Annotated in this window: 47 protein-coding genes, 1 pseudogene and 1 riboswitch (1 of these 49 running past the window's edge); of the genes and pseudogenes, 43 read left to right on the top strand and 5 right to left on the bottom strand. The window is 42.5% G+C overall.

Translation table 11 applies throughout. From position 1 onward, the window contains the following. From DW738_RS05340 to DW738_RS05300, 8 genes are all read left to right on the top strand, one after another. Window positions 1-753: the 3' portion of an AI-2E family transporter gene (locus DW738_RS05340; RefSeq protein WP_123160539.1), read on the top strand. 375 nt of this gene lie to the left of the window's left edge; only the last 753 of its 1,128 coding nucleotides appear in the window; its start codon lies off the left edge, out of view; the stop codon is at window positions 751-753. A 307-nt stretch (window positions 754-1,060) separates the two neighbouring features. Next, window positions 1,061-2,542, top strand: a complete 1,482-nt coding sequence (locus DW738_RS05330) for a M protein trans-acting positive regulator PRD domain-containing protein (protein WP_123160538.1) — start codon at window positions 1,061-1,063, stop codon at window positions 2,540-2,542. A gap of 104 nt (window positions 2,543-2,646) precedes the next feature. Next, window positions 2,647-3,996, top strand: a complete 1,350-nt coding sequence (locus DW738_RS05325; RefSeq protein ID WP_123160537.1) for a hemolysin family protein — start codon at window positions 2,647-2,649, stop codon at window positions 3,994-3,996. 111 nt (window positions 3,997-4,107) lie between these two features. Then, on the top strand, window positions 4,108-5,331 hold the full coding sequence (locus DW738_RS05320) for a hypothetical protein (protein ID WP_023027139.1): 1,224 nt from the start codon (window positions 4,108-4,110) through the stop codon (window positions 5,329-5,331). 271 nt (window positions 5,332-5,602) lie between these two features. Then, a complete protein-coding gene (locus DW738_RS05315; protein WP_123160536.1) occupies window positions 5,603-6,577 on the top strand; it encodes a hypothetical protein in 975 nt (324 codons plus the stop codon). 427 nt (window positions 6,578-7,004) lie between these two features. Further along, window positions 7,005-7,979, top strand: a complete 975-nt coding sequence (locus DW738_RS05310) for an ABC transporter substrate-binding protein (RefSeq protein ID WP_123160535.1) — start codon at window positions 7,005-7,007, stop codon at window positions 7,977-7,979. Between the two features lie 10 nt (window positions 7,980-7,989). Next, complete coding sequence (locus tag DW738_RS05305; RefSeq protein WP_123160534.1) at window positions 7,990-8,883, top strand: ABC transporter permease; 894 nt, start codon at window positions 7,990-7,992, stop codon at window positions 8,881-8,883. 13 nt (window positions 8,884-8,896) lie between these two features. Next, window positions 8,897-9,700 (top strand): ATP-binding cassette domain-containing protein, encoded by an 804-nt coding sequence (locus DW738_RS05300; RefSeq protein ID WP_123160533.1) that lies wholly within the window; start codon window positions 8,897-8,899, stop codon window positions 9,698-9,700. A 210-nt stretch (window positions 9,701-9,910) separates the two neighbouring features. Here the strand turns inward: DW738_RS05300 and DW738_RS05290 are convergent, their stop codons facing one another. Beyond that, window positions 9,911-14,797, bottom strand: coding sequence for a glycoside hydrolase N-terminal domain-containing protein (locus tag DW738_RS05290; RefSeq protein ID WP_123160532.1), 4,887 nt, complete (start codon window positions 14,795-14,797; stop codon window positions 9,911-9,913). A gap of 358 nt (window positions 14,798-15,155) precedes the next feature. On the opposite strand from DW738_RS05290, the gene pflA reads away from it, so the two are divergent. From pflA to DW738_RS05270, 4 genes are all read left to right on the top strand, one after another. Continuing rightward, on the top strand, window positions 15,156-15,950 hold the full coding sequence (gene pflA, locus DW738_RS05285; RefSeq protein ID WP_123160531.1) for a pyruvate formate-lyase-activating protein: 795 nt from the start codon (window positions 15,156-15,158) through the stop codon (window positions 15,948-15,950). A gap of 128 nt (window positions 15,951-16,078) precedes the next feature. Then, on the top strand, window positions 16,079-17,014 hold the full coding sequence (locus DW738_RS05280) for a manganese-dependent inorganic pyrophosphatase (RefSeq protein WP_048689738.1): 936 nt from the start codon (window positions 16,079-16,081) through the stop codon (window positions 17,012-17,014). A gap of 64 nt (window positions 17,015-17,078) precedes the next feature. After that, a complete protein-coding gene (locus tag DW738_RS05275; protein ID WP_023024056.1) occupies window positions 17,079-17,591 on the top strand; it encodes a YiiX/YebB-like N1pC/P60 family cysteine hydrolase in 513 nt (170 codons plus the stop codon). Next, on the top strand, window positions 17,575-18,225 hold the full coding sequence (locus DW738_RS05270; protein ID WP_123160530.1) for a DUF1803 domain-containing protein: 651 nt from the start codon (window positions 17,575-17,577) through the stop codon (window positions 18,223-18,225). Before DW738_RS05275 ends, DW738_RS05270 begins: the two co-directional genes overlap by 17 nt. A gap of 33 nt (window positions 18,226-18,258) precedes the next feature. Here the strand turns inward: DW738_RS05270 and DW738_RS05265 are convergent, their stop codons facing one another. Continuing rightward, on the bottom strand, window positions 18,259-19,704 hold the full coding sequence (locus DW738_RS05265; RefSeq protein ID WP_123160529.1) for a UDP-N-acetylmuramoyl-L-alanyl-D-glutamate--L-lysine ligase: 1,446 nt from the start codon (window positions 19,702-19,704) through the stop codon (window positions 18,259-18,261). Window positions 19,705-19,790: 86 nt separating this feature from the next. On the opposite strand from DW738_RS05265, the gene DW738_RS05260 reads away from it, so the two are divergent. The 13 genes from DW738_RS05260 (at window position 19,791) to DW738_RS05200 (ending at window position 34,411) form a co-directional block, all read left to right on the top strand. Continuing rightward, on the top strand, window positions 19,791-21,419 hold the full coding sequence (locus tag DW738_RS05260) for a polysaccharide biosynthesis protein (RefSeq protein ID WP_123160528.1): 1,629 nt from the start codon (window positions 19,791-19,793) through the stop codon (window positions 21,417-21,419). A 139-nt stretch (window positions 21,420-21,558) separates the two neighbouring features. After that, window positions 21,559-22,653, top strand: coding sequence for a cystathionine gamma-synthase (locus DW738_RS05255; RefSeq protein WP_123160527.1), 1,095 nt, complete (start codon window positions 21,559-21,561; stop codon window positions 22,651-22,653). Window positions 22,654-22,662: 9 nt separating this feature from the next. Continuing rightward, a complete protein-coding gene (locus DW738_RS05250; protein WP_023024051.1) occupies window positions 22,663-23,832 on the top strand; it encodes a MalY/PatB family protein in 1,170 nt (389 codons plus the stop codon). Window positions 23,833-23,873: 41 nt separating this feature from the next. Then, window positions 23,874-24,028, top strand: a riboswitch (M-box (ykoK) riboswitch). Between the two features lie 223 nt (window positions 24,029-24,251). Beyond that, a complete protein-coding gene (gene mgtA / locus DW738_RS05245; RefSeq protein WP_023024050.1) occupies window positions 24,252-26,912 on the top strand; it encodes a magnesium-translocating P-type ATPase in 2,661 nt (886 codons plus the stop codon). A 100-nt stretch (window positions 26,913-27,012) separates the two neighbouring features. Continuing rightward, a complete protein-coding gene (gene upp, locus DW738_RS05240; protein WP_023024048.1) occupies window positions 27,013-27,642 on the top strand; it encodes a uracil phosphoribosyltransferase in 630 nt (209 codons plus the stop codon). A gap of 162 nt (window positions 27,643-27,804) precedes the next feature. After that, window positions 27,805-28,395: an ATP-dependent Clp protease proteolytic subunit gene (locus DW738_RS05235; protein WP_023024046.1), complete on the top strand. Its 591-nt coding sequence runs from the start codon at window positions 27,805-27,807 to the stop codon at window positions 28,393-28,395. A gap of 152 nt (window positions 28,396-28,547) precedes the next feature. Further along, a complete protein-coding gene (locus DW738_RS05230) occupies window positions 28,548-28,832 on the top strand; it encodes a DUF2129 domain-containing protein (RefSeq protein ID WP_023024043.1) in 285 nt (94 codons plus the stop codon). Between the two features lie 93 nt (window positions 28,833-28,925). Continuing rightward, window positions 28,926-30,083 carry an ABC transporter substrate-binding protein gene (locus DW738_RS05225; protein ID WP_123160526.1) on the top strand — a complete coding sequence of 386 codons (1,158 nt, stop codon included), beginning with the start codon at window positions 28,926-28,928 and terminating at the stop codon, window positions 30,081-30,083. 81 nt (window positions 30,084-30,164) lie between these two features. After that, the gene (locus DW738_RS05220) at window positions 30,165-31,034 is read left to right on the top strand and encodes a branched-chain amino acid ABC transporter permease (protein ID WP_023024040.1); all 870 of its coding nucleotides are present in this window, start codon (window positions 30,165-30,167) and stop codon (window positions 31,032-31,034) included. Between the two features lie 3 nt (window positions 31,035-31,037). Next, complete coding sequence (locus DW738_RS05215) at window positions 31,038-31,985, top strand: branched-chain amino acid ABC transporter permease (RefSeq protein ID WP_023024038.1); 948 nt, start codon at window positions 31,038-31,040, stop codon at window positions 31,983-31,985. Continuing rightward, entirely contained in the window at window positions 31,985-32,749 is a 765-nt protein-coding gene (locus DW738_RS05210) for an ABC transporter ATP-binding protein (RefSeq protein WP_023024036.1), read from the top strand. Before DW738_RS05215 ends, DW738_RS05210 begins: the two co-directional genes overlap by 1 nt. Beyond that, complete coding sequence (locus tag DW738_RS05205) at window positions 32,749-33,459, top strand: ABC transporter ATP-binding protein (RefSeq protein WP_003008277.1); 711 nt, start codon at window positions 32,749-32,751, stop codon at window positions 33,457-33,459. Before DW738_RS05210 ends, DW738_RS05205 begins: the two co-directional genes overlap by 1 nt. A 295-nt stretch (window positions 33,460-33,754) precedes the next feature. Next, window positions 33,755-34,411, top strand: coding sequence for a CBS domain-containing protein (locus tag DW738_RS05200; RefSeq protein WP_123160525.1), 657 nt, complete (start codon window positions 33,755-33,757; stop codon window positions 34,409-34,411). Between the two features lie 39 nt (window positions 34,412-34,450). Here the strand turns inward: DW738_RS05200 and DW738_RS05195 are convergent, their stop codons facing one another. Next, window positions 34,451-35,338: a YitT family protein gene (locus DW738_RS05195; RefSeq protein ID WP_023024032.1), complete on the bottom strand. Its 888-nt coding sequence runs from the start codon at window positions 35,336-35,338 to the stop codon at window positions 34,451-34,453. A 172-nt stretch (window positions 35,339-35,510) separates the two neighbouring features. Here DW738_RS05195 and tmk point away from each other — a divergent pair, with 172 nt between their 5' ends. The 8 genes from tmk (at window position 35,511) to DW738_RS05155 (ending at window position 41,434) form a co-directional block, all read left to right on the top strand. Further along, window positions 35,511-36,149, top strand: a complete 639-nt coding sequence (tmk, locus tag DW738_RS05190; protein WP_123159473.1) for a dTMP kinase — start codon at window positions 35,511-35,513, stop codon at window positions 36,147-36,149. Continuing rightward, window positions 36,146-37,045 (top strand): DNA polymerase III subunit delta', encoded by a 900-nt coding sequence (locus DW738_RS05185; protein WP_123160524.1) that lies wholly within the window; start codon window positions 36,146-36,148, stop codon window positions 37,043-37,045. Before tmk ends, DW738_RS05185 begins: the two co-directional genes overlap by 4 nt. Before the next feature lie 4 nt (window positions 37,046-37,049). Then, window positions 37,050-37,370 (top strand): DNA replication initiation control protein YabA, encoded by a 321-nt coding sequence (gene yabA / locus DW738_RS05180; protein WP_023024026.1) that lies wholly within the window; start codon window positions 37,050-37,052, stop codon window positions 37,368-37,370. A gap of 2 nt (window positions 37,371-37,372) precedes the next feature. Next, a complete protein-coding gene (gene rsmI / locus DW738_RS05175) occupies window positions 37,373-38,257 on the top strand; it encodes a 16S rRNA (cytidine(1402)-2'-O)-methyltransferase (RefSeq protein WP_023027128.1) in 885 nt (294 codons plus the stop codon). Further along, complete coding sequence (locus DW738_RS05170; protein ID WP_023024022.1) at window positions 38,247-38,819, top strand: GNAT family N-acetyltransferase; 573 nt, start codon at window positions 38,247-38,249, stop codon at window positions 38,817-38,819. Before rsmI ends, DW738_RS05170 begins: the two co-directional genes overlap by 11 nt. After that, window positions 38,812-39,300 (top strand): methylated-DNA--[protein]-cysteine S-methyltransferase, encoded by a 489-nt coding sequence (locus DW738_RS05165; RefSeq protein ID WP_023027126.1) that lies wholly within the window; start codon window positions 38,812-38,814, stop codon window positions 39,298-39,300. Before DW738_RS05170 ends, DW738_RS05165 begins: the two co-directional genes overlap by 8 nt. A gap of 9 nt (window positions 39,301-39,309) precedes the next feature. Continuing rightward, entirely contained in the window at window positions 39,310-39,663 is a 354-nt protein-coding gene (locus tag DW738_RS05160) for an arsenate reductase family protein (RefSeq protein ID WP_023024018.1), read from the top strand. A gap of 229 nt (window positions 39,664-39,892) precedes the next feature. Next, a complete protein-coding gene (locus tag DW738_RS05155; RefSeq protein ID WP_123159470.1) occupies window positions 39,893-41,434 on the top strand; it encodes an ABC-F family ATP-binding cassette domain-containing protein in 1,542 nt (513 codons plus the stop codon). A 183-nt stretch (window positions 41,435-41,617) separates the two neighbouring features. Here the strand turns inward: DW738_RS05155 and DW738_RS05150 are convergent, their stop codons facing one another. Continuing rightward, the gene (locus tag DW738_RS05150) at window positions 41,618-42,442 is read right to left on the bottom strand and encodes a peptidylprolyl isomerase (RefSeq protein WP_023024015.1); all 825 of its coding nucleotides are present in this window, start codon (window positions 42,440-42,442) and stop codon (window positions 41,618-41,620) included. A 547-nt stretch (window positions 42,443-42,989) separates the two neighbouring features. On the opposite strand from DW738_RS05150, the gene DW738_RS05145 reads away from it, so the two are divergent. The 7 genes and pseudogenes from DW738_RS05145 (at window position 42,990) to DW738_RS05115 (ending at window position 51,368) form a co-directional block, all read left to right on the top strand. After that, window positions 42,990-43,982: an ATP-binding cassette domain-containing protein gene (locus tag DW738_RS05145; protein WP_123160523.1), complete on the top strand. Its 993-nt coding sequence runs from the start codon at window positions 42,990-42,992 to the stop codon at window positions 43,980-43,982. A 1-nt stretch (window position 43,983) separates the two neighbouring features. Further along, the gene (locus DW738_RS05140) at window positions 43,984-44,802 is read left to right on the top strand and encodes an ABC-2 family transporter protein (protein WP_123160522.1); all 819 of its coding nucleotides are present in this window, start codon (window positions 43,984-43,986) and stop codon (window positions 44,800-44,802) included. Between the two features lies 1 nt (window position 44,803). After that, a complete protein-coding gene (locus DW738_RS05135) occupies window positions 44,804-45,589 on the top strand; it encodes an ABC transporter permease (RefSeq protein WP_123160521.1) in 786 nt (261 codons plus the stop codon). A 214-nt stretch (window positions 45,590-45,803) separates the two neighbouring features. Further along, window positions 45,804-45,989: pseudogene (locus DW738_RS05130) on the top strand (hypothetical protein); the annotation flags it as partial. A gap of 110 nt (window positions 45,990-46,099) precedes the next feature. After that, window positions 46,100-48,451 carry a DNA translocase FtsK gene (locus DW738_RS05125; protein ID WP_120701723.1) on the top strand — a complete coding sequence of 784 codons (2,352 nt, stop codon included), beginning with the start codon at window positions 46,100-46,102 and terminating at the stop codon, window positions 48,449-48,451. Between the two features lie 100 nt (window positions 48,452-48,551). Then, window positions 48,552-48,938: a VOC family protein gene (locus DW738_RS05120; protein WP_023027117.1), complete on the top strand. Its 387-nt coding sequence runs from the start codon at window positions 48,552-48,554 to the stop codon at window positions 48,936-48,938. 84 nt (window positions 48,939-49,022) lie between these two features. Then, the gene (locus DW738_RS05115) at window positions 49,023-51,368 is read left to right on the top strand and encodes an HAD-IC family P-type ATPase (RefSeq protein WP_123160520.1); all 2,346 of its coding nucleotides are present in this window, start codon (window positions 49,023-49,025) and stop codon (window positions 51,366-51,368) included. Between the two features lie 53 nt (window positions 51,369-51,421). Here the strand turns inward: DW738_RS05115 and DW738_RS05110 are convergent, their stop codons facing one another. Continuing rightward, on the bottom strand, window positions 51,422-51,766 hold the full coding sequence (locus DW738_RS05110; RefSeq protein WP_006595849.1) for a DUF3397 family protein: 345 nt from the start codon (window positions 51,764-51,766) through the stop codon (window positions 51,422-51,424). Between the two features lie 160 nt (window positions 51,767-51,926). Here DW738_RS05110 and rplK point away from each other — a divergent pair, with 160 nt between their 5' ends. The 3 genes from rplK to DW738_RS05095 all read left to right on the top strand — a co-directional run. Then, window positions 51,927-52,352, top strand: coding sequence for a 50S ribosomal protein L11 (rplK, locus tag DW738_RS05105; protein ID WP_006595850.1), 426 nt, complete (start codon window positions 51,927-51,929; stop codon window positions 52,350-52,352). A 97-nt stretch (window positions 52,353-52,449) separates the two neighbouring features. Continuing rightward, window positions 52,450-53,139, top strand: a complete 690-nt coding sequence (rplA, locus tag DW738_RS05100) for a 50S ribosomal protein L1 (protein ID WP_006595851.1) — start codon at window positions 52,450-52,452, stop codon at window positions 53,137-53,139. Window positions 53,140-53,295: 156 nt separating this feature from the next. Then, the coding region (locus DW738_RS05095; RefSeq protein ID WP_123160519.1) for an accessory Sec-dependent serine-rich glycoprotein adhesin at window positions 53,296-57,671 on the top strand (4,376 nt) is incomplete at its 3' end.

Raw genomic sequence — 57,671 nt, 5'->3', positions numbered from 1 at the left:
GCCTTTCAGAGTATCAATATCCAATCAACCATTCAGCAACTAAACCTATCTTATGTGGATATTCTACAAAATATCTTAAACAGTGTGACCAATAGTTTGGGTAGTGTGGTATCGACGATTGTCAATACGCTCTTCATTCTGGTTATGACGCCGATCTTCCTGGTTTACTTCTTGATTGATGGGAAGAAGTTGCTGCCAATGATAGAGCGGACTATCCTGAAGAATGACCGGCGGAATATTAGCTCCCTCTTAGTGAGTCTCAACCAAACAGTTTCTCGTTATATTAGTGGGATTTCTATCGATGCCTTGATTATTGGTACTCTAGCCTTTATTGGCTACAGTATTATCGGTTTGAAATATGCCTTGGTCTTTGCTATTTTCTCAGCCTTGGCCATCTTTATTCCCTATATTGGGCCGACGATTGGCTTAATACCTATGGTAGTTACTTATGCTTTTACCGATTTCAATATGATGGTCAAAGCAGTCATCTTCATGTTGATTGTTCAACAAATCGATGGAAATATCCTTTATCCACGGATTGTGGGAGGGGTGATGAAGGTGCATCCCATTACCATTATGGTTCTTTTGCTTTTATCCAGTAACATCTATGGTGTAATTGGAATGATCGTGGCAATTCCGGTTTATTCGATTGGTAAAGAAATCGTGAAATTCCTCGCAGCCTTGTATGAAAATCATAAAAAGACACAAGAGCAGCGCAAGCAAGAAGAGTTTGGAATCATCAATAAATCCTAACAGAATAAATAAGAGGCTGGGACAAAAGTCCTAGCCTCTTAAGTGTCTTTGGATTGTCGAGCAAGACGCAGTGGTTGAGTGGGCTCTACTACGCTGATTTCATCAGCTTTTACAATCCTACTCAACTGTGCGGAGGTGGGACGACGAAATCGAATTCTAACGAATGACCGATTTCTGTCCCACTCTCTTTTGAATATAGACTAAGAAAGGGTAAGCTAAGTACTTGAATCGTTAACTTTTACCTTTCCTTTAAGAAAATATGTTATAATGAATTAGTAATGATAGAAAATCAAGGAGTTTCTATAAGATGATAGAATTGCTTGCCAAAAAGCAGCGACGCCAAATGCGTTTGCTAGAAACATTAATTCGAGAGAAGCGCTGGTTTCATTTGAAGGAACTCGCAGAAATGTTAGATTGTACAGAACGGTCATTGAAGGAGGATCTTTCAAATTTACGAACGGTCTTTAAAGAGTTCTTGATTGAGTCTTCGACAAATGGCATTAAGATCAGCTATGATGATTCGGTTGGGATTGAGGTGGTCTACCATCACTTCTTTAAAGAATCTACAGCTTTCTCCCTCTTGGAATACTTGTTCTTCCATAAGGACGTTTCCAGTGACTTAATTTGTAGACGATATGATCTCAGTCAACAATCATTTTATCGCTTGATTCGAAACATTAACCAGATTATTCAGGAAAAGTACAATATACGAATCACCTTGAATCCTCTAAATGTCGTGGGGGACGAAGTCGATATTCGCTTTTTCTATTCCCAGTATTTTGCAGAGCGGTATTATTATTTAGAGTGGCCATTTCCAGATATTAGAGAGCAAGTCATTATTGATTTCATTACCTTCTTCTATAAACTGACAGAAATCCCACTGACTTATTCGATCTTCCATTCTTATAAAATTATGCTAACGGTCTACCTTTACCGGATTAAGCAAGGGTATCGAATTGAAGGGGCCAATAATTTTGAACAATACGCCTATCTCTATCAAGAGCTCCCAAAAATCAATGAGATGCTTCGTTATTTTGGCCTGCAACTGGGTGTAGAATTTAACGAAGAAACCATTGAACAGCTCTTTATCATTTTTCTGCAGAAACGTTTTTACTTTACTCCGCAGGATCTGATTGATGCTACCGAGGTAGATGCTGTTACAAAAAAATCCTATATTCTAGCCTCTCAATTTCTTGATCACCTGAGTAAATCTTATGGTTTGGAACTTGAGAATTATGAAGAGATGATTATGCATATTCACAATACCGCCTATTTGGAGCGGCGTGAAATCTTTGGTGAATTTCTTCTCTATGATACCAAGAGCTATACCAATGAGGATTATCGCACCCTCTTCCCGAAATTTTATCAGGATGTTGAAACGGGTTTGTATCACTATCTCAAAGAGATGGGCTTTCATGAAAATCCTGAAAACCTCAAGCATCAGATTTATACCGTATTTTCACATTGGGAAAATCTATTGCCTCAACTATTAAGGAGACGGACGGCTGTCAAGGTCTTAATCATTAGCCGATACGATGACCACCATGCTAAGTCCATGATTGATTTCTTAAAATTCTATTGTACGGATAACTTTGAGTTTTCACAGGTCATCAAGCATGACTTTAATCTTCATGAACTAGAGCATACCGAATATGATGTTATTGTTGCCAACTTTATGATTCCGAATATCAAAGGGAAAAAATTTATTTGTACAAGTAGTTTAACCCTTTTGGAACTTGTAGAAAAACTGAATGTACTCTTTTATGATTTCACACGATCTGGAGTATAATGAAGCCTTCCCTCCTCTTTTAGGAGGGAAATTTTTACGACTATGCACCATTTTAAAAAATATGATATAATGGGCATTATTACTATACATTGAGGAGAATATCCATGGAAGACCCTGGCAGTCAGGATTTAATACTGCAATTTGTTTTACTATTTGTATTGACCTTATTTAATGCTTTTTTCTCTGCAACGGAGATGTCGATGGTATCGCTGAACCGTTCTCGGGTAGAACAAAAAGCGGAGGAAGGCGATAAGAAATATATTCGTCTCTTAAAGGTATTGGAAAATCCAAACCACTTTTTATCCACGATTCAGGTTGGTATTACCTTGATTACCATCTTGTCTGGGGCAAGTCTAGCTGATAATCTTGGGAAAGTAATAGCTTCTTGGATGGGAAATACGGAGACAGCGCGTGCGATAGCTAGTTTCCTCTCCTTGGCTTTTCTGACCTATATTTCGATTGTATTTGGTGAGTTATATCCCAAGCGGATTGCCATGAATCTGAAAGATAGCTTGGCTGTTCGGACGGCTCCAATTGTGATTTTACTAGGGGAAATCGTTAGCCCCTTTGTCTGGCTCTTATCGGCATCAACGAATCTAGTTAGTCGTCTGACCCCTATGCAATTCGATGATGCAGACGAAGAGATGTCACGAGATGAGATTGCCTATATGCTGGCTAAGAGTGAAACGAGTCTGGATGCTGACGAGATTGAAATGTTGCAAGGAGTCTTTTCACTAGATGAGCTGATGGCGCGTGAGCTAATGGTTCCTCGTACGGATGCCTTTATGGTGGATATCCAAGATGATACCAGAGAAATCATCGAGAGCATTTTAAAACAGAATTTTTCTCGGATTCCTGTCTATGATGATGACAAAGACAATGTTATTGGTCTCATCCATACCAAGCGCCTCCTCAATGAGGGCTTTGTAAATGGCTTTGATAACATCGCTCTTCGAAAGATCCTTCAGGAACCTCTCTTTGTACCGGAAACAATCTTTGTAGATGACCTCTTGAAGGAGCTCCGGAATACACAAAATCAGATGGCCATTTTGCTGGATGAGTATGGAGGAATGGCTGGTCTGGTAACCTTGGAAGACCTTCTTGAGGAAATTGTCGGGGAAATCGATGATGAAACCGATAAGGCTGAGAATGATGTTTTTGAAATTGAGCCTAACCTCTATATTGTGCAGGGGATTGTGACTCTAAATGATTTCAATGAGTATTTTGATGTGAAGTTGGAAAGTGATGATGTGGATACCATTGCAGGCTACTACCTGACTGGTGTCGGACGGATTCCAGGTCACAAGGAACGCTTGAGTTTTGAAGTAGACAGTATGAAGAAGCATCTGATCCTTACAAACGATAAGGTAAAAAATGGTCGTGTCACCAAGGTGAAGGTTGAGGTCAGTGACCTAGTCGATGAAGATGAGCAAGCGACAAAAGGTCAAGAATAAGAACATCAAATCAGGGAGTTTCCCTGATTTTTTTATGCTCATTTTAGACGGATTTGCATCTCTCATGAAATTCCTTTATAATAAAATAAATAAAGGTAGAAGGAGATCACAATGAAACAAGAAGAATGGTTAGCAGAGTTTGAGAGGGTTCATGGTCGACCGGCCAATCAGGAGGAAATCCAACAGGCTTTTGGTACGTTTGGAAGTCCAGAAACACAAACGACACCGAATACGCCCGTAAACCCAATCCAATCTCCATTTGAAGGTGCAGCACCTGTTTCCAATCAAGGACAATTTGGAGGCCCTTTACCGTTTCCAGAACAAGCTAAATTTGGAGGAGCAGCGCCAGCCCCAGAACAAACCCAGTTCGGAGATGCAGCGCCAACTCCAGAGCAAACGCCATTTGGAGGAGCAGCGCCAACTTCAGAGCAAACACAGTTTGGAGGTGTGACGCCACCACCAGAACAAGCACAGTTCGGAGGTCCAGCTCCGGCCCAAGCCCCATTTGGAGGTGCAAGCCCAGCTCCAAATCAATTCCAAGGTGGAGCAAGTCAGTATCAACATCAAGAACAAGCTTTTGGGCAAGGTGGAACTCAGCCACAAGCTCCTGTTCAGGAGGCGGCTCAAACAGGAGCGCCCTTCGCATCTTATAACAACACTCAGATGCAGGGAGGCTACCCAAACAATGGGCAACTGAATTACCAGGCTAATTCTCCATATATGGGCCAAGCTCCAATACCAGGTAAGAAGTCTAAAAAAGGGCTGATTATTGGTTTATGTAGTCTTGTTGCTGTTGCAGTTTTATCTGTGCTTGCATTTTTCTTTTTTACTAAAAATCCAAATAGTATTCAAGGAAAATGGTCGGCTACTCCTGAAATGAAAAAGACAATGAAGTCTGCTTTTGCAGGCACTTTCTCTACTACATCAGATATTTCTAGTGAATTTGTAAAAGATATGGATATGATCGTAGAGGTAAAGGGGAAAAAAGTAACCATCAGTGTGATTGGTAAGATTGATTTCAAGGGAGCTGCAAAGGAACTCTATGATGATGGGGACAATGATTTTTACTCTGTTGAGGATGCCTTAGACTATATCCAAGAAAACAGTGAGAATTCCTATTTAGAGGATATGGGACTTGAAATCGATGTGAAAAAAGGCACTCTTAAAATGGTAGCCTTTGAAGGTGAGGTGGATGAAAAAGATCACCGATTCATTCAGGATGAAGATGCGAGTCATTTCCTTAAATACGATCTCAAGTATAAAATTGAAAATGGAACGCTGAAAGTTTCCGTGGATGGAAATGATTATGGAATTGAATACTCCTTTAAAAAATAAGATATTCGCTTATTTAGGCTCTTTGTCAACTGTAGTGGGTTGATGAAAAGTTATACCCTGGAGAGGACCAAATTGGTTCTCTCCTTTTTGATGTTCTTGTTTTCTACAACAAAATAGGCTCCATAATTCCTATGGTGATATTATCCACTACAGAAATTATAGAGCCATAAAATCAAGGTTTTTCCTGATTTTTATACTCATTTTAGTAGGGTTTGCTTCTCCTATGAATTTCCTTTATAATAAAATAAGTAAAGGTTAGAAGGTGATAGTCATGAAACCAGAAGAATGGTTAGCAGAGTTCGAGAGAGTCCATGGTCGACCGGCCAATCAGGAGAAATTCCAACAGCTTTTTGGTCAGTTTGGAAGTCCAGAAACACAAGCGACACCGAATACGCCCGTAAATCCAATTCAATCTCCATTTGGAGGTGCAAGCCCAACTTCAAATCAATACCAAGGTGGAACAAGTCCGTTTCAACATCAAGGACAAGCTTTTGGGCAAGGTGGAACTCAGCCACAAGCTCCTGTTCAGGAGTCGGCTCAAGCAGGAGTGACCTTCACATCCTATAACAATGCTCAGGTGCAGGGAGGTTATCCAAACAATGGGCAACTGAATTACCAGACTAATTCCTCATATATGGGACAAGTCCCAATACCCGGTAAGAAGTCTAAGAAAGGGCTGATTATTGGATTATGTAGTCTTGTCGCCGTTGCAGTTTTATCTGTGCTTGCATTTTTCTTATTTGCTAAAAATCCTAATAGTATTCAAGGGAAATGGTCAGCTACTCCTGAACTGAAGAAAGAAATGACATCTGGTTTTAAAGAAAGTTTCACCTCGACTTTAGATATCTCTAGTGAATTTATTAAAGATGTCGAAATGATTGTGGAAGTAGAGGGTAACAAAGTAAAAATTTCTACATCAGGAAAAGTTGATTTTAAAGGAGCAGCAAAAAAACTCCTTGAAGGCGATAAAAGTTATTTAAATTCTGTGGAAAATGCATTGGAGTACATTGAGGAACGAAGCAAATGGGGTTACTTGAAGGAAATAGGAGTTGAAATTGATGTTAAAAAAGGAACCATAGATATGGTGTTATTTGAAGGCGAGTTATCTGAAAAAACTCATGAATTTCTTGTAGATAGTGGTGGAAACTTTGTAATGCAATACAATCTCAAATATAAATTGGTAAACGGAATCTTAACGGTTTATCAGAATGAAGAGGATGATTTTAAATTCACCTTTAAAAAATAAGATATTCGCTCATTTAGCGCCCTCATCGGGCACTTTTTTGTTTGGTAATGAAGAAAAAATAAGATAATTAAAAAAATTCTGAATTTAGGCTTGACAGCCTGAAAAAATTTCGGTAAGATAGTCAACATAAAAAAACGAAAGCAGAATTTTATGAAAAACACGAACTCCACATTGTTGAATCAAAACTTTTACTTTAGCTACTTTAGATAGTGTTTGTAGACATGAACTCATGGATGCAAACGAAACGAGCAATTTGTTTGTATCTATGTGGCTAAGATTTTTGATTGTGGTCCATATAGATGATATCTAAATGGACGGCAATGCTGGCATACTTTTAAGTTTGTGAGGAATGATACCAACCGTTTAGAATCATCTAAACGGTTTTTTTGTATGCTGTTTGAATGTTTTAGAGAAGGAGACATGTTTCATGAAAGTTGTAAAGAAGTTAATTGCCCCGGTTCTGGTAGTTGGTCTACTGATGACCTCCCTCTTGACCCTCCATCACTTGAAGACCTCTAAGCATCAAAAGATTAAGATTGGGATTTCGCAGTATATTACCCATAAGTCTCTTGATGCAACTCGAAAAGGCTTTGTAGAAGAGTTAGCAAAACAGGGTTATGTAGACGGAGAAGAGATTGAAATTGATTATCAAAATGCTCAAGGGGAGCAGAGAAATTTGAAAAACATTTCAAATCAATTATCACAGGAAAGTGACCTTGTGTTTGCCATTGCGACTCCATCAGCACAAAGTATTGCCAATACGAGCAAAAGAACCCCTGTAGTCTTTTCTGCAGTGACGGACCCTCTGGCTGCTAAGTTGGTCAAGAACTTGGATCGTCCTGGTGGCAATGTGACAGGAACGAGTGACCAATCTTCAGATGCGATTGCTACACAAGTCGATCTGATTCAAAAGGTTTTGCCAACAGCTAAGACAATCGGGATCCTTTATACGCAAAGTGAGCCCAACTCCGTCGTTCAAAAAGATGAGGCTAAAAAAGTCCTTGAGGCCAAAGGCTACCGTGTCGTAGAGAAAACCATCTTAGACAGTAATAATGTGAAAGCAGCAGCGGACAGTTTGATGTCTGAGGTCGATCTAGTCTTTATTCCAACGGACAACATTATTTCCTCTACGATGGAAACGATCAAACAAGTTTCTTTAAAACACAAGGTTCCAGTCATTGGAGGTTCAATTGAAATGGCTCAAGTAGGAGGGCTCTATACCTATGGGACAGACTACACCGAGTTGGGTCGTCAGTCTGCCCGGATGGCGATTCGTATTCTGAAAGGGGAAAAGGCAGCCGATCTGGCTGTAGAAGCCCCTAAGAATTTAGAATTGTATGTCAACAAAGAGATGGCTAAGAAATTAGGAATTGATCTCTCTGGTATAAACGAAAAGAAATAGGAGATGGATGATGGATTTAGTATTATCAAGTTTATCTGAAGGTTTATTGTGGTCGATTATGGCCATTGGTATATTCTTAACATTCCGCATTTTAGATATAGCGGATATGACAGCAGAAGGGGCTTTCCCGCTTGGGGCAGCAGTCGTTGCATCCCAAATTCAAGCAGGTCAAAACCCATGGCTAGCGACCCTCTTTTCTATTTTTGCAGGGATGTTAGCAGGTCTAGTTTCTGGCCTCCTTCATACTAAGATGAAGATCCCCGCTCTCTTAACAGGGATTGTGACACTGACTGGCCTCTATTCGATCAATATTAAGATCATGGGGGGCGTTCCTAATTTATCCATTGGAGATTCAAGTACCATCTTCAAGTCTGTGATGGGGCTGGGTTTGTCTAATGAGGCTGCTGTCTTTGCTGTTAGTCTTTCTTGTTTGTTATTGGTCTGCCTGATTTTGACTCTCTTAATGAAAACTCAGATTGGCTTGGTTCTTCGTTCAACGGGTGACAATATCCCAATGAGTGAGGCCAATGGGGTGAATGTGGACACCATGAAGATTTTCGGTTATATGATTTCTAATGGACTGGTTGCATTGTGTGGGGCTCTCTTCGCTCAGACAGATGGCTTCTCAGACGTGACTTCTGGTACAGGGACCATCGTCGTAGGACTTAGCGCCGTTATTCTAGCAGAAGTCTTGATCCATGATTTGACCATTGGAGGACGCTTACTTTCGATTGGAGTGGGGGCAATTGTTTACCGCCTCATTATCCTCAATATCTATGAAATTCCAAACTTAGACCAAAACTTAGTCCGTTTGTTTAATGCTATTCTCTTGGCCTTGGTCTTGTTTGCACCAGAAGCCCAGAAACGTCTCAAGATTCGTGGATTAAAATTAACCAATAACTAAAAGGAGAAGATAGATGGCAACATTGTTAAAAATCGAAGATATACATAAGACATTTGAAGCAGGAACAGTCAATGAAAACCATGTTCTCAAAGGCTTGGACCTGACAGTAGAAGAAGGAGATTTCATTTCCGTCATCGGAGGAAATGGAGCAGGGAAATCGACATTGATGAACATTCTGGCAGGTGGCTTGCTAGTGGACCAAGGAGATATCCTGTTAGAAGGAAAATCTATTAAGCAGACCAGTGTTCGGAAGCGTGCTAAGGAGATCGCCCGTGTTTTCCAGGATCCTAAGATGGGGACGGCTTCCCGTTTGACCATTGAAGAAAACATGGCCATTGCTAAAAAACGTGGAGCAAAACGGGGCCTTAGTTGGGGGGTCAAAGAAAAAGATCGCGAAGAATTTAAAGCTGCTTTGAAGGAACTCAATATTGGGTTGGAGAATCGACTCAAAGTGGATACGCAATACTTATCAGGGGGACAACGGCAGGCCCTTACTTTGGTCATGGCAGCTTTAGTCAAACCGAAACTCTTGCTACTGGATGAACATACCGCAGCGCTCGATCCAAAGACCAGTGAAATGGTCATGGAATTGACGCAAAAGATCGTGGAAAGTCATGATTTGACAACCTTGATGATTACACACGATATGAACCATGCTATCGAATATGGCAACCGATTGATCATGCTCTATCAAGGGAAAATCGTGGTCGATGTTAAAGGAGAAGAAAAGAAAAACTTGACAGTTGAAAACTTGATGCGCCTTTTCCATCAGAACAGTGGTGAAACCTTGGTGAGTGACGAATTGGTATTGGGATAAAATAAAGAGAGTGGGACAGAAATCGGTCATTCGTTAGAATTCGATTTCGTCGTCCCACCTCCGCACAGTTGAGTAGGGCTGTAAAAGCGGATGAAATCAGCGTAGTAGAGGCCACTCAACCACTGCGTCTTGCTCGACAATCCAAAGACAATTGAGAGGCTAGGACTTTTGTCCCAGCCTCTTTGTATTGATGTTGTTAGCCACATTTAGCTAATCCTGTTTCTTTTTCTCTAGGAAGCTAGCTGCGAGAACAAGGTTAAGACCCGCTAAGAAGAGTAGGTATGAACTGCTGTGTTCAGTATTCGTTCTTGGAAGTTGTCCTTGCGAAGCCTGATCTTGTTTAGAGGTTGGAACACTCATCAAAGCATCACTGGTATTCGTTGGACTAGGATGCTCTGAAAGAGGAGTATATTGTCCCTTGCTTCCAGAAAAAGCAGAATCAACTTTTTCATGAAGACTTGAAATGAATGGTCTAGTTTCTAATTTTGTCTTATAGACAATAGCATAGGTTCCTAATTCTTGGACAATGAATTCAATCATGCCCTCTCGAAGTGTAAATTCTAATGGTTGGAGACCTTGATCAGGAGTCAAGACATAGAGTTGCTTCACTTCTCCGGATAGTGGAAGTCGAACCAATACACTTCCCTTCACTGGAACTGGATTTCCCTCTTTATCCCTCAGTTGAAGGTTGAAAGCATCGTAGGTCTCGCCGAAGAGACCTTGGTCAAGGACCTTTTGGATCTCTAAATGACTTTCTGTTCCAATCTCATTTTCTCCACTAATGACCTCTACCTTGCTGGCTTGGTCTTTCAGTACCCGAAGGACATATTCAGGTAGAGAAAGGATAGGTGCTTCTTGTCCAGCTGTGCCGATTGGGTCTGTGTACTCAGGAAGGGTTACTACAGGTGGTTCTTCTTCTCCCAAACTTGTCACAAGAGCAGGTAAGAGAGAGACCACTGGACTAGTGATGGTTTTCCCTCGGATGGCATAGGCTGAGATGATCTGATCTTGTTTTTGATGAGCAGTTTCTGGGATTGGGAGTTCAATTTGCTGGTTTTTAATCGGCAACACTCGATTTCCATCTGATAGGGTGACGTGTTGGTCATCGGTTTTCTTGAGGAAAACAGGATCCTTTGTACCAGGGAATTGTACAGCAATAGCATCCCATTCTCCAGACGGAAGTGTGAGGGTAATGGTTTGATCGCCTGCTTGTATTGGGGCTAGGCTTGGAGTATCTAGGGATACTGTTGCTGGCTTCAATATGTCAAATGAATCCAGAGAAATCATCTTTCTACCATCTGGAGAGTTAGGATCCACTGTCAAGGTGAGAATATGATTTCCATTGCTTAAGTTTGTATACTCGCCAATCAATACATTCTTTTCATAGTCAGCACTTGAGTAGAAGTCCAAACTTGGCATTTCTTTTCCATCCAGGGTTACTAAGGCTTTTCCATAGCCAGAAGATTTCAAACCGTAGATGCGGATACCTGTACCAGTGAAAGGAATGATTGCCTTGGCCTCAGAATACTGAGATGGATCTACGTTTTGGAGAGTCGCGTATTTTTCTGTCGTTTGATATAAGCCTGATTCATTCCAGTCTTTGAACAAAGAACCATAGTGGATACGAGGATCTCTGTCATCCATCTTTTCAACAGTCGCGTCTTGACCAGGATAGATTTTAAAATAATCCAAGGAAATTTTTGAGCGTTCATTCCCACGGTTTAAGTGCTCCTTCTTCACGGTCAGAGTTAGGATATGATTTCCATCAGGAAGTCCTGTAAAACGACCGATTAGAGCGCTTTTTTCCGTTTCTCCAGATGTGTAGAAATCCAGATCTCCCACTTTTTTTCCATCGATTTGGACTTCTGCTAAGCCTAATTCAGACGATTTGAGACCATAGATTTCAATTCCTCGTCCATTGAAAGAGATGCTAGCAGTTGCATCTTTGTCAGAGTAGCTATCAAGGGATAGGTCGGCGTATTTTTCAGTTCCTGCATACAAGTCAGCATCTTCCCAGTTATTGAAGGCAGGACCGTATTGAACACGAGGATCTCTATCGTCCATCAATTCGACAACTGGTTGGATTGATGCGGCTTCTGATGTTTGCCTTGAGCGCTCCCCAATCATAGCTTTAACGCTATAACTATAGCTATGAAGAGAATCAATGGAGCGGTCAATGAAATGAGTGACATTGGTTAGGAATTCTTTGACAGAAGGAGCGTCACTGCTTTCATCTTTGCTTTCTCGACGAATGACATAGTGAGTCGCATCTTTAACTGGATTGAAATCGAGTTCAGCAGTTACAGCATCTTTTCTCACGGCAGATAGGCGGGTGACCCTCTCTGGTAACTTTTCAAAGGTAACCTGATCCCCTTTTTGAGTGGCAATCTGAATCCGATTGCCCTTCAGAAGAGTAGGTTTGATTTCTTTCCCATTAATCTTGACAATACTCGACTCGATGTCTGGATAATCGACGACTAAATCTCCACCTGCATGGGAAAGGAAAGCTAATGTCTCAAGATTCTTTTCTTTCCATTTCATGCTGACTTCAAAGTTGCCACGTGCCACGAGACCTGAAACTTGCCCGTCTTTCCAGGCATCTGGAAGGGCTGGTAATGGGGCAATGTAGCCAGTGTGGGATTGAAGGAGCATTTCTGCCATCCCGCTAGTGGCACCAAAGTTACCATCGATTTGGAAAGGCTCGTGGGTATCCCAGAGATTTTCTAGGGTTGAGGATTTGAGCTGTTCTGCCAATAAACGATGGGCACGATTTCCATCAAGCAGACGAGCCCAGAGGTTGATTTTATTGGCCTTAGACCAACCCGTTCCACCATCTCCACGGTGGTTTAAGGTTGCGCGTGCCGCCTCTAGGTATTCAGGCTGATCCTTGTCAAATAAAGTACCTGGGAAGAGACCAACCAGATGAGAAACGTGACGGTGGTGATTTTCAATGCCTTCATTCGTAAATTGAGGACTGTCTTCTTCGTACCATTCCTTGATGCGGCCATCTTGGTTGATATGAAGTGGTTTGAGCTTGTCAAATTTAGCCTTCACTTCGGTAACTAAGTCTTGGTCGACATTGAGATGCTTGGCTGCTTCCATATAGTCGTGGAAGAGTTGCCAAACCAGAGATTGGTCGAAGGTATTTCCAATCGTAATGGTTCCATGCTCTGGTGAATAGGATGGAGAAGATACCCAACGGTCACTAGATTTGTCGTAGTGCAAGAAGGAATTCCAGAACTTGGCTGTTTCCTTGAGCATTGGATAAATCTTTTCTTTGAGATAGGTCTCATCCTTGGTGAATTTGTAGTAGTCATAGACGTTCTGCATCATCCAAGCATTGGCTGCAGGAGACCAACCCCAATAATAATTCCAACCTGGAGTTGTCCAGCCAAATGGTGTCGCCTGCGTATGAACGAGCCATCCGTTTTCTTGTCCTTCTTTGGATTCGATACCTGCATATTCTTTAGCGGCGATACGGCCATAGTAGCGCATGTCATCAATATAATTGACCATTGGCCTAGCAGTTTCTGCAAGATTGTTCATGTAGGCAGGCCAGTAGTTCATTTGTAGATTGACGTTTAGGTGGTAATCTGAGTTCCAAGGTGGATTGTCTACAGCATTCCAGACTCCTTGCAAGTTGGCAGGAAGGGCATCTGTCCGGTCACGAGACGAACTGATGAGGAGATAACGTCCGTATTGGAAGAAGAGCTCTTCTAGTTTTTGTCCTTTTGTTGGATCATAGGTTTGGAGGGCTTCTTTTGTAGTTTGGCTAGATTTGTTACCCCCAAGATTTAGTTGAACACGGTTGAAAAGACTTTGATAGTCCTTGATGTGGTCGTGTTTTAGAGTTTCATAGTCTTTTTCTTTGGCAGCTTCAACGATCGATTTGACAGTTTCTTCTAAATTAATCTCTTTCCGATAATTAGTTTTTGGATTTTGAGCAAAGTTGGTCTTGGCACTGAGTAAAAGGGTCGCATAGCTGGCTCCAGTGACGGTCAAATAGCCGTCTTGGGCAGTGACTTGTCCGTCCGTCTTGATTCCAAGATAGGAAGCAAATTGAAGACCATTATCTTTGACAGTCCCCTTGAGCAAAATACCATTCGAATCAGTGGTAACTCCTCCTTGTTTATAATTCGAATATTCCCAAGAGTAATCGCCATTCGCAAGTAAATCTTCTGTCAGGCTATTCCAAAGTGTAAAATCGAGGGTCTTATCTCCTTTTTTACTCAAATGGGTTACAGTAACATCGTCAGGAAAGCTAGAGAAGGTTTCGCGTTTAAAAGTGGTTCCATCCTGGCTATAAGAAGTAGTCGTGATAGCTTCGGTAATATCTAAGTCACGATGATAGTCGGTAACGTTCTCCAGGCCTTTCTTTTGGTTGTTAAAGACCATAAAGATATCACCAAAAGATAAATAACGGCCATACTGAGCATTGTTGGGGCCTACTAGATTTTCTTCGGCTAATTGTTTGGCTTTTTGGCGGTTTCCTTCTTCCAATGCTTTACGAATTTCTGCTAAGACCTTATGGCGATCCTGATAGTTTCCTCCGTTGTAGTCGGTGCTATCTGGTTGTGGTCCTCCAGACCAAAGAGTTTTTTCGTTGTATTGGATTCTTTCTTCACCGATGAGTCCGAAAACCTTAGCCCCCATTTCCCCGTTTCCGACTGGGAGGGCTTGTTTTTCCCACCCATCATAGGTAGCAGCAGCAGGTTGATTGTAACTTAATTGATAATCTGTTTGTTTTGCCACAGGAGTCTCAACTTTCATCGTTTCCGTATCTTTATTCGTCTCAATCGAAGTAGTCGAATCGTCTGTATGATGACTTTCAACAGCTCTATCAGGAGTTGAGCTTCTTTCTTCAGAAATAGGAGCGATATGTGGATTCTCTGACTTGGATCCTCCAGTTCTGTCAGTCGGACTCTCTAGTGATGGGGCAGCTTCAAGGTGGTTGCTTTCGTTTTGACTTCCAACAATACTATCAGCATCTACCTGGTGTAAGCTGAGAAAAAATGCACCTAGTAAAACAGAAGCAGTGCCAACTGTTAGTTTGCGGATACTATAACGACAGGATGTTTCCCAAAATCTTTGGTCCATAGAACTCTCCTCTAATTTTTGAGACCGCTTACATTTTTGATTAAAGACAGTCCCTTCATATTTATTTCTATCAAATCCAATTTAATAGGGAAACAGGAAAATGTCAATAGCATTTAGATAAGATGCATATTTGAGAGTGTTATTTCTTAAAATAGTAGAGAAATAAGAGATAAATAAGCTATTTATTTTTGCCATAGAGAATCGGAAAGAGTAAGACCGGATTAAATGTCCTGTACTAATACAATGGTATGTAATTGAAAAACAGTTTATTTTCTAAAAAATCATTAAAATCCTTTTATTCACAAGGAATCATGTTATAATAAAACCATGAAACGTTTTCAAGAGAGAAGGACAAGACATGGAAAATGAAACAGTTGACTATGGAAAAGTAACAGGAATGGTACACTCTACGGAAAGCTTCGGTGCTGTAGATGGACCAGGGATCCGTTTTATTGTCTTTCTTCAAGGCTGTCAAATGCGGTGTCAGTATTGCCATAACCCGGATACTTGGGCTATGGAAACCAACAAGTCTCGTGAACGAACAGTAGATGATGTATTGGAAGAAGCCCTCCGCTATCGTGGTTTTTGGGGCCAAAAAGGTGGGATCACTGTCAGTGGCGGAGAAGCCCTCTTGCAGATAGATTTCTTGATTGCCTTCTTCACCAAAGCTCAAGAGTTGGGCATTCACTGTACGCTTGATACTTGTGCTCTTCCTTTCCGAAATACCCCTCGTTACTTGGAAAAATTTGACAAGCTGATGGCAGTGACTGATTTGGTGCTCCTTGATATTAAGGAAATCAATGATGAACGGCACAGATTTGTAACCAGTCAGACAAACAAGAATATTTTGGCCTGTGCCAAGTATTTATCTGATATTGGGAAGCCTGTTTGGATTCGTCACGTCTTGGTGCCAGGTTTGACAGACCGAGATGATGATTTGATCGAACTTGGAAAATTTGTCAAAGCCCTTAAAAATGTTGATAAATTTGAAATTCTGCCCTACCATACCATGGGTGAGTTCAAATGGCGAGAATTGGGCATTCCTTATTCCCTAGAAGGAGTAAAACCTCCAACAAAAGAACGGGTTCAGAATGCTAAGGACTTGATGGAAACTGAAAGCTACCAAGATTACTTGAAACGGGTTAAAGGATAAATAGATCGAGACAGTTGGTTCTTCCAGCTGTCTTTTTTCTGATGAAATGCATCACTATTCCCTTTCTTTAAACGGAAAAACGTGCTAAAATAGAGTGAATCTATAAATGAAAATGAAGAGGTAGAAACATGTCAAAAATTCTTGTTTTTGGTCACCAAAACCCTGATTCAGATGCTATTGGCTCATCTGTAGCCTTTGCTTATCTTGCAAAAGAAGCTTATGGTTTGGATACAGAAGCAGTGGCTCTTGGAACTCCAAATGAAGAAACAGCTTTCGTGTTGGACTATTTTGGTGTGGAAGCACCACGCGTCATCACATCAGCTAAAGCAGAAGGTGCAGAGCAAGTCATCTTGACGGACCACAATGAATTCCAACAATCAGTATCAGATATTGCTGAAGTAGAAGTTTACGGTGTAGTGGATCACCACCGTGTGGCTAACTTTGAAACTGCCAGCCCACTTTACATGCGTTTGGAACCAGTAGGATCAGCATCTTCTATCGTATACCGCATGTTCAAAGAACATGGTGTAGCAGTGCCAAAAGAAATCGCAGGTTTGATGCTTTCAGGTTTGATTTCAGATACCCTTCTTTTGAAATCTCCAACAACTCATCCATCTGATAAAGTGATTGCGCCTGAATTGGCTGAATTGGCTGGTGTGAACTTGGAAGAATACGGTCTTGCCATGCTTAAGGCTGGTACCAACTTGGCAAGCAAATCAGCAGAAGAATTGATCGACATCGATGCTAAGACTTTTGAACTCAACGGAAACAACGTTCGTGTGGCTCAAGTCAATACAGTTGATATTGCTGAAGTTTTGGAACGCCAAGCTGAAATCGAAGCAGCTATCCAAGCAGCAAATGCAGCTAACGGATACTCTGACTTTGTTTTGATGATTACAGACATCGTCAACTCAAACTCAGAAATTTTGGCTCTTGGTGCCAACATGGACAAGGTAGAAGCAGCTTTCAACTTCAAACTTGAAAACAACCACGCTTTCCTTCCAGGTGCCGTTTCACGTAAGAAACAAGTGGTACCACAATTGACTGAAAGCTTTAATGCTTAATGATAAACGGGATAACCCATTGTTAAAAAAGGAGTTTCGGCTCCTTTTTTGCTAGGAGGAGACTATGTTAGAATCTGGCGATTTGATTTTTGTGAGGGATCATACGGAAATGGGACAGGCCATCCAGGCATCTACTGGGAACTATAGCCATGTGGCCATCTTTTTGGATGGAAAGTTCTATCATGCCACGGTGGAAGGTGGCGTACTGGCCCAGTCCTCTGAAGATTTCTTTGAAACTGAGAAGGTATATGACCTATACCGCTATGCAGAGATTGATGACAAAGAAGTCAAAAAGCGAGCAGAAAACCTTTTAGGTGCTCCCTACAATGTTTCCTTTTACCCAAATGGAGATGGCTTCTATTGTTCCCAGTTCATCGCTGAACTGCTCCCTATCTTTGAGACCATTCCCATGAAGTTTGGTGATGATGAGCAGCAGATTAGTGATTTCTGGAGAGATTACTATAAAGAACTAGGATTAGCTGTACCTCTGAATCAGCCTGGTACTAATCCCAGTCAGTTAGCCCAGTCTCCCCGTCTACAGTTTAAAGAAAGATATACGGATGATTACAATCATTAATCCCACACGTTTGACACGTCAGCCTTTTTTTAAGGATTTGATCAACTATCTGGATCAGCAGAATGATGTGATCCTGCGGCAAATCAAGGCCCAATTTCCAGATCAGCCGGTGGACAAGCTGATGGAAGAATATATCAAAGCGGGCTTCATCCTTCGAGAAAATAAACGCTACACCCTCAGCCTGCCTTTCTTGGAATCTGCTGAAGCAGTCGACTTGGATCAAGAGATCTTTGTCCGAGAAGATAGTGAGCTTTATCAGGAACTGAAAGCCAAGGTCTTCCAAACAGAACTTCGCAACACGACCAATGCAGCGATTCTCATAGAAGAGACTGACTTCGAGCGAAAGGCACAGACCCTGTCCAATTACTTTTACAAGGTGAAACACCAATACCCTTTGACGGAGGGTCAAGAGAAACTCTATGCCATCTTGGGAGATGTCAATCCCGAATATGCACTCAAGTATATGACCAGCTTTTTGCTCAAGTTCCTCAAAAAAGATGAAGTCCAGCAAAAGCGCAGAGACATCTTTGTCGATAGTTTAGAGGTCTTAGGCTATATCCGAAAAAATGATGAAGGGAAATATGAATTAGCAGTGGACTTGGACAAGGAAAGACTGATATTTTTGAAACACTAGAAAAGGCTAGGAAATTTTCCTAGCCTTGTTTGATTAGAGATAACGTTCAGCAATAGCAGCATCACCTGGATATTCTTCTTTTACGCCATTGACGATTTGGTAGCAGTCAGCTCCTTTTCCAGCGATAATGACGGCATCTTCAGGCTTGCTGGTAGTTGCCATCGCCAGTTGAATGGCTTGCTCGCGATCTGCGATTTTCTCGACAGGGCGCGTGATGAAACTGCTAATCTCTTCAGCGATAGCCAAAGGATCTTCATAGTTGGGGTCATCCGCTGTGAGGAAGACTTGGATCTCAGGATGGTCTTCTAAGAGCAAGCCAAAGTCCTTACGGCGACTCTCTCCTTTATTCCCAGTTGATCCAAGGACCAGTGAAATCGTTCCTGTCTGATGGGTTTCAACAACAGAGAGCAGTTTTTTCAAGCTATCTCCATTATGGGCATAGTCAATAAAAACTTTTGCCCCATTCTTTTGACTCAAGACTTCCATCCGGCCAGGAACACGGGTTTTGGCAATCCCCTTTTTGATGTCTTCAAGACTCGCTCCTAGACGAAGGCAGGCGAGACCTGCAGCTACAGCATTTTCTTGATTGAAGTGGCCGATGAGCTGGGTATCATAATCCCCTGCCAGCTTGCCAGTGACAGAAAAGCTAAAGGCTTTTGAGTTGTGGACTTGGTTGGTCGATTGACTACCGTAGAAGTCGTGGTCTTGCTCAGCTACCTGCTCCGCAAGAATGTTAAAATGGTCCATATCACTATTGACGACAACAGCACGACTATTTTCCATCAAGAGACGTTTATGGTAGAAGTAGTCTTCGAAACTTGGATGTTCAATCGGTCCAATATGGTCAGGGCTAATGTTGAGGAAGACACCAACATCGAATGTGAGTCCGTAAACACGTTTGACTAGATAGGCCTGACTAGAGACCTCCATAATCAGGTGAGTCCGATCATGGGCAACTGCCTGGGCCATCATTTCAAACAAATCGATACTTTCTGGGGTGGTCAAGGTTGATTTGAAGAAGGTCTTGCCATCCAAGGTTGTATTCATAGTGGATAGCATGGCAGGACGATGGCCTTGCTCAAGAATCTTGTAGGCATAGTAAGCAGAAGTGGTTTTGCCCTTGGTCCCTGTAAAAGCTAAGAGTTTTAGCTGGCGCTCAGGGTGGCCATAGAATTCCATGGCAATTAAGCTCATAGCCTGTTTAATGTCCGTAACGATAATGGCCGGGATGCTGACCTCAAAGTCCTGCTCAGCGACATACCACTGTAAACCTTGCTCGATCGCTTGCTCCAAAAATTCCTTCTTGAAATTTGCCCCCTTCACAAAAAAGAGGGTCTCAGAGTTGACCTTTCGACTATCGTAGCTAATTTGATTAAAAGAAACACCACTTGCAGAATAGTGGTATTCTCCGTCTTGCAGGATCTCACGAAAGTTGTGATCCTCTTTTAAAATGTTTAGTACAGTTTCTATCTTCATCATAATCCTATTTTAAACTGAAAGCCCTTATTTTACAAGTGTAAAGGAAAAGTTTATAATGAAAGAAGACTATAAAGTAGAGGAAACATATGAGTAACGAAACAAGTAATCAACAGGCCCAAATGCTCCGTGGAACTGTCTGGTTAACAGCCAGTAATTTCATTAGTCGTCTCTTAGGAGCGGCCTATATCATCCCTTGGTATATCTGGATGGGCAAACATGGTGCAGAGGCAAACGGTCTCTTTACCATGGGTTACAATATCTACGCTTGGTTTTTGCTGATTTCAACAGCAGGAGTTCCTGTAGCGGTTGCTAAGCAAGTGGCCAAGTACAATACAAAGGGTCAAGAAGAACACAGTTTTGCCATGATTCGTGGCTTCCTTAAGTTCATGTCTTTATTGGGCTTGGTTTTTGCCATTATCATGTATTTGCTTTCTCCAGTATTTGCAAACTTGTCTGGAGGTGGGAAGGACTTAATCCCTGTCATGCAGAGTCTTTCTTGGGCAGTCTTGATTTTCCCTTCCATGAGTGTTATTCGAGGCTTCTTCCAAGGTCATAACAATCTGAAACCTTATGCCATCAGTCAAATTGCTGAGCAAGTGATTCGGGTTATCTGGATGCTCTTGACAGCCTACTTCATTATGAAGGTCGGCTCAGGTGATTACGTTGAAGCCGTGACCCAGTCCACTTTTGCAGCCTTTATTGGGATGGGAGCGAGTCTTCTAGTCCTCGTCTATTACCTCTGGAAAACAGGACTTCTACAGCACATTATTCATCGCCCGGAGTCTGATAGCCAGATTGATACCAAGGCTCTCTTGTGGGATACTATTCGTGAAGCGATTCCGTTCATTGTGACAGGATCAGCCATTCAACTCTTTCAAATTATCGACCAGATGACCTATAGCAATGTCATGTCTTGGTTCACCAACTTCACTCGTTCAGAGCTTTTGGTTCAGTTCAGCTACTTCTCAGCGAATCCGAACAAGATCACCATGATTTTAATTGCAGTTGCGACATCGATCGGTGGGGTGGGAATCCCTCTCCTTACAGAGAACTATGTCAAGGGCGATTTCCGGGCTGCAGGTAAGCTGGTTCAAGATAATTTGACCATGCTAGTAGCCTTCTTGCTTCCAGCGACGATTGGAGCTGTAGCTATTGCAGAGCCTCTCTATACGGTCTTTTACGGGAAACCAGATTCCCTGGCTTTGGGACTCTTTATCCTAGCCATGTTACAAACGGTCATTCTAGGCTTGTATACGGTTCTCTCTCCAATGATCCAGGCTCTTTTCCAAAATCGGAAGGCGATTCTTTACTTTGGTTATGGAGTATTGGTAAAACTGATTCTCCAAGTACCGTTCATTTATCTCTTTAAGGCTTATGGTCCTCTTCTTTCTACTACGATTGGCCTCATGATTCCGATTGTTCTTATGTACAAGGAAATTCATCAGGTGACTCATTTCAATCGCAAGACAGTCTTCAAACGAAGCTTATTGACAGCCATTCTCACCTTGATTATGCTCTTGGTAGTCCTAGTTGCAGGCTTTATCCTCGGCATGGTGATCAAACCAAATGGTCGAGTGACCAGCATGCTCTATGTAGCTCTGATTGGTGGTGTGGGAATCGTCGTATACGGTGGCCTCGGTCTTCGTCTTCGTTTCTTAGATCGCTTCATTGGTAGCAAGGCAGCCAGTCTTCGAAATAAATTTCATATTTCATAACCAGTAGAGGTTGGGTCTATCCCACCTCTTTTTTCATTATAGTTTGAAGCTATATCTAGCTCTTGAAAAAGGAAAAACCGAATCATCTAAAGAAGTGATACAATAGAGACAATTGAATTTACGTCCATTGGAGGTTTGTATGAGTCACAAAAAGAATATTAACACCATCCTAGCTCAAGCGGGAATCAAGTCGGATCCAGCAACAGGGGCTTTGATTACTCCGCTTCATTTTTCAACCACTTACCAGCATCCAGAGTTTGGTCAATCTACTGGTTTTGACTATATCCGTACCAAGAATCCGACTCGGGTAAACGCTGAAAAGACCTTGGCAGCTATTGAGAGTGCAGAGCATGCCTTGGTAACGAGCTCAGGTATGTCTGCCATTGTCTTAGCCTTTAGTATTTTTCCTGTTGGCAGTAAGGTCTTGGCAGTAAGAGATCTTTATGGAGGCTCTTTCCGCTGGTTCAACCAAATGGAACAAGAAGGACGCTTTTTCTTTACCTATGCAAATTCAGAAGCAGAATTGGTAGAGGGATTGAAAGAGGAAGTGGATATCCTCTATATTGAAACGCCGACTAACCCGCTCATGCTAGAGTTTGATATCCAGAAACTAGCTGCCTTAGCTCATGAAAAAGGGGCAAAAGTGATTGTAGACAATACCTTCTATAGCCCTATCTACCAACGTCCAATTGAAGAAGGAGCAGATATCGTCCTCCACTCAGCGACCAAGTATCTAGCGGGGCATAATGACGTGTTGGCTGGTGTTGTTGTGACTGATGATGAAGGACTCTATGAGCAACTCTTTTATAATCTCAACACAACAGGAGCTGTTCTCTCTCCTTTTGACAGCTACCAATTGATCCGTGGTTTAAAAACCTTGGCTCTTCGTATGGAGCGCTCCACTGAAAATGCGCAGAAGGTAGTAGAGTTCTTGAAGGGGCATCCAGCTGTTAAGGAAGTCTTGTATACTGGCAAGGGAGGCATGGTTTCCTTTAAAGTAAGCCACCAAGAAAAAATTCCAACCATTCTCAACCACTTGCAGGTCTTTACCTTTGCAGAAAGCTTGGGTGGAGTGGAGAGTTTGATTACCTACCCAACAACACAGACCCACGCAGATATTCCTGCAGAGGTTCGTCATTCCTATGGGTTAACGGATGACTTGCTTCGCCTTTCCATCGGAATTGAAGATGCAAGGGATTTGATTGAGGATTTAGAACAAGCATTGGCTAGATAGGAGTCCATCATGGGAAAAGAACAATTTTTGACTGTCCCTAATCGTTTGGGGCATCATACTAGCAAGTGGAAGGAGTCAGAGCAAGATCCAGAACTTCTTCCTGCTTGGATTGCAGATATGGATTTTGAATCCTTGCCTGCGGTTCGACAAGCCATTCGAGATTACGCGGATCAATTAGTCTACGGCTATACCTATCCTAGTGAGGAACTTTACCGAGCTGTTCAAGAATGGGAAAAGACAGAACATGGATATGTGTTTGAGAAGGAAGCGATTGTCTTTATGGAAGGAGTTGTTCCCTCTATTTCAACGGCTATTCAGGCTTTCACCAAGGAAGGCGAGGCTGTTCTCATCAATACGCCAGTTTATCCACCCTTTGCCCGTAGCGTCCGCCTCAATCAACGCAAATTAGTGACCAATTCCTTAGTAGAAGTGGATGGACTCTTCCAAATTGATTTTGAGCAATTGGAAAAAGACTTTGTGGAGCACCAAGTCAAGCTCTACATCCTGTGCAATCCTCATAACCCAGGCGGTCGCGTCTGGGAACGAGAAGTCCTAGAAAAGATTGGTCGCCTTTGTCAAAAATATGGGGTCTTGCTTGTTTCAGATGAAATTCACCAAGACTTGGCGCTATTTGGAAATCGACACGTATGTTTTAATACGGTAGATCCAAGCTTTAAGGATTTCACCCTTGTCTTATCGAGTGCGACCAAAACCTTCAACATCGCAGGGACAAAAAATTCCTATGCCATCATCGAAAATGATGCACTAAGAAAATCCTTCCAAGCTCAGCAGTTGCGAAACAATCAACATGAAATTTCTGCCCTTGGCTTTATAGCCACCGAAGTAGCCTATCAGAATGGAAAGGCTTGGTTAGAGGACTTAAAGGAAGTCTTGGAAGAAAATATCGATTACACTGTAGAAGTTTTGCGTGAGCAGACAGATATTGGTGTGATGAAACCGCAAGGGACCTATCTACTCTGGCTTGATTTTTCTGCCTACGGTTTGTCAGAGGAAGAACTCCATGCTCGACTTCATGACCAGGCCAAGGTCATCCTCAATAAAGGGACAGACTTTGGAGTAGAAGGGAAGCAACATGCCCGTTTGAATGTGGCAGCTCCGAAAACCCTAGTCCAAGAGATTGTCGATCGGATCGTAACAAATTTTCCTAAAAAAGGTTGATTTTAAGGGTTGACTTTTCTATAGGGGAGGAGTATACTCAAGGGGAATAACGGTAGGTGAGGCTACCACAAGGATACGGATGACTACCGCAAAGCAGTGGAGACACTACTCGTTGGTCAACAGTCCTGATCGCAAAGGTCAAGACTAAGCTCATTTCATTGCCTTGCGGAGCTAAAGCTTGGACGGTCTATTTTTTGAGAATTTTTATTAAAAAATAAACGACGAGTTTAATGAGTCCTACCTGTAAAAGGGGAGGGCTCTTTTCTTATGCTTAAGAAGCCTCTCACCTATCAAGTAGAGAAGGAGAGCACTATGATACAAATCGATGATCATCCCGAACCGCACATAGCCAGCCAATCGCTGATTTGTGTCATCGGGACTCTATAAGCGTTTGGCTCCTGATTTAAAAGGAGATTCCAATGCAAACAACAAAAGAAAGACTCATTGCTGCATTACAAGATGCAGAAACAAAAACCTTAGCAACCTATCAATCTAGCTGGTCTGGCTTGACGGAAGACCAAGTAGAGGAGAACCGGGATAGCTATGGAGAAAATGTCCTCACAAAGGGACAGGAAAGCTCTATCTGGAAACGGATTGTTGAATCCATCATTAATCCCTTCACAGTCATCCTGCTTCTCATTGCCCTTGTTTCTCTGGTGACCAATGTTTGGTTAGCCAAACCAGGAGAGGAAGACCCAACGACTTCTCTCATTATTGTCGTTCTCGTTCTCCTCTCTGGAGGGATTCGCTTTGTCCAAGAATTGCGAAGTGACAAGGCTGCTAGTAACCTCTCTCGAATGATTGTCAATACAGCAACGGTGATTCGAGAAGGCAAGGAAGCAGAAATCCCTATCGATGAAATCGTTGTGGGCGACTTGATCAAACTGAGTGCAGGTGATATGATTCCAGCAGATGTGGTCTTACTAGATTCACGAGACTTTTTCGTTCAACAATCCGGCTTGACTGGTGAGAGTGATGCTGTCGAAAAAGTTTGTTTAAAAAAGGCGACTAGCCAAAATCTAGACAGTCTCCTAGAGAGTGAGAGTCTGGCTTTCATGGGGACCAACGTTATCTCAGGTCGAGCAACAGCCTTAGTTTTAGTGGTTGGGGATGAAACCATGATGGGAGCGATTGAACAAACCATCAATACCTACGATGAACCAACCTCTTTTGAACGAGAAATGAACACCATCTCTTGGTTGTTGATTCGACTGATGATGGTGATGGTGCCCATTGTCTTCTTTATCAATGGCTTGACAGATGGGGACTGGCTAGAAGCGGGCGTCTTTGCCCTCAGTGTGGGGGTAGGCTTGACTCCGGAAATGCTTCCGATGATTATCACTGCTAGCTTGGCCAAGGGCTCCATTATCATGGCCAAAGAAAAAGTGGTCATCAAAAAGCTCAACGCCATCCAAGACCTAGGGGCTATCGATATCCTCTGTACGGATAAGACGGGAACCTTGACTCAAGATGAGATTGTACTCGAATACCCCCTTGATATTCATGGGGAGCTTGATTTGTCCGTCCTTCGTCGGGCCTATCTCAACTCTTACTTCCAAACGGGTCTTAAAAATTTGATGGACCGGGCCATTATCAGTCGGACAGAACGAGAAGCTAAGAAACATGAAATCGTCAGAGGTTTAGATCAAAGCTTCCAAAAGATTGATGAACTGCCTTTTGACTTTGAACGCCGGCGGATGAGTGTCATCGTCAAGGATGAGCAAGGCCTTGTGAGCATGGTCACCAAGGGAGCCTTGGAAGAAATGTTAGCAGTGTCTCGTTATGTAGAATACAAGGATGAGATTATTCCCCTAACAGACCAAGTGCGAGAAGAAGTCTTGGCAGAAGTAGCTCAGCTTAATGAGCAAGGTTTACGCGTGCTAGGTGTCAGCTACAAATCAAACCTTGAGGAAGGCTATGCCTTTGAAGTAGCGGATGAAGCGGATATGATCTTGACGGGCTATCTTGCTTTCTTGGACCCACCAAAACCATCTGCAGCACCAGCCATCAATATCCTTGCTGAATACGGAGTTGCCACGAAAATCCTTACGGGTGACAATGAAAAAGTGACCCAAGCTGTCTGTGAAAAGGTGGGTCTGGATGTGGACCGCATTTTGCTGGGTAGCGATATTGACAGTCTTTCTGATCCAGAGTTGGCCCAGGCAGTCGAAACCACTACCGTCTTTGCAAAATTGTCTCCGGATCAAAAAGCACGCATTATCCTTCAACTCAAAGCAAATGGCCACAAGGTCGGCTATATGGGAGATGGTATCAACGATGCTCCATCCATGAAGGTGGCAGATGTGGGGATCTCGGTTGATACAGCCGTTGATATTGCTAAAGAAACAGCAGATGTTATCCTTCTGGATAAGGACTTGATGGTCCTTGAAAAAGGCTTGGTAGAAGGACGCAAAGTCTATGCCAACATGACCAAGTACATCAAGATGACCGTTTCTTCCAACTTTGGGAATATCTTCTCTCTTCTCTTTGCCAGTATTTTCCTTCCTTTCCTTCCGATGGCCCCTATCCATCTCATCGTTTTGAACTTGGTTTACGACCTTTCCTGTATCGCCTTGCCTTTCGACCGGGTGGATAAGGACTTTTTGAAGAAACCAAGAATCTGGGAAGCAAAATCCATTACCCGCTTTATGGCCTGGTTCGGACCTATTTCCTCTGTCTTTGACATCCTGACCTTTATCATTCTCTACTTTGTTATCGTACCAATGATTACGGGATATGGCTATGTCCATGGTGCAGATAGTGCAGGACTCTTCATTATGCTCTTTCAAACAGGCTGGTTTATCGAGTCCATGTGGTCCCAAACCATGGTAATCTACATGCTTCGTTCTCCAAAATTGCCCTTTGTTCAAAGTCGACCAGCTTTTGCTGTCATGGCAACGACCCTATTGGGCGCGCTCTTGGTTACCTTCTTACCATATGGCCCATTGGCTTCCTTGTTAAAAGTAGCGCCACTGAATGCTCTCTATTTCCTATTACTAGCGGGGATTCTCTTCCTTTATATGGCAAGCGTCACCCTGGTCAAACACTATTATATTGGTAAGTACAAGGAGTGGCTATAAGATAGCTATTAAAATAAGAAAAGAAAAGGTTTGCATATTTGTAGGCCTTTTTCTTCCTTTTTGATATAATAAGATGAATATAGAGAAAGAAGGAACCACAATGGGAAAACTTGAAGTTATTAAACATCCACTTATTCAGCATAAATTGTCTATTTTGCGTCGGACTGATACCTCTACAAAGGCTTTTCGTGAATTAGTTGATGAAATTGCTATGTTGATGGGCTACGAGGTGTTGCGCGAACTTCCTCTTGAAGATGTAGAAATCGAAACACCTATCACAAAAACGGTTCAAAAACAAATTGCTGGTAAAAAACTAGCAATTGTCCCAATCCTTCGTGCAGGAATCGGGATGGTAGATGGGCTCTTGAGTTTGGTACCGGCTGCCAAAGTTGGGCATATCGGGATGTACCGCGATGAAGAAACCTTGAAGCCAGTTGAATACTTGGTGAAATTGCCAGAAGATATTGATCAACGTCGCATCTTTGTAGTAGATCCAATGCTTGCAACTGGTGGATCAGCTATTCTTGCGATTGATTCTTTGAAAAAACGTGGAGCTAGCCACATCAAGTTTGTCTGCTTGGTGGCAGCACCTGAAGGGGTGAAAGCTCTTCAAGAAGCTCATCCAGATGTTGATATCTTTACAGCAGCCCTCGACGACCACTTGAATGATCATGGCTACATTGTTCCAGGCCTTGGAGATGCTGGGGACCGCTTGTTTGGTACCAAATAAGCGCCTATCCAATCCTTCTTTGGGAAAGTAAAAAATTGACCTTTGTTGACCAATGGGATATAATAGCTTTTATAAAGATTGGAAGGAGAGTTAGCCTCTCGAATCAACCGGATGAAACTCATGAGGTGGTGCCGGTTATAATGGATAAAAGGAGATGAATGAATGATTCCAGTAGTTATTGAACAAACCAGTCGTGGCGAACGCTCGTACGACATCTATTCCCGCTTATTAAAAGACCGTATTATCATGGTAACAGGACCGGTAGAAGATCAAATGGCCAATTCGATTATTGCCCAATTGCTCTTCTTGGATGCCCAAGATAATACCAAAGATATCTATATGTATATCAATACGCCAGGAGGCTCTGTCTCTGCAGGGTTGGCTATCGTCGATACCATGAACTTTATCAAATCAGACGTCCAAACTATTGTTATGGGGATGGCTGCTTCAATGGGAACTGTGATTGCATCAAGTGGTGCCAAAGGCAAACGTTTCATGTTGCCAAATGCTGAGTACATGATCCACCAACCAATGGGTGGTACTGGTGGCGGTACCCAACAAACAGATATGGCGATTGCTGCAGAACACTTGTTGAAAACACGTCACAGATTGGAAAAAATCTTGGCAGAGAATTCAGGTCAAACCATCAAGAAAATCCATGCTGATGCAGAACGGGATAATTGGATGACTGCAGAAGAAACCTTAGCTTATGGTTTCATCGATGAAATCATGGCCAACAACAATCTTGGATAAGGAAACTCAACCACTGCGTCTTGCTCGACAATCCAAAGATAATTGAGAGGCTAGGACTTTTGTCCCAGCCTCTTTTTTAGTCTTTCTAGAAAAAGATAGAATTTTTACCTAAAATTTGCTATACTTGTAACAGAAGCAGAAAGGGATTGTATATGTTTGAGAAGCAAGCTAGAACAGGCTTAATTGTAAAATTGTATTATAATCGAGATGCAAAGAAATTACAGGGAATTGGGGATGTGATCTATCATTCCAAAAAAATGCGCTATGTACAGGTCTATGTCGATAGTCCTCAAGTCCTTGAAATCGTGCAGCAATTAAAAAAAGAACGCTTTGTAAAGAAGGTACAAATTTGCCATATTCAAGAATTGGATCGTGATTTTGTGGGAAGTTTGCATCGTCAAAAGGATGAAACACAAGGAGAAAACGCAATCATTTAAAGGATTGCGTTTTTTATATTGACAATTTTCAGATAATTCGGTATATTCTTAATATCTATTTATTTAAAGAATTATTTAAGGAGATTATTACAAATGAAGAATAAATTTGCTCTTTCATTTTTAACAATTGCAAGTGTCGCTCTTCTTGCTGCCTGTGGTGAAGTTTCAACTTCAGGTTCAAACACAACTGGTAACGAAATCGGCAAAGAACTAAAAATCGGTTTTAACTTTGAAAAAACTGGTGAAGTAGCAGCATATGGTAGTGCTGAACAAAAAGGTGCTCAATTGGCCGTTGATGAAATCAATGCTAATGGTGGAGCCGATGGTAAGAAGATTGTTGTCACAGACAAAGATAACAAATCTGAAACAGCTGAAGCAGCTACAATCACTACAAATCTTGTCACTCAATCAAAAGTGAACGCTCTTGTAGGACCTGCAACTTCAGGTGCCACTGCCGCAGCGGTTGCGAATGCTGGTAAAGCAGGTGTTCCATTGGTAACCCCATCAGCAACACAAGATAATTTGACAAAAGGTCAAGATTACCTTTTCCGTGCAACCTTCATCGATAGCTTCCAAGGACAAATCATTGCTAAATACACAACTGAGAACTTGAAAGCGAAGAAAGTTGTTCTTTACTATGATAACTCATCTGACTATGCGAAAGGGATTGCTGAAGCCTTTAAGAAATCTTATAAAGGTGAAATCGTAGCGACAGAAACTTTCCAATCTAAGGATACAGACTTCCAAGCTGCTCTTACAAAAATCAAAGATAAAGACTTTGACGCGATTGTTCTTCCAGGGTACTACACTGAAACTGGTAAAATCGTAAACCAAGCACGTGGTATGGGAATCAAACAACCAATCATCGGTGGTGATGGATTTAGTGATGCGAAATTCGTTGAACAAGCAACACCTGCTGCAGCTACAGATATCTACTACGTAGCTGGATTCTCTACTGAAGGTGAAATGACTGATAAAGCCAAGAAATTCGTAGAAGCTTATAAAGCGAAATACAACGAAGAACCTTCAATGTTTGCAGCTTTGGCATATGATTCAGTTTACATGATTGCAGAAGCATCTAAAGGTGCTAAGAACTCTGTTGAATTGAAAGACAACCTTGCGAAGTTGAAAGACTTGGAAGGTGTTACTGGTACAATGTCTATTGACAAAGACCATAATCCGGTTAAATCTGCACTTATGATTGGCTTAAAAGATGGTAAAGTTGAGTCAGTTGAGTCGGTTAAACCTTAATTATCATTTGTTGTTTGTACAAGAGGCTGGGAGAATGAAAATTCCTGGCCTCGCTCTTTATTGTTAGAAAGGATGGTTCAAATGCTCCAGCAATTAGTGAACGGTCTAATCTTGGGAAGTGTCTATGCACTCTTAGCCCTTGGTTATACCATGGTGTATGGAATTATCAAATTGATCAACTTTGCCCATGGGGATATCTACATGGTAGGTGCCTTTATGGGATATTTCTTATTGAACTCATTGAAAGTTAACTTCTTTGTAGCCTTGCTTCTGGCGATGGTTGGAACAGCTATTTTAGGGGTTGTGATTGAATACCTGGCTTATCGTCCGCTTCGTCATTCAACTCGGATTGCAGCCTTGATCACAGCCATCGGGGTTTCCTTCTTGCTCGAATATGGGATGGTCTTCTTTGTAGGGGCCAATACCCGTTCCTTCCCGCAAGTCATTGAAATTGTTCGTTACAACTTTGGTCCTATTTCAATCTCCAACATTCAATTGATGATTTTAGGAGTGTCTATTTTCTTGATGGTCGCTCTTCAATTTATTATCCAAAAGACAAAGATGGGGAAAGCTATGCGTGCCGTTTCTGTCGATAGCGATGCTGCTCAATTGATGGGGATTAACGTCAACCGGACCATCAGCTTTACCTTTGCTTTGGGATCAGCCTTAGCGGGTGCTGGTGGTGTCTTGATCGGTTTGTATTACAACTCGATCGAACCTTTGATGGGGATGACACCAGGGATCAAAGCCTTTGTCGCAGCCGTTCTTGGAGGAATCGGAATCATTCCAGGTGCGGCTCTAGGTGGATTTGTCATCGGTTTGTTGGAAACCTTCGCTACAGCGATCGGTCTCTCAGATTTCCGTGATGCCATTGTGTATGCCATCTTGATTGTGATCTTGCTCATCCGTCCTGCAGGTATCCTCGGTAAAAATGTGAAAGAGAAGGTGTAAGCCATGAAACAAAATTTAAAAGTGAATTTAGTCTGGCTTGGTCTTTTGGTAGCAGGTTTTGCCTTGATCCAAGTCTTGGTTGCAGCAGGTGTCCTCAACCTCTTCTATATCCAAATTTTGGAACAAATCGGGATTAATATCATTCTTGCGGTTGGTTTGAACCTCATCGTTGGTTTTTCAGGTCAATTCTCGCTCGGACACGCTGGATTTATGGCGATTGGTGCCTATTCTGCAGCTATTCTCGGTTCTAAATCACCAACCTACGGCGCTTTCTTTGGCGCTATGGTTTTAGGAGCCTTGATTGCTGGTATCGTTGCCTTGATCGTTGGGGTACCAACCCTTCGGTTGAAAGGAGATTATCTGGCGATTGCAACACTTGGGGTTTCAGAAATCATCCGGATCTTGATTGTTAATGGTGGTACTCTAACAAATGGTGCCGCGGGGATCCTTGGTTTACCAGCTTTTACAACCTGGCAATTGGTATACATCTTTGTTGTCATTACGACTATTTTTACCATCAACTTCTTACGCAGTCCAATTGGGCGTTCTACCCTTTCTGTTCGTGAAGATGAAATCGCCGCAGAATCTGTTGGGATCAATACGACCAAAGTTAAAGTCATTGCCTTTGTATTTGGTGCGATCACAGCGGCGATTGCTGGATCTCTTCAAGCCGGCTTTATCGGTTCTGTTGTTCCGAAAGATTACTCTTTCACCAATACCATTAATGTCTTGATCATTGTCGTTTTCGGTGGTTTGGGATCGATGTCAGGAACAGTTGTGGCAGCCATCGTCTTGGGGATCTTGAACATGGTGCTTCAAGACTTCTCAAGCATCCGTATGATCATTTACTCATTAGCTTTGATTCTCGTAATGATTTTCCGCCCAGGTGGTCTTCTTGGAACATGGGAATTTAGCTTGAAAAAACTACTCTCAAAAAAGGAGGCTAACTAATGGCACTTCTTGAAGTAAAAAATTTAACAAAAAACTTTGGTGGTTTGACAGCCGTTGGGGATGTGACCATGGAACTCAATGAAGGGGAATTGGTTGGTTTGATCGGACCCAACGGTGCCGGTAAAACAACCCTCTTCAACCTCCTAACAGGAGTGTATGAGCCAAGTGAAGGGACCATTACTTTAGATGGGCACCTTTTAAACGGGAAAGCCCCTTATAAAATCGCTGCTGGTGGTCTTGGACGGACTTTCCAAAATATCCGTCTCTTTAAAGATTTGAGTGTTTTGGACAATGTCTTGATTGCCTTTGCCAATCACCACAAACCACATGTTTTTGCTAGTCTTTTCCGTTTGCCAAGCTATTACAAAAATGAAGAAGCATTGAAAGCAAAAGCCCTCGAATTGTTAGCGATATTTGGTTTGGAAAAAGAAGCAGCTACCTTGGCCAAAAACTTAGCTTACGGTCAACAACGTCACTTAGAGATCGTTCGTGCCCTTGCTACAGAGCCAAAAATCCTCTTCTTGGATGAGCCTGCTGCAGGGATGAACCCTCAAGAAACCGCAGAATTAACCCAACTGATCCGTCGCATTCAAAAAGAATTTAATATTACGATCATGCTGATCGAGCACGATATGAGTTTGGTCATGGAAGTAACAGAGCGGATTTATGTATTGGAATATGGTCGCTTGATTGCCCATGGTACGCCAGATGAAATTAAGTCCAACAAACGTGTAATCGAAGCATATCTAGGAGGTGAAGCCTAATGTCTATGTTAAAAGTTGAAAATCTTTCTGTACACTATGGCATGATCCAGGCTGTCCGTGATGTCAGTTTCGAAGTCAATGAAGGGGAAGTTGTTTCCTTGATCGGTGCCAATGGCGCTGGAAAAACATCTATTCTTCGTACCATTTCAGGTTTGGTGCGTCCAAGTGCTGGGAAAATCGAGTTTTTGGGTCAGGAGATTCAAAAGGTTCCGGCTCAAAAAATTGTAGCTGCTGGGCTCTCTCAAGTTCCAGAAGGCCGACACGTCTTTCCAGGCTTGACCGTTATGGAAAACTTGGAAATGGGAGCTTTCTTGAAAAAAGATCGAGAAGAAAATCAAGCGAACTTGAAGAAAGTCTTCTCACGTTTCCCACGTTTGGAAGAACGGAAGAACCAAGATGCAGCTACCCTATCTGGTGGGGAACAACAAATGCTTGCAATGGGTCGTGCCCTCATGTCGACGCCAAAACTCTTGCTTCTGGATGAACCTTCCATGGGATTGGCACCTATCTTTATCCAGGAAATTTTTGATATCATCCAAGATATTCAAAAACAAGGAACAACCGTTCTCTTGATTGAGCAAAATGCCAACAAGGCCCTTGCCATCGCAGACCGCGGTTATGTTTTGGAAACAGGGAAAGTCGTTCTGTCCGGAACAGGAAAAGAACTCTTAGCCTCAGAAGAAGTCCGCAAGGCCTACCTTGGTGGATAAATAGGTTAAGGGAGTGGGACAGAAATCGGTAATTCGTTAGAATTCTATTTCGTCGTCCCACTCAACCACTGCGTCTTGCTCGACAATCCAAAGACAATTGAGAGGCTAGGACTTTTGTCCCAGCCTCTTTAAAAATGGTTTCGCTTCGATTGGAAAAATCTAGTTTTCAATGGGGAGAATGCAAGGATTATTAGGCAATTCTGAATTTTGAAAACAAGAGAAAACTGCTGAAAGCGTTTGAAATCAAACATAAAATCAAGTATAATAAAACTAATAAAAGCATAGGAGAATGATTATGGCTGTAAAAGATTTTATGACCCGTAAAGTAGTGTACATTAGTCCTGAGACTACCATTGCCCATGCGGCAGATTTGATGCGGGAACAAAGCTTGCACCGTTTGCCGGTTATTGAAAATGATAAATTGGTTGGTCTGGTGACAGAAGGAACGATTGCAGAAGCTAGTCCATCAAAAGCGACCAGTCTTTCTATTTTTGAAATGAATTACCTACTCAACAAAACCAAAGTTAAGGACGTCATGCTCCGAGACGTGATCACTGTCTCGAAATTTGCTAGCCTAGAAGATGCGACCTACCTCATGTATAAGAACAAGGTCGGCATTCTTCCAGTCGTGGACAATGATCAAGTTTCTGGTGTGATTACAGACCGTGATGTTTTCCGTGCCTTCCTTGAAGTATCCGGTTATGGAGAAGAAGGAGTGCGGGTTCGTTTCGTGACAGAAGACAAGGTTGGGGTCCTAGAGCAAATCATTCATTTAATTGTAGAAGAAGGATACAATATTGCCAATACAGTCAATATCCCAACCAAAGATGATCATGTCGTCATCGAAGTTCAGATTGATGGGATTACCGATACTGAAGCCATCAAGAAGAAGTTTGAAGAAAATGGTATCCGTGTGGACGAAATTAGTCGCACATCTGCAAAAGCCTTCTAAAATAAAGAGCCTGAGAATCTCTCAGGCTCTTTATTTGTCTTAGCGAGCAATGGGTTGCTTGTTGGTATCCAAGGTAAATCCTTCTCCCAGTATTTCGTGGGCTTCTGTAATGGTAATGAAGGCGAATGGATCAATTTTATTAATCAAATCTTTCATTTGTTTCATTTCGTTCCGAGAGACGACGCAGTAGACGATCTTCATTTCTTGTTGGCTATAATAGCCCATACCGTTCATGAATGTGACCCCTCGACCCAAATCAGTCGTGATTTGTTTAGCAATTTCATCCGGTTTGGAAGTAACCACGAGGAACCCTTTTCCTGCAAAACCTCCTTCACCGACGATATCAATGACGACGGTGTCAATCAGGATAAAGAGGAGGGTATAGGCCGCAATTCGGAAGTCCTTAAAGACAATCAAAACAGTTGTCAAGACGATGGCATCCACAATCAACATCAGGCGTCCCATAGAAAGTGTCGTATACTTGTTAAAGATACGAGCGACGATATCGGTTCCACCTGTTGTACCGCCTGCGTTGAAGATGATCCCTAGTCCAGTTCCAAGGATAACCCCTGATCCGATGCAGGCTAGGAGAATATCGCCATCTAAAGCAGTGTAAATCGCATTCTGGAGATGATGACTCCCAGGAATCATCTCGAAAATAGCCATCCAAGAAGAAACAGAGAAGGTTCCTATCAAACTCAGGTAGAGAGAGCGGAGGCCCAGTAATTTCCAAGCCAGAAAAAAGAGGGGGATATTGATGGCCAAGTTCATGACCGAAACGGGAATTTTAAAGAGGTAGTAAGTAATCAGGGTAATCCCTGTAGCCCCTCCTTCATAAAAGTGAAATGGAATTACTAGAAAGAAGATTCCAAAAGAAAAAATGCCAGCCCCAAAAATAATAGCTAGAATATTTTTTGCCTTAAACATGCTCGTTCTCCTAATCGTTTTTCACCATACATTTTACCAAAAAAAATGAAAAATAGGAAATAATTTTCATCAATTTTCACGAATTCGGACAGGATTTTTACCCCTATTTTTGGTAAAATAAATAGAAGTGATGCATGTTAGAGAAATGAGTATAGAAAGTTAAGATAAGAGAATGAAACAGGGAACATTAATTTCAATTGAAGGCCCAGAAGGAGCAGGGAAATCCTCCGTTTTAGAAGCCTTGTTACCACGCTTGGAAAAGGCAGGGATTGCCTATATTACCACGCGGGAACCAGGTGGCGTAGGAATAGCAGAAAAAATACGCGAAGTCATTCTTGATCCATCCCATACGGAAATGGATCCTAAGACAGAATTGCTTCTTTATATCGCCAGTCGTCGCCAACACTTGGCAGAACGCGTCCTTCCAGCTTTGGAAGCAGGGAAGCTAGTCATTATGGACCGGTTTATCGACAGTTCGGTAGCTTATCAAGGTTTTGGCCGTGGATTAGCAGTAGCGGATATTGAATGGTTAAACCAGTTTGCGACCGATGGTCTCAAGCCAAACCGGACCTTCTATTTTGACATTGATGTAGAAGAAGGATTGGCTCGAATTGCTAAGAGTGCTAGTCGTGAAGTCAATCGCTTGGATTTAGAAGGCCTCAGTCTTCATCAGAAAGTCCGTCAAGGCTATCTGGCCATCCTCGAAAAAGAACCGCAACGTGTGGTGAAAATTGATGCCAGTCAAAGTTTTGACAAGGTGGTCGAGGATACTTGGATTCTACTCAAAGAAGTCTTGGAGATCAGTGAATGAAGTTAGAACAAGTGCAAAAACTTCAACCTCAGTTAGTAGATCGCTTCCAAGCTGTTTTAGAACAGGGACGATTGAGCCACGCCTATCTCTTTACAGGTGATTTTGGCAGTTTTGAGATGGCCCAGCTCTTGTCCCAAAGTCTTTTTTGTACGGATAAGAAGGGTGTCTGGCCCTGTGGGACTTGTCGGGCTTGTCGCTTGATTGAAGAGGATGAATTCTCAGATGTAACAGTTGTACGACCGGTCAATCACATCATTAAGACAGATCGGATCCGAGAGTTGATCCAGAATTTTTCTCAGTCAGGCTATGAAGGATCTAAGCAAGTCTTTATCATTTGCGATGCAGACCGGATGCACGTCAATGCGGCCAATTCTCTCCTAAAAGTGATTGAAGAACCTCAGAGTGAAGTACATATCTTTCTGCTGACAGCAGATGAGCAGTTGGTTCTCCCGACTATTAAAAGCCGGGCGCAGCAGGTTCATTTCCCGAAAAACCAAGATTTCCTAAAAGAGTATCTCCTTCAGGAAGGTTTGTTGCTCCAACAAGCAGATCTGTTAGCCAACTTTAGCCAAGGTTTTCATGAGGCCCAAAGTCTCGCCCAGAATACATCCTTTTTCGATCTGGCGAGGGAGTGTGAGCGTTTCGTCACAGCTTGTCTAAAAGCAGATCCTCATGTCTACTTGCTGGTCTCTCGCTTGGTCCAAGAGACGGATGATAAAGAAAAGCAGGCCCAAGCCTTTCGCTTGATGGAAGTGTTCTTTGCACGCTCCATCAGTCTGTCCCTAGGAAGAGACTATCTAGAAAAATTAGTCTTAGCCAAACAGATGTGGGAACGTAATGTGAGTTTTCAAAATGCTCTTGAGTTTATGGTCCTGCAGTTGAAAAATAGAAGGTAAAGAGATGAATAAAAAAGAATTATTTGATGCTTTGGATGGCTTCTCCCAGGAATTGCTGGTTACATTAGCAGAGGTTGAAGCCATTAAGAAAAATCTCAAACTCATTGTGGAGGAAAACACTGCTCTCCGTCTTGAAAATGATAAATTGAGAGAACGGTTAGGAGAAGTGGAGAAAACCAGCTCTCCTAAATTCCATCGCAATGGTCGTGAAAATTTGCAAAGAATTTACAATGACGGATTTCATGTTTGTACAGATTCCTATGGTCAACGCCGTGAAAACGATGAAGAGTGTATTTTCTGTGATGAATTGTTATTTAGGGAGTAAGTATGCAGATTCAACGAAGTTTTAAAGACCAAAGAGAGACAGGAACCCTCTTTTTGGTGCCGACTCCGATTGGCAATCGGGACGACATGAGCTATCGTATGATCCAAACCTTAAAAGAGGTAGATCTGATCGCTGCGGAAGATACACGCAATACAGGACTCTTGCTCAAGCATTTTGAGATTAGGACGCCACAAATCAGCTTTCATGAGCATAATGCTATGGAGAAAATTCCTGATTTACTAGCTCATTTGGAATCTGGAAAGAATGTGGCTCAGGTATCGGATGCTGGATTGCCAAGTATTTCGGATCCAGGTCATGACTTAGTCAAGGCAGCCATTGAGCGAGAAATTCCCGTTGTGGCGGTTCCTGGTCCGAGCGCCGGTATTACGGGTCTAATTGCGAGTGGATTGGCTCCCCAACCTCATATCTTTTATGGATTTCTCCCGCGAAAGGAAGGGCAGCAAAAGGCTTTTTTCCAAGAGAAACGAGACTATCCTGAGACCCAAATCTTTTATGAGTCACCGCACCGGGTACGTGCGACGCTTCAAAATATGTTGGCTGTCTATGGAGACCGTCCAGTTGTGCTGGTCCGAGAACTGACCAAGATTTATGAAGAGTACACGCGAGGGACCATTGCGGAGTTAGTAGCTTACCTAGAGGAAAATCCCCTGAAGGGAGAGTGTCTCTTGATTGTGGAGGGGGCCAGTGAGCAGGAAGCTAATCTAGAAGAAGTGGATTTGATCCAAGAGATTGATCTTCTGGTCCAGTCTGGCATAAAAAAGAACCAGGCAATCAAACAGGTTGCCAAACAATTTGGGCTGCAAAAGAGTGATCTTTATGCCCGTTACCACCAAGAGGAAGAAAAAGGAGAAGCTGATGGAAATTAGAATGGCCTATCCCAATGAAATCAATCGGATTATGGAAATCATTCAAGATGCTAAGGACAGTTTAGCCGCAGCTGGAGTGGACCAATGGCAGGATGGTTATCCGGATCAAGAAATTATTTTTGAGGATATCCTAGAGAGCCGTGGTTATGTGGCTGTAGAAAATCAAGAAGTCGTGGCCTATGCCGCTCTCCACAAGGGAAATGAAGCTGCCTATAATGACATTTATGATGGAAAATGGGAACATGATAACTATCTCTATATCAGTTTCCACCGAGTCGCTGTTGCCAAAGAAGCCGCAGGTCGAGGCGTAGCCCAAACTTTCCTTCAAGGTTTGATCGAAGGAGAGAAAGGTCCAGACTTTCGCTGTGATACCCATCCTGACAACAAGGTCATGCAGCATCTTTTAGAGAAGTTAGGCTTCCATTACTGTGGGAAGGTACCAATTGATGGTGTTCGTCTCGCTTATCAGAAGATTAAACGGAAGGCAGAAACTAGCCTTTTCCAAGTGATTAGCGAAGATGATCGATGGGACTACCGTGCGGAGCAATCTCAAAATGACTAGGTTCTATCGGCGACTCTATCAGAGTCCCTTGGGACCTCTATCTATTGTGGTGGATGAGGAAAGCTTAGTTGGGATCTGGTTTTGTGACCAAGCTAATTGTGAGCAAGGGATTGATCACATTGAAGAAAAGTGTCGTCCTCTTCATGAAGCTGTCTTTGAATGGCTGGATCAGTACTTTTTAGGGGAAGATCTTCCCATCCCCATTGCCCTGTCTCCTCAAGGGACAGAGTTTCAACAAAGAGTTTGGACCTACCTAGCTCAGATTCCCTATGGGGAAAGTCGGACTTACGGAGAGATTGCTCAAGCCCTGTCTTGCAGATCGGCCCAAGCAATCGGTCAAGCAGTAGGACGGAATCCCTTTATCCTCCTTATCCCATGTCACCGAGTGCTGGGGATGGAGAATAAATTGACTGGCTATGCGGCTGGATTAGACCGCAAACGTTGGCTGTTGAATCATGAGGCCATATCTTGGAAAGAATAAGGAGAAAAAATGTTATCATTTATTGAATACCCAAAATGTTCGACTTGCCGCAAGGCGAAATCGGAGTTAACGAGTTTAGGTTGTGAGTTTGATAGCCAAGATATCGTGGTAGACACCCCGACCAGTGAGCAATTGCAAACCTGGATGACGGAATCTTCTCTACCAATCAAATCATTCTTTAATACGAGTGGGATGAAGTATCGGGAATTGGGCTTGAAAGACAAGGTGGCCCAACTGACGGTGAAAGAAGCGGCAGACCTTTTAGCTAGCGATGGCATGCTGATCAAACGCCCACTATTAGTGAAGGATGGGAAAGTTGTTCAAGTGGGCTATCGGAAACCATACTCGGACTTAGGTTTGTAAGAGATTCTGGGCAAAAATTGTCCAGCTTTCGATGTTTAATAGGCGTAACTGTATAACGCAGTGGTTGATTGGTATCTTCGTTCGCTTTTTAAGCTCCAAAGATGACCTAATCAACTGTGCGGGGGTGGGAAAACGAACTCTTTTTAACCAGTTAGAGTTCTTTCCCACTCCCATTTTGCTGTGAAGATGATATAATCATACGAGTGAAATCAATGAAAGAGAGTCAATCATGAGTATTTTAGAGGTAAAAAATTTAAGCCACGGCTTTGGAGACCGGGCTATTTTTGAGGATGTGTCCTTCCGTTTGTTAAAGGGAGAGCATATCGGATTAGTCGGAGCCAATGGTGAAGGGAAATCTACCTTCATGAGCATCGTGACGGGTAAGATGTTGCCTGACGAAGGAAAGGTTGAGTGGTCTAAGTATGTGACAGCTGGTTACCTGGACCAACACGCTGTCCTAAAAGAAGGGCAAACAGTGCGAGATGTTTTACGGACGGCTTTCGACGAACTCTTTAAAGCAGAGGCTCGCATCAATGACCTCTATATGGAAATGGCTGAAGATGGAGCGGATATGGATGCCCTCATGGAAGAGGTCGGAGAACTCCAGGATCGATTAGAGAGTCGGGATTTCTATACCTTGGATGCTAAGATTGATGAGGTGGCACGGGCTCTTGGCGTTATGGATTTTGGGATGGAGACGGATGTAACAGCCCTTTCAGGTGGCCAACGGACCAAGGTTCTCTTGGCGAAACTCCTTCTTGAAAAACCAGATATCCTTCTCTTGGACGAGCCAACCAACTACTTGGATGCAGAGCACATCGATTGGCTTAAACGCTACTTGCAGAATTATGAAAATGCCTTTGTCCTCATTTCCCACGATATTCCTTTCTTGAATGATGTGATCAACATCGTCTACCATGTAGAAAATCAACAATTGACCCGCTATTCTGGAGACTATTACCAATTCCTCGAAGTCTATGAAATGAAGAAATCACAATTGGAAGCGGCTTATGAGCGCCAGCAAAAAGAGATTGCTGACCTCAAAGATTTCGTAGCCCGAAATAAGGCGCGAGTGGCAACGCGGAATATGGCCATGTCTCGTCAGAAGAAGCTGGACAAGATGGAACTGATTGAATTGCAAAGTGAGAAACCAAAGCCTTCCTTTGAATTTAAAAATGCCCGTACCCCAGGACGTTTTATCTTCCAGGCTAAGGATCTCCAGATTGGCTATGATCGTCCTTTGACTAAGCCTTTGAACTTGACCTTCGAGCGCAATCAAAAGGTAGCCATTATCGGAGCCAACGGAATCGGGAAAACCACTCTCTTGAAGAGCTTGCTAGGGATTATTCCACCAATTGCTGGTGAAGTCGAGCGCGGGGATTATCTTGAGCTTGGCTACTTCGAGCAAGAGGTCGAAGGGGGCAATCGTCAGACACCGCTAGAGGCAGTCTGGAATGCCTTTCCGGCTCTCAATCAAGCAGAAGTTCGTGCAGCTCTTGCCCGCTGTGGTTTGACTACCAAGCATATCGAGAGCCAAATTCAGGTACTATCCGGTGGGGAGCAAGCCAAGGTACGCTTCTGTCTCTTGATGAACCGTGAAAACAATGTCTTGGTACTAGACGAGCCGACCAACCACTTGGATGTGGATGCCAAAGAAGAGTTGAAACGGGCTCTTAAAGAGTACAAGGGATCTATCCTGATGGTTTGTCACGAGCCAGATTTCTATGAAGGCTGGATGGACCAGATCTGGGACTTTAATGAATTGACTTAAACATAAAAGGGAGTGGGACAGAACGAATTTTGACTAAAAATCGTTCGTTGTCCCACCCCCGCAAGGCTGATTAGGTCATCTTTGGAGTTTAAAAGGCGAACAAAGATGCCAATCAGCTACTGCGTCTTGCAGTTATAACTATCATATATAAAAGGCTGGACACTTTATGCCCAGCCTCTTTTGTTATTTTTTAAAGTTGTAGTCTTTAACGACTTCCATTTTTTCAATTTTGACATCTTCTTTTGGTTTGTCTTTGTCGTCTGTTTCAACTTCGGCAATTTTGTCAACTACATCCATGCCGTCGATGACTTGTCCAAAGACGGTGTAGTTGCCACCATCAAGAGTAGGGTTTCCTCCGTTTTTATAGGCTTCGATGATTTTAGCAGGGAATCGGTCTGTTGGAAGCTTGCTGGAGATATCTGCCTTATTTTGGTTGATGTAGAATTGGCTACCATTTGTATTTGGACCTGAATTGGCCATGGCTAGAGCTCCACGAAGGTTGTAAAGATATGGAGAATACTCATTCTCAAAACCAGTACCTGAATCTTTAGATTTATCTTTGCCCTTCCAGATGGATTCACCACCCGTACCATCACCTTTAGGGTCTCCTGTTTGGATCATAAAGTTGTTAATGACACGGTGGAAGAGGAGGCCGTCATAATAACCTTCCTTAGCGTGGGTTAAGAAATTCTCAACGGCTAAAGGGGCGTATTTAGGAAAGAGTTTGACTGTAATGGCTCCTTGGCTCGTAGTGATTTTTACGACCGCTTCATCTTCAGCAACTTCATTTGAGAGCTGAGGAAAGACTGCATTTTCATTGGTCATGGCATCGTTAAAATCTTTGCGCAGTTGTTCTAATTTCTTTTGTTCGCTAGCATCTTGACTAGAAGTAGTCGTTTGCTTAGTTTCTGAAGTCGAGCTAGAGGATGTCTTTGTATCTGATTGATGAGAGCCACATCCTGCCAAAGCTAAACCGGAAAATACAAGTAGGGCAATTAATTTTTTCATATTAATCCTTTCAACACATTAGTCTATCCTCTATTGTACCTTAATTTTTCATTTGATTCAAATCTAGTCATAGGAGGGGCCTATATTCAACTTGCCGGTCCATGGAAAATAACGTATGATGGAAAGGTATTTCTTTGTTCTGTTAACATTATCCTGTCAATTTAAGAAAACACACTATTTAAAAATTTTGGAAAAGAAATATTCCCCTTAATTATTTATCGTATCATTTAACTATGAGGGGGTTCAGAACGAAGACAAACATCATTTTTTGGGTTTGTCTTTTTATCTATTCAAAAATCTGAATTTGAAAGCTATGTTCTATGAGCTTTGTCTTCAATCTGAGTCTGTCTTTTTTGGTTTTTTCAAGTATCAAAACTATTTTCTCTTTTGCGAGAAAAAATCTTGGTTTCCTTTTTTAATTGCTTTATAATAGAGTCATACTGTGGCCTTCTGCTGTGATAAAGAAGGCAGATTTTAGGAGATGAGAAATTGGCTTTTTGTGTTTAAAAAACGCGATTTGTTGATTTTTTACGATAGGGAGATAAATATGGCAATGATAGAAGTGCAACATCTTCAGAAAAATTTTGTGAAGACAGTAAAGGAACCGGGCTTGAAGGGAGCTTTGCGCTCCTTTATTCATCCTGAAAAGCAGACCTTTGAAGCGGTCAAGGATTTAACTTTTGAAGTTCCAAAAGGGCAGATTCTAGGCTTTATCGGGGCAAATGGTGCTGGGAAGTCAACCACCATCAAAATGCTGACAGGGATTTTAAAACCCACATCTGGTTTTTGTCGGATTAACGGCAAGATTCCACAGGACAATCGCCAAGATTATGTCAAGGATATTGGAGTCGTTTTCGGACAACGCACCCAGCTATGGTGGGATTTGGCACTGCAAGAGACCTACACGGTCTTGAAGGAGATTTACGATGTGCCAGACTCGCTTTTCCATAAGCGCATGGACTTTTTGAATGAAGTTTTGGATTTGAAGGAATTTATCAAGGATCCTGTGCGGACTCTTTCACTAGGTCAACGGATGCGGGCGGATATTGCGGCTTCCTTGCTTCACAATCCTAAGGTTCTCTTTTTAGATGAGCCGACCATTGGTTTGGATGTGTCGGTCAAGGATAACATTCGACGTGCTATCACCCAGATCAATCAGGAGGAAGAAACAACTATTCTCTTGACTACTCACGACCTGAGTGATATTGAGCAACTCTGTAATCGGATTTTTATGATTGATAAGGGGCAAGAGATTTTTGATGGGACGGTTAGCCAGCTCAAGGAAACCTTTGGCAAGATGAAGACTCTTTCCTTTGAGCTGCTACCAGGTCAAAGTCATCTCGTCTCTCATTATGAAGGCTTGCCTGATATGTCCATTGATAGACAAGGAAATAACCTGACTATTGAATTCGATAGTTCCCGCTACCAATCAGCTGATATTATCAAGCAAACCTTATCTGATTTTGAAGTCCGTGATTTGAAGATGGTGGATACGGATATTGAAGATATTATCCGTCGCTTCTATCGAAAGGAGCTCTAAGATGGTCAAATTGTGGAGACGTTATAAACCCTTTATCAATGCAGGGATTCAGGAGTTGATTAGCTATCGAGTTAACTTTATTCTCTATCGGATTGGTGATGTCATGGGGGCTTTTGTCGCTTTCTATCTCTGGAAGGCTGTCTTTGACTCCTCCCAGGAGCCTTTGATTCAGGGCTTCAGTATGGCGGATATCACCCTCTACATCATCATGAGTTTTGTGACCAATCTTTTGACCAGGTCTGATAGCTCCTTTACGATTGGTGATGAGGTAAAAGATGGCTCTATTATCATGCGTTTGCTGAGACCAGTGCATTTTGCGGCCTCTTATCTTTTCACCGAGCTTGGTTCCAAGTGGTTGATTTTTATCTCTGTTGGATTGCCATTTTTAAGTGTCATTGTTTTGATGAAAATCTTATCTGGGCAAGGTATTCTAGAGGTGCTAGGATTAACTGTCCTTTACCTCTTTAGCTTAACTCTGGCTTATCTGATTAACTTTTTCTTTAATATCTGTTTTGGATTTTCAGCCTTTGTGTTTAAAAATCTATGGGGTTCCAATCTACTCAAAACTTCAATAGTGGCCTTTATGTCTGGAAGTTTAATTCCCTTGGCTTTCTTTCCAAAGGTGGTTTCAGATATTCTCTCCTTCTTGCCTTTTTCATCCTTAATTTACACTCCGGTCATGATTATTCTTGGGAAATACGATACCAGTCAGATTCTTCAAGCACTTTTGCTTCAGCTTTTCTGGCTTATAGTGATGGTGGGCTTGTCTCAGTTGATTTGGAAACGAGTCCAGTCATTTATCACCATTCAGGGAGGTTAGTATGAAAAAATATCAACGCATGCATCTGATTTTTATCAGACAGTACATCAAGCAAATCATGGAATACAAGGTAGATTTTGTGGTTGGTGTGTTGGGAGTCTTTCTGACTCAAGGCCTGAACCTCTTGTTTCTCAATGTACTCTTTCAACACATCCCCTCGCTAGAAGGTTGGACCTTTCAAGAGATTGCCTTTATCTATGGATTTTCCTTAATTCCAAAGGGATTAGATCATCTCTTTTTTGACAATCTCTGGGCTTTAGGTCAACGACTAGTTCGAAAAGGGGAGTTTGACAAGTATCTGACTCGTCCTATCAATCCTCTCTTTCACATCCTCGTTGAGACCTTTCAGATTGATGCCTTGGGTGAACTTTTGGTCGGTGGAATTTTACTAGCGACAACGGCGACTAGCATTGCTTGGACGCTTCCCAAATTCCTGATTTTCCTAGTTTGTATTCCTTTTGCGACCTTGATTTATACTTCCTTGAAAATTGCAACAGCCAGCATCGCTTTTTGGACCAAGCAGTCAGGTGCCATGATTTACATTTTCTATATGTTTAATGATTTTGCCAAGTACCCGATTTCCATTTACAATTCGCTCCTTCGTTGGTTAATTAGCTTTATTGTACCTTTTGCCTTTACGGCCTACTATCCTGCCAGCTATTTCTTGCAAGGCAAGAATGGGTTCTTTAATATCGGTGGTTTGATGTTGATTTCCCTTACCTTCTTTAGCATTTCCCTCAAACTCTGGGACAGGGGCTTGGATGCCTATGAAAGTGCTGGATCGTAAATAATAGAACACCAAAGCCTTGTCTCAGGACTGGCTTTTTTTAATGGCACTGAAAATTTCTTGTTAATAACATTTTGACCACATAGTTTGTCGAGTCTACCGCATAAGCAAAACTGATTGTTTGGGCTTTTTTTCGGATATAGTAGTCATTGTCAAAGGGGGTGAAGCTTCCTAGCAAAATAGAAAACGAGGGAGTATCATGAAAAAAGCCATTCTCAAAAAGAAGGAGGTCGCTGGCTTGTCCAAGATGAAAGCAGCTGATTTGAACCAAGCTTTGGCTGATCACTTTACAGAAGAAGAACTAGCACAAGAGTTCACGGTTCGGGGCTATCAGTTGACGGAGAAAGGAAAGCAAGCGCTGAAAGACTATCAAGCTATCATTGACCGTCATCCAAAGAAAAATCTATCATCAACAGTGCCTGAGAGGTACTGTTTTTCTTGTTTATTTTGCACAGGAGAGAAAAGGATTTTACTAGAGAACTAGTTTAGAAATGTGGTATAATAAAGGTTATGGCAAACAATAATCAATCAAAAAAAACACGGTCGACGAGACGACTGTCCAAAGCAGAAATAGAAAGAAAAAAAGCAATTCGCCGAATGATCCTGACGATTGTCTTAACTCTCGTCTTCATTTTCGCCTTTTTACGATTAGGAGCCTTAGGCATAGTGACTTACAACCTTATCCGGCTCTTGGTAGGTAGTCTGGCTTATGTGGCAATGACAGCTGTTATTTTCTACCTCTTCTTTTTCAAATGGATTGAGAAGCATGAGGGAACCTTGTCGGGCTTTTTAAGTCTTTTTGCAGGCTTACTACTCATGTATCAAGCTTACTTTGTCTCCCTTTTGAAACTGGAAGGTTCTTCTGTGGGACCAACCTTATCACGTATCTTAGGAGACCTCGTGCATCTTCGTGTCTCCTCTTTTGCGGGAGGAGGTTTGCTTGGTGCAATCTTGTACACGCCGGTTGCTTTCTTGCTCTCTAACATTGGGACTTACTTTATCGGAGGACTCTTGATCCTATTAGGGCTTCTCTTGATGAGTTCTTATTCGGTTTATGACGTGTATGAGCAAGCTGTCGCAGCTTTTCACTCCTTTATGGAAAAACGGGAAGTTCGTCGCCAGGAGCGCTTTGCCGAGCGTGAAAAAAAGAAGGCTCTTCAAGCAGAAGCAGAGGAGGCTGCCCGCATCGAGCAACTTGCAGAAGCTAGTCCCATGAGCACGGAAGGCTATCCTGTAGATCTTGAGACAGGTGAGGTTATTGAACCTGAGATCGAAGCAGAAGTGCCTGCTGAGGAGGCCTATCCTCAGATCTATCTACCAAATGAAGAAGAAGGCTATTCGGAAGACTGGCCAGAAGACGATCCAGAGGAGATAGAAGAACTTACTGAGGAGGATATGGATGAAGAAGTCACTGTGGATTTCACGCCTAAGGAACTCCTTCAGTACAAACTTCCAACCATTGATCTCTTCGCCCCTGACAAGCCTAAAAATCAATCCAAAGAGAAAAACATCGTTCGTCAGAATATCCGCATTCTGGAAGAAACTTTTGCAAGCTTTAACATCAAGGCGACAGTGGAGCGGGCGGAAATCGGTCCATCTGTCACTAAATATGAAGTCAAACCTGCTGTCGGTGTGCGGGTCAACCGCATCTCTAACCTAGCAGATGATTTGGCCTTGGCCCTAGCAGCCAAGGATGTGCGGATCGAAGCACCGATTCCAGGGAAGTCTCTGGTCGGGATTGAAGTTCCCAACTCAGAGATTGCGACAGTTTCCTTCCGTGAATTGTGGGAGCAATCCAAGACAGACCCAGCTAAACTCCTTGAGATTCCACTTGGGAAGGCTGTAGATGGTTCAGCTCGGACCTTTGATTTGGCCCGGATGCCCCATCTCTTGGTCGCGGGTTCGACCGGATCTGGTAAGTCGGTTGCGGTCAATGGGATCATTTCGAGTATTTTGATGAAGGCTCGTCCGGACGAAGTCAAATTTATGATGGTCGATCCAAAGATGGTGGAACTTTCTGTTTACAATGATATTCCTCACCTCTTGATTCCAGTTGTGACCAACCCACGCAAGGCCAGTCGAGCCCTACAAAAGGTTGTTGATGAGATGGAAAATCGCTATGAGCTCTTCTCGAAAGTGGGTGCTCGGAATATTGCTGGTTTTAATGCCAAGGTTGCTGAGTACAATACCCAGTCAGAGATGAAGCAAGTACCCCTCCCATTGATTGTGGTCATTGTCGACGAGTTGGCAGACTTGATGATGGTTGCAAGTAAAGAAGTGGAAGATGCTATTATTCGTCTTGGACAGAAGGCGCGTGCAGCAGGGATCCACATGATCCTTGCGACCCAACGGCCATCGGTTGATGTTATTTCAGGTTTGATCAAGGCCAATGTGCCTTCCCGTGTCGCTTTTGCGGTATCATCTGGGACTGACTCACGGACCATCTTGGATGAAAATGGGGCAGAGAAATTGCTCGGTCGTGGAGACATGCTCTTTAAACCGATCGATGAAAATCATCCGATTCGTCTGCAAGGATCCTTTATCTCAGATGACGATGTCGAGCGGATTGTGAACTTTGTCAAGGAACAAGCAGAAGCGGATTATGATGATGCCTTTGATCCAGGCGAAGTATCCGAGTCGGACTTTGACGGAGGCATGGGCGGCTCTGACGAGGGTGATCCACTCTTTGAAGAGGCTAAGGCTCTTGTGATTGAAACTCAAAAAGCCAGTGCGTCAATGATCCAACGTCGCTTATCGGTCGGCTTTAACCGGGCAACTCGCCTCATGGAAGACTTGGAAGCAGCAGGTGTCATCGGACCAGCTGAAGGAACCAAGCCAAGAAAGGTCTTGCAGACCAATTAATCTTTCTTTAAATGAAGAAGGAATGAGATAGTTGACAATAGCAAAAGCCTGCCTGTACAAGGGGCAGGTTTTGTTTACGAAAAAAAGAAAAGGAGAGCAGATGCAGCTCGATACTATTCACCATATTGCCATTATTGGACACGATTATGATAAAACCAGAGAATTTTATGTCGACAAATTAGGCTTTGAACCTTTAGACGAACACCATCGGCCTGAAAAGCAGGATATTCTCTTTAATATTCGAAAGGGAAATCTGACCTTGGAAATATTTATCAAACCAGATGCTCCAAAGAGACCCTTTCTCCCTCATCCAGAGCATACCGGTCTCCGTCATCTGGCTTTTCGAGTAGAAGACGTTCAAGCCTGTCTAGCAGAGTTTGATCAATTAGGAATCCCTCATACAGAGCTACGGGTGGATGATTTTGATGGGCGCAAAATGGCCTTCTTCTTTGATCCAGATGGCTTGCCTCTTGAACTTCACGAATAGGTCTACAGAATCTTCGTTCTCTAGTCTGAAGCAAGAAGATATTCTTTTTGCTAAACTAGATACAGAAAAAAGAAAGAAGAAAATATGGAAGAGAAGCGCTATAGCGGGCTAACGAATGAGCAAGTCCAAAGCCGAATCAGAGAAGGCAAACAAAATCGAGTAACCATTACGGCAGAAAAGTCGACGAGAGAGATTGTTTATTCAAATGTCTTCACTTATTTCAACCTAGTCTTTGGTATTTTAGCTATTTTATTGATACTAGTACGGTCTTGGAACAATATGTTATTTGTTCCTATTGTCGTCGTTAACTCCTTGATCGGGATTGTTCAAGAATTGCGGTCCCGTCGGATTTTGAATAAGATGCGTCTCCTTCAAGTGGAGAAAGCTCGAGTGATTCGTGAAGGAGAACGGCTGGACCTTCCTGTTCATCAGGTGGTAGAGGGAGATGTCGTCTTCTTCCAAGCGGGGGATCAGATCTATGCGGATGCCAAGATTCTAGATGGCTCGATCATGGTCGATGAGTCTCAATTGACAGGAGAAGCAGATGAAATCACTAAAGCTGAGCATCAGACACTCATGTCAGGAAGTTTTGTTATTTCAGGCCAGGCAGTTGCGGTCTTGGAACAAGTAGGCGATGCGTCTTATATTAATCAGCTGAGTCTCTCTGCAAAAAAAGTCAAGGGACACGAAGAATCCGAAATGGTTCATGCAGTGGACGGTCTTGTCCGAATGATCGGAATGATTCTCATCCCGATTGGCTTACTCTTGTTCTTGCAGAGCTATCTAGGAAATCACGAAACCCTCAAAGTTAGCATCACCTCTATGGTCGGTGCCATCATTGGGATGATTCCGGAAGGTCTCTACCTCTTAATGACTCTGGCTTTGGTGCTTGGGGCAACCCGTTTAGCCCTTCAAAAGGTCCTACTTAACAGTATGAAGGGGATTGAAACCCTATCCCGTATCGACGTCCTCTGTCTAGATAAGACGGGAACCATTACCGAACACAGGATGCAAGTGAGTGAGCTTCTCTCCTTGGTGCTAGAGGAAAAAGAAGGCAAAGAAATATTAAGTCACTATCTCCAAGCAAGTGAAGATCAGAATGATACCATCTCGGCCATTCGGCAGTATCACTCTGTCCAACCTGCCAAAGTATGGCCCGTTCAAGACCGCCTACCTTTTTCATCTAAGAAGAAATTTGGGGGCCTTCAGTTCCAACAAGGGATTTACCTATTAGGAGCGCCGGATGTTTTGCTGAGAGATGATCTCGATGCTTACCAAGAAGTGTGGCAGCGAGAGATTGAACGAGGGGCGCGTGTTCTCATTTTGGGGCAATACCAGGGGGAACAGTTGACGGAAGTATTAGAAGCTCCAGTCCTCCCTCTTCTAGCCCTGGTCTTGGAGAATCCTGTGCGAACGACTGCTCCTGAAACCTTTGCTTATTTCCAAAAACAAGGGGTGACCATCAAGGTTATTTCAGGGGATCATCCTGTGACAGTTGCTGCCGTAGCTCAGAAAGCAGGCATTCCAGATGCGGATCAAGTCGTAGATGCGAGTCAGCTCAGGACGCGTGAGGAGGTAGTAGAGGCGGCACGAATCTACACAGTCTTTGGACGAGTTAGTCCAGAACAAAAACAAATCCTCGTAGAGAGCTTGCAAGCGGATGGCCATAAGGTTGGGATGACAGGAGATGGGGTCAATGATATCCTTGCTATGAAAAAAGCAGATTGTAGTATTGCCATGAATACGGGGCATGATGCGACCAAAAAGGTAGCTCAGGTTGTGCTTTTAGATTCAGACTTCTCCCACATGCCGTCGATTGTGGATGAAGGTCGCCGAGTGGTTAACAATATTCAGCGTTCGGCCAGTCTCTTTTTGGTCAAGAATATCTTTTCAATTTTGTTGGCTATTCTGGCTATTCTCTTTAGTTTCACCTATCCCATTCAGGCTTCTCAAATGTCCTTGATCAGTGGATTTACCATTGGAATCCCCGGTTTCTTACTAGCCTTGGAGAAGAATCGTGCCCGGATAGAAGGAGACTTTGTTGAGACTGTGATAGAGCAAGCTCTTCCAGCTGCCTTGACCAATCTCATATCGGTTCTTTTTGTTGTGGTTCTGGGTCCTTTCCTTGCATTAAGTCAGGGAGAGATTTCGACCATCTCCATCTACTTGCTGGCTTTAATCGGATTTACAAAAGTATACCAACTCAGTCTTCCCTTTAATCATGTGAAATTGGGAATCATTCTTCTTAATGTAGCAGGTTTTTCTTTATCGGTCTTTGTTTTTTCTTCCATTTTCAATCTCAATCGTCTTCATTTTACGGGTTGGATCTTGACCCTTGTCTTAGGGTTGGTCATGGAAGGAGTCTTATGGTTGATGAATCGTCTTGTCTATAGCTTGGTGACCCACCGGCATAAGTCTAGAATAAAATAAAAAAACGGTATGAACTACGATTTTAGTTCATACCTTTTTTTTATTGCTATATATCAGATGAAGAGACTGATTGTCATAATGAGGTAAAGGAAAAAGGTAATGAGGAAGCCTGCTCGCCAAAAGTACTTAAAAAACTTCGGATAGTAAAAACTGCGTCTCTTTTTCAAAAAATAAATGGTTAAGCCAATAGCTAGAAGAGACAAGGCCAATAATAATTGAGGCAACAAATTATGGTAGTAAGCCGCATCTGAAATTAAATAGTACTCTAGCGCGAACAGAGGAAAAGCCAGGTCGGCAAAATTCCATCCATAACGGCGCAGTTTAAAGACTCGAATAATAATCCCACTGAGAATGAGGGTCAAAAAAATAAATACAAGGGAAGCAACTTTTATTAACATACCTCCATTTTATCACAAAAGAAAAAAAAGTGTGATGAAAATGAAATTTTTTCTTGCATTCGGAAGAAAATAGTGTATAATAGAAAGGTATGCGCAGAGCATACTTGTGGGAGGTAAAAATCTGTAATTACCGCCAAAACCACAAAGGAGGATTTAAGAAATGGCTAAAAAAGTCGAAAAACTTGTAAAATTGCAAATCCCTGCTGGTAAAGCTACTCCAGCTCCACCGGTTGGACCAGCACTTGGTCAAGCAGGTATCAACATCATGGGATTCACTAAAGAGTTTAACGCTCGTACAGCTGACCAAGCTGGTATGATTATCCCAGTTGTGATCACTGTTTATGAAGATAAATCATTTGATTTCGTTACAAAAACACCACCAGCTGCTGTTCTTTTGAAAAAAGCTGCAGGTGTTGAAAAAGGATCAGGTACACCTAACAAAACGAAAGTTGCAACAGTTACTCGTGCACAAGTACAAGAAATTGCTGAAACTAAGATGCCAGATTTGAACGCTGCAAACATTGAGTCTGCAATGCGTATGATCGAAGGTACTGCTCGTTCTATGGGATTCACTGTTACTGACTAATTGTAACAATCCTATTTGCCCGCAATACACTTGATCATGAGACGAGTGACGTGGGAGATGAAAATCGATATGACCACATTACAAGGAGAAAGATAAAATGGCTAAAAAAAGCAAACAACTTCGTGCTGCACTTGAAAAAATTGACAGCACAAAAGCATACAGCGTAGAAGAAGCTGTAGCTCTTGCAAAAGAAACTAACTTTGCAAAATTTGACGCAACTGTAGAAGTTGCATACAACTTGAACATCGACGTGAAAAAAGCTGACCAACAAATCCGTGGTGCAATGGTATTGCCAAACGGAACTGGTAAAACTGCTCGCGTTCTTGTATTTGCACGTGGTGCAAAAGCTGAAGAAGCAAAAGCTGCTGGTGCAGACTTCGTAGGTGAAGATGACCTTGTTGCGAAAATCAACGATGGTTGGTTGGACTTCGACGTAGTTATCGCTACACCTGACATGATGGCTCTTGTTGGACGTCTTGGACGTGTCCTTGGACCACGTAACTTGATGCCAAACCCTAAGACTGGTACTGTAACAATGGATGTTGCTAAAGCAGTTGAAGAGTCTAAAGGTGGTAAAATCACTTACCGTGCAGACCGTGCAGGTATCGTTCAAGCGATCATCGGTAAAGTGTCATTTGACGCTGATAAATTGGTTGAAAACTTCAAAGCTTTCAACGATGTTATTCAAAAAGCAAAACCAGCTACAGCTAAAGGTACTTACGTAACTAGCTTGACTTTGACTACAACTCAAGGTCCTGGTATCAAAGTGGATGTTAACTCACTTTAATTAGAAATGAAAGCTACCTTCGGGTAGCTTTTTTTATTTGTTTGAATGATTTTAGAAGGTTCCACCTTGATGATGAATACGAAAAATATTAAAACGCTTGCATAAGTACAGGAAAAAGGTATAATATAGGTGAAAATAAAAATTAAGGAGAATCAAATGATTTTTAAACGTTCAAACGGAGAATTCCGTGAAACTGATCGAGTGACTCGTTTCAAGTTGATCAAGTCAGGTAAGAACTGGTTGCGTGCAGCTACTTCAAACTTTGGTTTGCTCAAAGTGATTCGTGGTCAAGTCGAAGAGACAGTTGTAGCTGAGGTGCGTGAAGATGCTGTTTCTGCTAAGAGCCGTCACTTGGTAAAAGGGATCTTAGTGGCAGCGGCAGTTCTAAGTGCTACTACAGTTGCAAATACTACCTTTGCGGATGAAGTAGGAAACGAAGTAGTTTCTTCCTCTACGGCAGTGAGTGCTCCATCCACTTCACCTGAAGCTGCCCCATTAACTGAAGAAGGCTCTAAAGAAGTCTTAGCCCCTCAAAATGAAACTGCTACAGAAACACAACCTTCAGCAGTAAGTTCATCTGAAGTGGTCGAACGTGCTGTAGCATCGGATGATAAAGCTATTTTGGAACAAAATGCTTCTGAGGCTGCATTATTGAATCAGATAGCAGAAAAATATGCTTCCAATCATCAAAATGCAGAACAGAAAGCTGCTATCAAAGAGGCTGTTGCTAAAGTTCAATCAGAATTGCCAGCAAAAGAAGCTTCGACCAATTCTGGTGAGAATGCTCCATCATATGCTGAGCAACGATCACGCTTGAACAAGTCAGTAGATGACATGATGGAAACCTTGAAGGCGGCAGGTTTCAATGGAAACACAACCGTTAATGGTGCACCTGCAATTTCTGCTCAGTTGGCACCAATCTCAACATCTACTTCTGGTAGTGTAGCTACTAACCCAGTTATTTCAGATGCTAATGGTGCAACGATTGAAGATGCAGCCTTCAACAAAGCAGGCTATGCATTAGATCCAAACGCTGATCGTTTCACTTTCGGTGTATGGCAATTCCTTAAAACCAACCACGCTACTGGAGCTAAAACAAACTTTGATTATTATGCTACTCTTGCAGTAGATCGTTCAGCTATCACTGGTAGCCTTTCAACTAATCCAGATGTTTACTTGCGTGTTGTGAAGAAATCTGATGGATCAGAAGTCTACACTCGTACCCTCAAAGCTGGAGAAAGCAATATCTCACTTCCAAGTTACATCACAAACAACAACTCTGATGTAACGAACACTTTGACATACGCAGCTGCTAACGGAACTAATCCAGGTAACGTAACCTTCTCATTGGTAAATTCTAACCTTGAGTATGAAACACTTCAAATTCGTGATACCAACTACCCAGGTAACGAAGGTGAAGATAAACCAAACGTTCAGACTTCTGTTCCTTATGCTAAAGCTGATCAAACAACTTACTATAGAGTTGTTGACAGTAGCAAGTACACAGAAGGTCAACCATACAAACCAACTGGAAATGAAACAGTTCTTGCAAGCTATACTCAAACTGGTCTTGCAGGGCAACAATTCACAGCTTCAAACAATCGCGAGATTGCTGGTTACAAACAAGTAGCAGCAACAACTGACTCAACTCAAAAAACATCTGGTATCCTTGGTAAAGGTGTTGTTGGACAAAAACTTGTCGAACTTCAAGGTGGTGCCAACCACTACTACGTGAAACGTATTTCTGAAATCGTTGATACTGATGGCTCAACTGTAACGAAATTCTACGCTCTTGATCCATCTCAAGTGAATAACTTTGCTACATCTGATATTGGTACTGAAGATGTATCTAAGTACACACTCATCTACACAAGTAAAGTTAACAAAGCTGGTGAAGAGTGGAAGGCTGATGAGACTAAAGTTACAAAAGTAAACAGTAAAAATGGTGACTACTATCTTGAAGTCAACGAAACTGCTGGAAGCAAATCACTCATTATCACTGGTTGGTCGTCTGCTACTGAGACAGATACTTATAAACAAATGGATGGAACTCTACACACTTATCCACGTCCATTCAAAGGTGCTCCAAACCCTACATTGACACCTGCTGGATCAGGTAATAACAGTTACAACGTCATTGCTGGTAAAGTTCCAGAAATCCAAGCAGAAGGATCTGTAGCGAATGACCCTACAGCACCAAATGGTAAAGTATACTCTAATTTGAAGGGTTACTCTTCATTCTCAAACAACTACTCAATTCCAACTGCGATTAAACCATCAACTGATGTGAACTACTACTTTGTCAAGTCTGATGTTAAAGGAAATGTCTTCGTTCACTATAAAGATACTGAAGGAACAACCCTTAAAAATTCTGTAACTGACGAAGATCAACAGCCAATTAACAAACACTATGACACAGTCGTAGACAACCGCCCACAAACAATAGAAAAAGCTGGCAAGACCTATGAATTGGTACCAGCAGGCAACTACACAGTTGGTGAAGTAGATGACCAAGGTCACTTGAAGTCTTCAGATCCTACAACTGGAGAAGTTGCTGAACAAGATAAGAATGTCACCTACATCTACAAATTGAAAGAAGAGCCTAAGGGTAACGTCTATGTTCACTATGTAGATACAGAAGGCAAGACCATCAAGTCAGATGTTACTGACGAAAAAGCTCAACCAGTGGATAAAGACTACGATACAGTGGTAGACAACCGCCCACAAGAGATTGAATTCGAAGGTAAGACTTATAAATTGGTACCAGCAGGTAACTACACTGTCGGTGAAGTAGATGATCAAGGTCACCTCAAGTCAACAGACCCTACAACAGGTAAAGTGATCGAAGGCGATAAGAACGTCACCTATGTATACAAAGTGAAAGAAGAACCTAAGGGTAACGTCTATGTTCACTATGTAGATACAGAAGGCAAGACCATCAAGTCAGATGTTACTGACGAAAAAGCTCAACCAGTGGATAAAGACTACGATACAGTGGTAGACAACCGCCCACAAGAGATTGAATTCGAAGGTAAGACTTATAAATTGGTACCAGCAGGAACTTACACTGTCGGTGAAGTAGATGATCAAGGTCACCTCAAGTCAACAGACCCTACAACAGGTAAAGTGATCGAAGGCGATAAGAACGTCACCTATGTATACAAAGTGAAAGAAGAACCTAAGGGTAACGTCTATGTTCACTATGTGGATACAGAAGGCAAGACCATCAAGGAAGATGTAACTGACGAAAAAGCTCAACCAGTAGACAAAGACTACGACACAGTTGTAGACAACCGTCCACAAGAGATTGAATTCGAAGGTAAGACTTATGAATTGGTTCCAGCAGGTAACTACACAGTAGGTGAAGTTGATAAAGAAGGTCACTTGAAGTCAACAGACCCAACAACTGGTAAAGTCATCGAAGGTGATAAGAATGTCACTTATGTATACAAACTGAAGGAAACACCAGCTGAACCTAAGGGTAACGTTTATGTTCACTATGTGGATACAGAAGGCAAGACCATCAAGGAAGATGTAACTGACGAAAAAGCTCAACCAGTAGACAAAGACTACGACACAGTTGTAGACAACCGTCCACAAGAGATTGAATTCGAAGGTAAGACTTATGAATTGGTTCCAGCAGGTAACTACACAGTAGGTGAAGTTGATAAAGAAGGTCACTTGAAGTCAACAGACCCAACAACTGGTAAAGTCATCGAAGGTGATAAGAATGTCACTTATGTATACAAACTGAAGGAAACACCAGCTGAACCTAAGGGTAACGTTTATGTTCACTATGTGGATACAGAAGGCAAGACCATCAAGGAAGATGTAACTGACGAAAAAGCTCAACCAGTAGACAAAGACTACGACACAGTTGTAGACAACCGTCCACAAGAGATTGAATTCGAAGGTAAGACTTATGAATTGGTTCCAGCAGGTAACTACACAGTAGGTGAAGTTGATAAAGAAGGTCACTTGAAGTCAACAGACCCAACAACTGGTAAAGTCATCGAAGGTGATAAGAATGTCACTTATGTATACAAACTGAAGGAAACACCAGCTGAGCCTAAGGGTAACGTTTATGTTCACTATGTGGATACAGAAGGCAAGACCATCAAGGAAGATGTAACTGACGAAAAAGCTCAACCAGTGGACAAAGACTACGACACAGTTGTAGACAACCGTCCGCAAGAGATCGAATTCGAAGGCAAGACTTATGAATTGGTTCCAGCGGGTAACTACACTGTCGGTGAAGTGGATGACCAAGGTCACCTTAAGTCTACCGATCCAACAACTGGTAAGGTTATCGAAGGTGATAAGAATGTCACCTATGTATACAAACTGAAGGAAACACCAGCTGAACCTAAGAAGGGTGAAGTTGTCATCACTTACGTAGACGAAAATGGTAAGGAAATCGAAAAACCTCGTCAAGATACACCAAACTCACCATATGACACACCATATAATACCACTGAGGAAGGTGAAAAACCGAATACTATCAAGACACCAGATGGTAAGACCTACAAGAT

Source organism: Streptococcus sp. AM28-20, from assembly GCF_003603595.1.
In the GTDB taxonomy this organism is placed as follows: Bacteria; Bacillota; Bacilli; order Lactobacillales; family Streptococcaceae; genus Streptococcus; species Streptococcus ilei.
This window is presented reverse-complemented; position numbering and strand designations above follow the sequence as displayed.

Bases quoted from the DNA above. Each gene is read 5' to 3' on its own strand.
- DW738_RS05330 (WP_123160538.1), top strand. From the start codon at position 1,061: ATGATAGAATTGCTTGCCAAAAAGCAGCGACGCCAAATGCGTTTGCTA.
- DW738_RS05325 (WP_123160537.1), top strand. From the start codon at position 2,647: ATGGAAGACCCTGGCAGTCAGGATTTAATACTGCAATTTGTTTTACTA.
- DW738_RS05320 (WP_023027139.1), top strand. From the start codon at position 4,108: ATGAAACAAGAAGAATGGTTAGCAGAGTTTGAGAGGGTTCATGGTCGA.
- DW738_RS05315 (WP_123160536.1), top strand. From the start codon at position 5,603: ATGAAACCAGAAGAATGGTTAGCAGAGTTCGAGAGAGTCCATGGTCGA.
- DW738_RS05310 (WP_123160535.1), top strand. From the start codon at position 7,005: ATGAAAGTTGTAAAGAAGTTAATTGCCCCGGTTCTGGTAGTTGGTCTA.
- DW738_RS05305 (WP_123160534.1), top strand. From the start codon at position 7,990: ATGGATTTAGTATTATCAAGTTTATCTGAAGGTTTATTGTGGTCGATT.
- DW738_RS05300 (WP_123160533.1), top strand. From the start codon at position 8,897: ATGGCAACATTGTTAAAAATCGAAGATATACATAAGACATTTGAAGCA.
- DW738_RS05290 (WP_123160532.1), bottom strand. From the start codon at position 14,797: ATGGACCAAAGATTTTGGGAAACATCCTGTCGTTATAGTATCCGCAAA.
- pflA (WP_123160531.1), top strand. From the start codon at position 15,156: ATGGAAAATGAAACAGTTGACTATGGAAAAGTAACAGGAATGGTACAC.
- DW738_RS05280 (WP_048689738.1), top strand. From the start codon at position 16,079: ATGTCAAAAATTCTTGTTTTTGGTCACCAAAACCCTGATTCAGATGCT.
- DW738_RS05275 (WP_023024056.1), top strand. From the start codon at position 17,079: ATGTTAGAATCTGGCGATTTGATTTTTGTGAGGGATCATACGGAAATG.
- DW738_RS05270 (WP_123160530.1), top strand. From the start codon at position 17,575: ATGATTACAATCATTAATCCCACACGTTTGACACGTCAGCCTTTTTTT.
- DW738_RS05265 (WP_123160529.1), bottom strand. From the start codon at position 19,704: ATGATGAAGATAGAAACTGTACTAAACATTTTAAAAGAGGATCACAAC.
- DW738_RS05260 (WP_123160528.1), top strand. From the start codon at position 19,791: ATGAGTAACGAAACAAGTAATCAACAGGCCCAAATGCTCCGTGGAACT.
- DW738_RS05255 (WP_123160527.1), top strand. From the start codon at position 21,559: ATGAGTCACAAAAAGAATATTAACACCATCCTAGCTCAAGCGGGAATC.
- DW738_RS05250 (WP_023024051.1), top strand. From the start codon at position 22,663: ATGGGAAAAGAACAATTTTTGACTGTCCCTAATCGTTTGGGGCATCAT.
- mgtA (WP_023024050.1), top strand. From the start codon at position 24,252: ATGCAAACAACAAAAGAAAGACTCATTGCTGCATTACAAGATGCAGAA.
- upp (WP_023024048.1), top strand. From the start codon at position 27,013: ATGGGAAAACTTGAAGTTATTAAACATCCACTTATTCAGCATAAATTG.
- DW738_RS05235 (WP_023024046.1), top strand. From the start codon at position 27,805: ATGATTCCAGTAGTTATTGAACAAACCAGTCGTGGCGAACGCTCGTAC.
- DW738_RS05230 (WP_023024043.1), top strand. From the start codon at position 28,548: ATGTTTGAGAAGCAAGCTAGAACAGGCTTAATTGTAAAATTGTATTAT.
- DW738_RS05225 (WP_123160526.1), top strand. From the start codon at position 28,926: ATGAAGAATAAATTTGCTCTTTCATTTTTAACAATTGCAAGTGTCGCT.
- DW738_RS05220 (WP_023024040.1), top strand. From the start codon at position 30,165: ATGCTCCAGCAATTAGTGAACGGTCTAATCTTGGGAAGTGTCTATGCA.
- DW738_RS05215 (WP_023024038.1), top strand. From the start codon at position 31,038: ATGAAACAAAATTTAAAAGTGAATTTAGTCTGGCTTGGTCTTTTGGTA.
- DW738_RS05210 (WP_023024036.1), top strand. From the start codon at position 31,985: ATGGCACTTCTTGAAGTAAAAAATTTAACAAAAAACTTTGGTGGTTTG.
- DW738_RS05205 (WP_003008277.1), top strand. From the start codon at position 32,749: ATGTCTATGTTAAAAGTTGAAAATCTTTCTGTACACTATGGCATGATC.
- DW738_RS05200 (WP_123160525.1), top strand. From the start codon at position 33,755: ATGGCTGTAAAAGATTTTATGACCCGTAAAGTAGTGTACATTAGTCCT.
- DW738_RS05195 (WP_023024032.1), bottom strand. From the start codon at position 35,338: ATGTTTAAGGCAAAAAATATTCTAGCTATTATTTTTGGGGCTGGCATT.
- tmk (WP_123159473.1), top strand. From the start codon at position 35,511: ATGAAACAGGGAACATTAATTTCAATTGAAGGCCCAGAAGGAGCAGGG.
- DW738_RS05185 (WP_123160524.1), top strand. From the start codon at position 36,146: ATGAAGTTAGAACAAGTGCAAAAACTTCAACCTCAGTTAGTAGATCGC.
- yabA (WP_023024026.1), top strand. From the start codon at position 37,050: ATGAATAAAAAAGAATTATTTGATGCTTTGGATGGCTTCTCCCAGGAA.
- rsmI (WP_023027128.1), top strand. From the start codon at position 37,373: ATGCAGATTCAACGAAGTTTTAAAGACCAAAGAGAGACAGGAACCCTC.
- DW738_RS05170 (WP_023024022.1), top strand. From the start codon at position 38,247: ATGGAAATTAGAATGGCCTATCCCAATGAAATCAATCGGATTATGGAA.
- DW738_RS05165 (WP_023027126.1), top strand. From the start codon at position 38,812: ATGACTAGGTTCTATCGGCGACTCTATCAGAGTCCCTTGGGACCTCTA.
- DW738_RS05160 (WP_023024018.1), top strand. From the start codon at position 39,310: ATGTTATCATTTATTGAATACCCAAAATGTTCGACTTGCCGCAAGGCG.
- DW738_RS05155 (WP_123159470.1), top strand. From the start codon at position 39,893: ATGAGTATTTTAGAGGTAAAAAATTTAAGCCACGGCTTTGGAGACCGG.
- DW738_RS05150 (WP_023024015.1), bottom strand. From the start codon at position 42,442: ATGAAAAAATTAATTGCCCTACTTGTATTTTCCGGTTTAGCTTTGGCA.
- DW738_RS05145 (WP_123160523.1), top strand. From the start codon at position 42,990: ATGGCAATGATAGAAGTGCAACATCTTCAGAAAAATTTTGTGAAGACA.
- DW738_RS05140 (WP_123160522.1), top strand. From the start codon at position 43,984: ATGGTCAAATTGTGGAGACGTTATAAACCCTTTATCAATGCAGGGATT.
- DW738_RS05135 (WP_123160521.1), top strand. From the start codon at position 44,804: ATGAAAAAATATCAACGCATGCATCTGATTTTTATCAGACAGTACATC.
- DW738_RS05125 (WP_120701723.1), top strand. From the start codon at position 46,100: ATGGCAAACAATAATCAATCAAAAAAAACACGGTCGACGAGACGACTG.
- DW738_RS05120 (WP_023027117.1), top strand. From the start codon at position 48,552: ATGCAGCTCGATACTATTCACCATATTGCCATTATTGGACACGATTAT.
- DW738_RS05115 (WP_123160520.1), top strand. From the start codon at position 49,023: ATGGAAGAGAAGCGCTATAGCGGGCTAACGAATGAGCAAGTCCAAAGC.
- DW738_RS05110 (WP_006595849.1), bottom strand. From the start codon at position 51,766: ATGTTAATAAAAGTTGCTTCCCTTGTATTTATTTTTTTGACCCTCATT.
- rplK (WP_006595850.1), top strand. From the start codon at position 51,927: ATGGCTAAAAAAGTCGAAAAACTTGTAAAATTGCAAATCCCTGCTGGT.
- rplA (WP_006595851.1), top strand. From the start codon at position 52,450: ATGGCTAAAAAAAGCAAACAACTTCGTGCTGCACTTGAAAAAATTGAC.